The organism is Streptomyces composti (assembly GCF_012034205.1).
In the GTDB taxonomy this organism is placed as follows: Bacteria; Actinomycetota; Actinomycetes; order Streptomycetales; family Streptomycetaceae; genus Streptomyces; species Streptomyces composti.
The window spans coordinates 112,675-169,574 of the sequence record NZ_JAATEM010000012.1 but is presented as its reverse complement, the minus strand read 5'-3'; the positions used below and the strand labels follow the sequence as shown (position 1 = coordinate 169,574).

The following is a 56,900-nucleotide window of genomic DNA, read 5'->3' as shown; positions in this document are numbered from 1 at the left end:
GGCGGAGCGGCCCCGGCTGCTCGAGGCGATGCGGACGATCCGGGAGCTGCTCGGCGGTACGCGGTCCTCCCGGCAGCCGCGCGCCGAGGACGTGGTGCTGCGGGGACCGGGGCCGGGCGATCTGGGGTGGATCGTGCAGCGCAACGGCGCGCTGTACGCGGCCGAGTTCGGGTGGAACGCCGAGTACGAGGGGCTGGTCGCCCGGATCGTCGCCGACTACGCGCACACCCACGACCCCGCGCTGGAGCGGGTGTGGATCGCCGAGCTGGACGGGCAACCGGTGGGGTGCGTGATGTGCGTACGGGACCAGGCCCCGGGCACGGCCCGGCTGCGGCTGCTGCTCGTGGAGCCGCGGGCCCGGGGACTGGGCCTCGGGGACCGGCTGGTGGGCGAGGTCGTCGCCTTCGCGCGGGACGCCGGGTACCGGGAGCTGACGCTGTGGACCAACGACGTACTGGCCGCCGCCCGCCGCATCTACCGGCGGCACGGCTTCACCCTGGTCGACGAGAAGCCGCACCACTCCTTCGGCAAGGACCTGGTCGGCCAGGACTGGCGGCTGGATCTGCGTGCGACACCGGGGTGACGAGGAGGAGCCGTACCGCGGGGTCGCGGGTAGGGTCCCCGTATGAAGCTGGCGTTCTCCACCCTCGGCGTCCCCGGCCTGCCCGTGCCGGATGTGCTGCGCCTCGCGACCGCGCACGGCTACCACGGCATCGAACTGCGCGCCCATCCGGAGGAGCCCGTGCACCCGGGCCTCTCCCCGGCCGAACGGGCCGATGTCGCCGCCGAGTTCAAGGCGGCCGGGGTCGAGATCCTCAGCCTCGGCGGCTACGCCAAGGTCGCGGCGCCCTGCGAGGACGACATCGTCATCACCGAGGTGCGGCACCTGCTGGAGCTGGCCCGCGACCTGGGTGCCCCGTACATCAGGGTCTTCCCCGGCGGCACGGAGCACCAGAGCCCCGAGGAGGCGGACGCGGTGGCCGCGCGCCGGCTGGGCCGCGCCGCCGAGTACGCCGCCGACGTCGGCGTACGGATCCTGCTGGAGACCCACGACTCGCACCGCACCGGCGCGGACGCGATGCGCATCCTCGGCCTGGTCGGACACCGTCAGGTGGGCGTCGTGTGGGACGTGATGCACACCTGGCTGGGCGGCGAGCAGCCCTCGGACAGCTTCGCCGCGCTCTCCCCGCACCTGGGGTATGTGCAGGTCAAGGACATCTCCTCGGCCGATGACACGACCCCCGTGCCGCTGGGCGCCGGGACCCTGCCGCTGACCGAGTGCGTGGAGGTCCTCTCCCGGCACAACTGGGACGGCTGGCTGTGCTGGGAGTACGAGAAGCGCTGGTACCCGGACGTACCCGAGCTGCCGGAGCTGCTCGGCCCCGGGCGGGAGCATCTGGCGCGGCTGCTCAACGACTCGGCGTGACGGACACGGCCGCGCGACACCGGCTCCGCGGGCCGGAGCCCGCTCAGCGGCACGAGGTGACGTCGCGCGCCGCCCCCGGCCGGGGGGACTTGGCCACCGGAGTGGTCGTCCCGCGGCGCGGCGGGGTGAGGGAGGCGAGCGCCACGCCGCCGACCAGCAGGGCCGCCGCGATCCAGCGCAGGCCGGTCATCGACTCGCCCAGGAACAGGGCGGCCGAGGACATCCCGAAGACCGGGACGAGCAGCGAGAACGGGGCGACCGTCGAGGCGGGGTGGCGGTGCAGCAGCCAGCCCCAGACGCCGAAGCCGAAGACGGTGGTCACCCAGGCGACGTAGAGGACGGTGCCCGCGCCCTGCCAGTCCAGCGCGCGCAGCGCCGCCAGGTCCGCGGACCAGCCCTCCACGGCCACGGACAGCGCCAGCAGGGGCAGGACGGGAATGGTGCTCACCCAGACCATGAAGTTGAGCGAGTCCGGCGGCGCGGCCTTGCGGGTCAGCACATTGGAGGCGCCCCAGCAGGCCGCCGCCGCGACCACCAGGGCGAAGGCGGTCAGGGGCCCCGAGGCGCCCTCCTCCACGGCGGCGACGCCGATGCCGGCCAGCGCCACCACCATGCCCAGCAGCCGGAGCGGGGTGGGGCGCTCGCCGAGGAAGGCGATGGCGAACAGGGCGGTGAACACCGCCTGGATCTGCAGCACCAGCGAGGACAGCCCGGCCGGCATCCCCGCCTCCATGCCGACGAACAGCAGGCCGAACTTGGCGACGCCCAGGACCAGCCCCACGGCCACGATCCACTTCCACGCCACCTTCGGGCGGCCGACCAGGAACACGGCCGGCAGGGCGGCGGCGAGGAAGCGCAGCGCGGAGAAGAGCAGCGGCGGGAAGTGGTCGAGGCCGATCTCGATGACGGTGAAGTTCACTCCCCAGACGGCGGCGACCAGCACGGCGAGCAGGACGTGGAAGGGGCGCATGAATCGAGGATCGCCGCTCGCCATCCTTCAGCACCAGCGACTCTTTCTGCATGGTTGGATGAAGCATCACTAACGAAAAAGGCGGGAGGGGCCATGCTCGACCTCCAGCGGCTGCGTGCTCTGCACGCCGTCTCCGTCCACGGCACCGTGAGCGCGGCCGCCGCCGCCCTCGGATACACCTCCTCGGCGGTGTCCCAGCAGATCGCCAAGCTGGAACGCGAGACCAGGACGGTGCTGCTGGAACGGCAGGGCCGGGGCGTGCGGCTGACCGACGAGGCGCAGCAGCTGGTCGCGGCGGCGCAGGAGCTGCTGGCCATCGTGGAGCGGGCCGAGACGGAGCTGGAGCGGCGGCGCGGTCTGCCGGCCGGGCGGCTGACCATCGCGGCGTTCCCCTCGGCGGCGCGCGGGCTGATGCCGTCGGTGCTGGCCGACCTGGCCGGCCGCCATCCCGACCTCGACGCCCGGCTGAGCGAGATCGACCCCCATCTGTCGGTGGACCTGGTGGCCAAGGGCGCGGTGGATCTGGTGGTGACCCACGACTGGGACATCGCGCCGGTGCCGCCGCCCCCGGGGGTGGAGCAGGCGGTCATCGGGGACGACCTGTGCGATCTGCTGGTGCCCGAGAAGCATCCCTTCGCCGGACGGCCGGCGGTGCGGCGCGAGGAGCTGGGCGGCGAGCGGTGGATCTGCCAGCCGCCGGGGCGGATCTGCCACGAGTGGCTGGTGCGCACCCTGCGCGCGGTCGGGCACAAGCCGGAGATCGTCCACCAGGCCGACGAGAACCCGACCCTGGTCGCCCTGGTGGCCGCGGGGCTGGGCATCGCGCTGATCCCCCGGCTGGGCCGGGGTCCGCTCCCCGAGGGTGTGGTGGAGGTGCCGCTCGACCCCGTGCCGGTGCGCCGCCTGTACGCGATGTGGCGTGCCGGGGCGGCCCGCCGCCCGGCCATCGCGGAGGCCGTCCGCACCCTGGTCGACCACTGGCCGAAGGTCTCCTCGCGGACGGAGCGCTGATCGTTTCCGCGGGACGAGCACTGACGGGCTGGCCCCGGGGGCCGGGCCGGGCGGCTCGTCAGCCGGACGCGAGGGGCGGCACGTTCGGCCCCGCACCCGCCCCATCCGTCACCCGTCGCACTCTCCTCCCGACTTCCCGCATCCGCCCGCCCGACGGGAACCCGCCCCCGCACCCGTTCGTCCAACCCGCGAGCTGCCGGACGAGTCTCCGTGGTGCGGTGTCGGCTTCGCTGCTGGCTGCGATCGCTGACCCACCCTCTCCGCCGCCCCACGGCCGGCGGCCCGCCGCCATCGGTGCGCCCCCTCCTCTGCGCCGATGGCGGCGCCTCTCCCGGTGGTGCGCATTCCCTTGACTGGCAGAAACTTCCCGGATATTGGTGACCCCTTGGCAGTTTCCTTCACAGGACCGCCCGGACCATCTCCGGAAGGAGTGCACGTGCCAGACAGCAGCACGGGAAGCACGGGAAACACCGCACGTCCGTCCAGACGCACCGTCCTCGCCGCCACGGCGGGCGTCACCACCGCCCTGGCCGCCGGCGGCACCGTCCACGCGGCGGCGGGCGGCCCCGACGGCCGCCATGACGCCGCACTGCGCCGCCTCATCTCCCGGATGACCCTGGAGGAGAAGGTCGGCCAGCTGTTCGTGATGCGGGTCTACGGCCACTCCGCCACCGACCCCGACCAGGCCGACGTCGACGCCAACCTCGAGGAGATCGGCGTCCGCAACGCCGCCGAACTGCTCGCCAAGTACCGGGTGGGCGGCATCATCTACTTCGCCTGGGCGCACAACACCCGCGAGCCGCACCAGATCGCCGATCTGTCCAACGGCATCCAGAAGGCGTCCCTCGGCCTGCCGCGCGGGCTGCCGGTGCTCATCTCCACCGACCAGGAGCACGGGATCGTGGCCCGGGTGGGCGAGCCCGCCACGCTCTTCCCCGGCGCCATGGCGATCGGGGCCGGCGGATCGCGCTCCGACGCCCGGACGCTGGGGCGGATCGCGGGCCGGGAGCTGAGCGCCATGGGCATCCGGCAGAACTACTCCCCGGTGGCCGATGTCAACGTCAATCCGGCCAACCCCGTCATCGGCGTGCGCTCCTTCGGCTCCGAGCCGGAGACGGTCGGCCGGCTGGTCGCCGCGGAGGTCAACGGCTACCAGTCGTCCGGCGTCGCCGCCACGGCCAAGCACTTCCCGGGGCACGGCGACACCAAGGAGGACAGCCACGACGAGCTGCCGTACATCCGCCACACCCGCGAGCAGTGGGAGGAGCTGGACGCCCCGCCGTTCCGGGCCGCGGTCGCCGCGGGCATCGACTCGATCATGACGGCGCACATCGTGGTGCCCGCCCTCGACCCCAGCGAGGACCCGGCCACGCTGTCCCGCCCGATCATGACCGGCATCCTGCGCGAGGAGCTGGGCTACGACGGCGTGGTGGTCACCGACTCGCTCGGCATGCAGGGCGTGCGGACCAAGTACGGCGACGACCGGGTGCCGGTGCTGGCCCTGAAGGCGGGCGTGGACCAGCTGCTCAACCCGCCGTCGCTGGACGTGGCCTGGAACGCCGTGCTCAAGGCGGTGCAGGACGGCGAGCTCACCGAGGCCCGCCTCGACGCATCGATCCTCCGCATTCTGCGGCTGAAGGCCAGGCTCGGCCTCTTCAAGGACCCCTACGTCTCGCACGCGGACGTGGACCGCCACGTCGGCACCCGCGCCCATCTCGCCTCCGCCGACCGGATCGCGGAACGGACGACCACCCTCCTGGTCAACGAGAACGGCCTGCTTCCGCTGTCCCGGCGCCGGCACAGGAAGCTGCTGGTGGTCGGCGCCGACCCGGCCTCGCCGTCCGGCACCACGGGGCCGCCCACCGGCGTGCTCGCGGACGCACTGACCGGACTGGGCTTCACCGCCACCGCCCTGTCCACCGGCACGGCGCCCTCGGCGGCGGTCATCGACCAGGCGGTGGCGGCGGCGCAGGAGGCGGACGCGGTGATCGTCGGGACGTACAACGTCTCGGCGGCCAGCAGCCAGAAGACACTCGTCGAACGGCTGCTCGGCACCGGGAAGCCGGTCGTGGCCGTGGCGATCCGCAACCCGTACGACGTGGCGCATCTGACGGACGTGCCGGCGTATCTGGCGGCGTACTCCTGGACCGATGTGGAGCTGCGGGCGGCGGCCCGGGTCATCGCCGGCAAGGCGGATCCGCGCGGGAAACTGCCGGTGCCGGTGCAGCGGGCGGACGATCCGGACCAGGTGCTGTTCCCCGTCGGGCACGGGCTGCGCTACCGGTGACACCGGCCCGCCTACGCACTCCGGCGTAGGCGGCGTACGTCGCACAACCGGCGCACCACCCTTAAGGTGCGCAAACCACCCCGTATGTCTGGCGTGGCTCGTTCCGACGGGTCACGCTGGACGGGGGTGTCCGGGGGGATGCGATGCACGTGAGAAGGTCGGTGGGGGCGCTCTGCGCGCTGGTGATCGCGCTGACGGGGTGCCAGAGCGCGCCGGGCGGCGGGGGCGCCGGCAAGGAGAGCCGCCTCGGCGAACGGGCCCCGGCCTCACCGGCCACCGCACGTCCTTCGGGCTACGGGGCGGTGTTCCTCGGGGTCGACGAGTGCAGTTCGTTCGGCCGGACCAGCTTCACCGAGGTGCCGTGCACCAGTGAACGTGCCGCGGCCCGGGTGGTCGCCCGGCACGACGGGACCATGAAGTCCGGGCCGCCCTGCCCGGACACCACCGACTTCGTCCTGCACATCAGCGAACAGCGCCCCTCCTCCGACGAGGACGGCGACGGCGCGGTGCGGCGCGGCTACGCCTGTATGCGCAACCTCCAGCCGCCGCACCCCGGGGACCCGGGCGGCGGGGGCGGGCCGCGCACCATCGTCGGCGACTGCGTCTACCGCCTGGACGACGGCAAGGTCCGCGAGACCGCCTGCGACGGCGACGGCGGGCACGCCCCGGAGTTCAAGGTGACGAAGGCCGTGGACGACCGGTCCGAGTGCCCGGCGTCCACGGCCCTGTACGTCCGCCTCGGCGGGGAGCGACCGGTGGGCTGCGCCCGCGCCCTCTAGCCCCGCCGAGCCGGACGAACCGTCACGGGCGCAGGGTGCGCTCCTGCTCCACGCCGCGCTTGTCCAGCTTGGCGTCGAACTTCGCCAGCGGCTCGGCCGCCGACGGGTTCTCCTGCACCGCGGCCGGGGTGACACCGGCCCAGTCGAGGATGCGGGCGGTGGCGAGCGCCTTCTCCTCCGGGACCAGGCCGGCCACGTTGGCGCCGTGGTTCATGCCGGGGGCGGTCAGCACATAGGAGTCGCGCGCGCCGTGCCCGAGGCGGAACGGCTCGGCGCCCCACGGGTCGTTCTCGCCGTACACGAACAGCATGTGACGGGCGTTGTGGCGGACCCAGGAGTCCACGTCCCGCATGGCCGACGGCTGGAACTTCATCGGGATGGAGCGGGGCACGAAGTAGCGCGGCGGCAGGTAGCCGTAGCGCAGGTACTTCTTCTCGATGTGCGGGAAGTGGATGGTCGGCGCGCCCAGCTGGGTGCCGGCCTGGTAGTAGTACGGCGTGTACGGCTCCAGGCCCTGGTCGGTGTAGAAGGAGAAGCCGGAGATCGAGTCGACGGACGACCAGATCTCGTCGTCGGTCGCCTTCTCGGCGTCGGCCGGGATGCTGTCGCAGTCGTCCAGGGTGCTGTACTGCCAGAAGCCCCACACGTAGTCGAGGACGACGGCCTCGTAGGCGCGGTCCAGGCTGCCGACGGTGTTGAAGGTGTAGCCGTTCTCCTCGGCGTAGGCCCGGTACTTCTTCTTCAGCGCCTCGCGGCGGACCAGCGCCTCGCGCTGCACGCCGTTCAGCCGCTCACGGCACTCCTTGGTGCCGACCTTCTGGAAGAAGCGGTCGTAGGCCGAGTCCTCCTTGTTCACCACGTCGTTGGGAGCGACGTAGGCGACCACGCCGTCCATGTCACGCGGGTAGAAGCGCTCGTAGTAGGTGGCGGTCATGCCGCCCTTGGAGCCGCCGGTGGCGATCCACTTCTTGGAGTAGACCTTCTTCAGCGCCTTGAAGATGCGGTGCTGGTCGCTGGCGGCCTGCCAGATGTCCAGCTTGGACCAGTCGGCCGGCTCGGGCCGGGACGGGGTGAAGAAGCGGTACTCCATGGAGACCTGGTTGCCGTCCACGATCTGGGCCGGCTCGCTGCGGCGGGGCGTCGTGGAGACGCTGTAGCCGCTGGTGTAGAAGACGGTCGGCCGGCTGACGTCCTTGTGCAGCACGGTGATCCGCTGCTGGAAGGTGCCCGCGGAGGGGCGGCGGTGATCGACCGGCTGGGTGTAGTTGAGGACGAAGAAGCGGTAACCGGTGTACGGCTTCTCCTCGATCAGGCTCATGCCGGGTATGGCGAGCAGCCGTTCCTTGATGTCGGTGGTGCTGCTGTCGGTGGTGCCGGTGGCCTCCGGCTCGGCGGCGGTGGCCGCGCCCGCCGAGCTCATGGTGCCTATGAGCACCGTGAGCGCCAGCAGCCATCTGAGCGCCTTGCGCATGCGCACTCCCCTGTGAGACATATGTGCGCCGGAAGCTAGCGGAACGGCTCCGGGCAGCACCAGGGGACATGGGGAAAACCCTGTGCGCGGCAAGGGACTTGAGTGATTCGCGGGGAACGACGCGTCCGGGGCCGCGGAGGCCTCGGCGGAGGCCGCCGCCGGTTCAGCGGGGATGCGGCCGGTTCAGCGGTGTGCCGCCCGTTCAGCAGAGGATCCAGCCGGAGCTGACCGAGCCCCCACGGACCGAGCCCTTCACCCAGACGCAGCGCCGCCCCGCGTGCACGGTGACCGGCCCTGCCTGGCGCTGGTAACGGCCCTTGTCGACGACCGCGCGGCCGCCGCGCGGCCGGACGCTCACCGACATCCACCGCTTGGCGCCGGGCTTCCTGGCATGGGTGACGGCGCAGACATAGCCGCCGCGCTTGTAGACGACGACGGAGCCGGTGGAGAACGCCAGGGTGCGCACCTTGCGTCCGGGGCAGGGGGCCGCGGCGTGCGCCTCGGTGGGAGCGGCCAGGGCGAGCAGTCCGGAGGCGGTCAGCACGGCCAGAGGGAGCACCAGCCGCCGGTGTATCGCTCCACTGCCCACAGTCGTCCTCCCCGTTTCCACCCGACATGTCCAACCGCGTACGGCTTTACGGACGCTTGACGCGGGGCGAACGGTTGCGCGAGCGCCGCACCGGCACCGTCCGTCGCTACGACAGCACCGCCGCGGTGTCCTCGCCGACGAACGTGCGCCACAACTCGGCGTACTTGCCGCCGCGTTGCAGCAGTTCGTCATGGGTGCCGTCCTCGGCGACCCGGCCGGCGTCCATGACGATCACCCGGTCCGCGCGGGCGGCCGTGGACAGCCGGTGGGCGACGACCAGGGTGGTGCGGCGGCCGGCCAGCCGGTCGGTGGCCACATTGACCTGCGCCTCGGTGGCCAGGTCCAGCGCGGCGGTGGCCTCGTCGAGGAGCAGGATGTCGGGGTCGACGAGTTCGGCGCGGGCCAGGGCGATCAGCTGGCGCTGGCCGGCGGAGAGGTTGCGTCCGCGCTCGGCGACCTCGTGCAGATAGCCGCCCTCCAGGGTGGCGATCATCTCGTGCGCGCCGACCGCGCGGGCCGCCGCCTCGACCTCGGCGTCGGTGGCGTCCGGGCGGCCGTAGGCGATGGCGTCGCGGACGGTGCCGGGGAACAGGTACGCCTCCTGGGGGACCACGCCGAGCCGGTGCCGGTACGCGGTGAGGTCGAGGTCCCTCAGATCGGTGCCGTCGACGGTGACCCGCCCGGCGGTCGGGTCGTAGAACCGGGCGACCAGCTTCACCAGCGTCGACTTCCCGGCGCCGGTCTCGCCGACGAACGCCACCGTCTGCCCGGCGGGGATGCGCAGGTCGATGCCGCGCAGCGCGGCCTCCTGCCCGTCGGCGCCCGCGTAGCTGAAGTGCACGTTCTCGAAGGCGATCTCGCCGCGCAGCGACGGCACCGGCAGCGGCTTCTCGGGCGGCTGGGTGGAGGTGGGCTCGCGCAGCAGCTGCTGGATGCGGCCCAGGGAGACGGTCGCCTGCTGGTAGCCGTCGAAGACCTGCGACAGCTGCTGCACGGGCGCGAAGAACAGGTCGATGTAGAGCAGGTACGCCACCAGCGCGCCCGTGGTCAGCGTGCCGTCGTCGACCCGGGCGCCGCCCACCACGAGGACGGCGGCCGCCGCGATGGACGACAGGAACTGCACGAACGGGAAGTAGACGGAAATCAGCCACTGGCCGCGGATGCGGGCACCGCGGTAGGCGAGGCTGCGCTCGGTGAACCGCCTGCGGCCCTCCCGCTCGCGCCGGAAGGCCTGCACGATCCGCAGCCCGGACACCGACTCCTGCAGATCGGCGTTGACCACCGAGATCCGCTCGCGGGCCAGTTCGTACGCCTTCACGCTGGCCCGGCGGAAGAAGTAGGTGGCGACGATCAGCGGCGGCAGCGTGGCGAACACGACCAGGGCCAGCTGCACATCGATCACCAGCAGCGCGACCATGATGCCGAAGAAGGTGACCACCGAGACGAACGCGGTGACCAGGCCTGTCTGCAGGAACGTCGACAGGGCGTCGACGTCGGTGGTCATCCGGGTCATGATCCGGCCGGTCAGCTCGCGCTCGTAGTAGTCCAGGCCGAGCCGCTGCAGCTGGGCGAAGATCTTCAGGCGCAGCGCGTACAGCACCCGTTCACCGGTGCGCCCGGTCATCCGGATCTCGCCGATCTGCGCCGCCCACTGGGCCGCCACGGTGAGCAGCGCCAGCACGGACGCCGCCCACACGGCGCCGAGGGAGGCCTGGGTGACGCCCGAGTCGATGCCGTGCCGGATCAGCACCGGCAGCAGCAGGCCCGTCCCGGCGTCGACGGCGACCAGGGCGAGGCTGACCAGCAGGGCGAGGCCGAAGCCCTTGAGCAGGCGGCGCAGCCCGTAGGAGTCCTCCGGCTGGACGGCGCGTTCCTCGTCCACGTCGGGCACGTCGGTGGCCGGGGGCAGCGCCGCCACCTGCTCGAGCAGTTCGGGGGTGGCCGGGGAACCGGACAGGGCGGTGTCCCTGGGTTCGCGGTCGCCCGTCCACAGTCTGGGGGTGACCCCGCGCTCGGCGTCGAACTCGGCGTCCAGCTCCTCGCGGACCGAGGTGTCCTCCTCGCGGGGCCCGGCGGGCGGAGTGTGGCCCGGGGAGACCGCGCCCAGCTCGTCGGGGTCGGTGAGCAGCCGCCGGTACAGGGGCGAGCGCCGCTGCAGCTCCTCGTGGGTGCCGATGTCGGCGAGCCGGCCGGAGTCCAGGACGGCGATGCGGTCGGCGAGGTTGAGGGTGGAGCGGCGGTGGGCGATCAGCAGGGTGGTGCGGCCCCGCATGACCTCTCTCAGCGCCTCGTGGATCTCGTGCTCCACCCGCGCGTCCACCGCGGAGGTGGCGTCGTCCAGGACCAGCAGGCGCGGGTCGGTGAGGATGGCGCGGGCGAGGGCGATGCGCTGGCGCTGGCCGCCGGAGAGGGTCAGCCCGTGCTCGCCGACCGTGGTGTCGTAGCCGTCGGGCAGCTCGGCGATGAACCGGTCCGCCTGGGCGGCGCGGGCGGCGGCCCGGATCTGCTCCTCGGTGGCGTCCGGGCGGCCGTAGGCGATGTTGTTGCGCACGGTGTCGGAGAACAGGAACGAGTCCTCCGGGACCAGGCCGATCGCGGCGCGCAGCGATTCGGTGGTCAGCTCGCGCACATCGTGGCCGCCGACCAGGACCGCGCCGCCGGTGACGTCGTAGAAGCGCGGCAGCAGCAGGGAGACGGTGGACTTGCCGGAACCCGAGGAGCCGACCACGGCGAGGGTCTCGCCGGGGCGGATCTCGAAGGAGAGGCCGTCGAGGACCGGGTGCTCGGGGTCGTACCCGAAGGAGACGTCGTCGAACTCGACGGTGGCGGGCGCGTCGGCGGGCAGCTCCTTGGTGCCGTCGGTGAGCGAGGGCTCGGTGTCGATCAGCTCCAGGACGCGTTCGGTGCCGGCGCGGGCCTGCTGGCCGACGGTGAGCACCACGGCCAGCATCCGCACCGGGCCGACCAGCTGGGCCAGGTAGGTGGAGAAGGCGACGAAGGTGCCGAGGGTGATGTGGCCGCGCACCGCGAGCCAGCCGCCGAGGGCGAGCATGCCCACCTGGCCGAGGGCGGGGACCGCCTGCAGGGCGGGGGTGTACGTGCTGTTCAGGCGGATGGTGCGCATCCGGCCCGCGTACAGTCGCCGCCCGACCTCGCGCAGCTTGCCGGTCTCCTGCTCCTCCTGCCCGAAGCCCTTGACCACGCGGACGCCGCTGACCGCCCCGTCGACCACTCCGGCGACGGCGGCGGCCTGCGCCTGGGCGTACCAGGTGGAGGGGTGCAGCCGGGTGCGGCTGCGCTTGGCGATCCACCACAGAGCGGGCGCGACGGCCAGCGCCACCAGGGTGAGAGGCAGCGACAGCGAGGCCATGATGCCCAGCGAGATCAGGAACAGCAGGATGTTGCCGATGGTCATCGGCAACATGAACAGCAGGCCCTGGATCAGCTGGAGGTCGCTGGTCGCCCGGCCGACGACCTGCCCGGTGGACAGCTCGTCCTGCCGGCGCCCGTCGAGCCGGGTGATCGCCCGGTACATGTCGGTGCGCAGATCGTGCTGCACGTCCAGGGCGAGCCGGCCGCCGTAGTAGCGGCGGATGTAGGTGAGGACGTAGACCAGCAGCGCGGCGCCGATCAGGGCGCCGGCCCAGGGCATCATCGCGCGGGTGTGGTCGCCGATGACGTCGTCGATGATCACCTTGGTGATCAGCGGCACCAGCGCCATCACCGCCATGCCGGCGAGGGAGGAGCCGAGGGCGAGAACGACGTCCTTGGGATACCGCCAGGCGTATCCCGCCAGCCGCCGTGCCCATCCCCGTTGCGCGTCCACCCGGTGCCCTCCGTTGATCCGCGTCGATCCGTGATCCGGAGGACCCGTGATCTCCGCCGTTCTGCCTGATCTACCGGAAGGGACCAACGCGATCAGGAGCGGATTTCATCCCGCCGTGACAAACCGGCCCCGCGCCGGGAGCCTCCGCGGTCCGCGCCGGGGCCGCCAGCCGTCCGCGCCGGGGATCGGCGCTCCGGAGGGGACCCCGGCCGCCACGTACGCCTCGTACAGCTCCCTGCCCAGCTCCGTGGGGCCGGCGTGCGCCCCCTCGAAGCGTTCGCCGCGCGCCCGGGCGTCCAGTGCGGACAGGCACACGTCCCAGCCGGCGCCGTTGCGGGCGGCGGTGTTCTCGGCGCCCAGCACATCGGTGAGGTCGGTGACCCGGTGGGCGTGCGCCGGGAGCAGGATGAAGACGATGAACCCGGGCGCGAAGACCAGGCCCGTCTCCATCGGCGTCAGCCCGTACTCCTCCTGGAGCCGCAGCAGCAGAAGCATCCACAGCCCGGCCTCCGCGCGGGCGTGACGGCGGCGATCCCCATGAGCGGCAGCAACCGCCGCTGCGAGCCGTCACCCTCGGACGTCCCGGAGGAAGGCGCGTCCGCTGGGACTCCTTCCCCCTGGTCCCTCGCCAGCAGCGCCGCGGCGACCGCGCACGCCCCGCACCCGGCCCAGAACAGCGGCCGGTACCCGGCGTTCTCCAGCACCGTGAACGCCACCGCGTAGCCGACGAAGGCGCCCTTGCCGGATGCGGTGAGCAGCGCGCCGTAAGCGGCCGTGCCGTCGCCCGCGGCGCGACGCCCCGTGAACGCGTCGAGGGCCACCCAGAACAGCGCCCCTCCGGCACCGCCGAGCGCCGCGGCGGCGAAGGCGACGGGCAGCCCGTCCGCGAGCGCGTACCCGGCGAACGACAGCGCGTACAGCACGGCCCCGGCCGCGGCCACCCGGCGCGGGTCGAGCCGGTCGGACAGCTCGCCCGCGACGGGCCGGAACACCAGCGACAGCACCGCCTCCGCGGCGATCAGCACACCGATGACGGAGGCACCGGCCCTGAGCTCGGACCCGGCCCACAGCGGCAGCAGGAAGTCGAGCACCTCCATCGGCGCGTTTCCCAGCGCGGCCGCCGCCGGCACCCGCCGCCCGGCCCCGGCCGGCTCCCGCCCCGCGATCTCCTCGTCCGCTGCACCGTCTCTCACGGGCTCCGAGATGCACTGGCCCGAGGAACGGTCCCCTCCGCTGCCTCTGCGGCCTTCCGCCGTCCCTACTGCATTTCTGTATTGGATCGGCAACAGCCGCGTGGCGGCAGGTCTGAACGCCGGAGGTGCCGAGCAGACTTCCGCGGGACATCAGCACGTGACCGATCACGGGGGAAGACCATGAACATCCCTGCCCTCAGCACGCGTACGCACCGCACCACCGGGCGCCGGGCCTGCGCCCTCGCCGCCGGAGTGCTCGCCGCCCTGCTCGCCACCACGGCCTGCCAGCCGGGATCCGCCGACGACGCGGGCGGTCCCGGGCCGGCCACGTCCGCGGCGAAGTCCGGTGAGCCCGGCGCGGCGCAGCCGGACACCGGCACGGCGCAGCCGGACGGCGGCGCGGCCGCAGACCAGGGCGCGGGGAAGGCGGACGGCGCGGCCGGCGGCCAGGGCGCGGGTGCGGACCGGAAGGTCCCCGACTGCACGCCGGAGCACCTCGCCGTCTCCGCCGTCAAGGAACCCGCGGACAGCAAGGAGGCCCGCCATCTGCTCGTCACCGTGCAGAACACCGGCGACACGCCGTGCAACCTGCACCGCTACCCGTATCTGCGGCTGGGCGCCGACGCCCAGAGCACGGTTCCGGTGATCGAGGACAGCGCGCTGGAACCGGGCAAGCCGGTCACCCTCGCCCGGGGCGCCGAGGCGTACGCGGCACTGCTGGTGAGCGGCGGCGGCAGGGACGAGTACGAGGCGGACTCCCTCGCCCTCACCCTCCAGGGCCCGGAGCAGGGCACCACCATCGGCGAGCCGGTGGACGTCCCGCTCCCCGCGAAGCCTCTCTACGCGGACGACGGCCAGCTGGTGACCTACTGGACCACCGCCTCCGGCGCCGCGCTGGACTTCATCATGTCGCGGTGAACCGGGCCAGGCGGCCCCGCCGGCGTCGTCATCCCAGATGCGTGGGCGCGAACATCCGCAGCACCGCCGGGAGGACGACGACGGAGGGGCCGGGGGTCGCCAGGGCCTTGGCGAGGTCGTGTTCCAGGGTCTCGGGGGTGGTGCGGATGCCGGGGACGCCGAAGGATTCGGCGAGGGCCGCGTAGTCGGGGCGGGTCAGCTCGGTGGCCGTCGCCCGGCCGAAGGTGTCGGTCATGTACTCGCGGAGGATGCCGTAGCCGCCGTCGTCGACGATGAGCCAGGTGACGTCAAGGTCGTACTGGCGGGCGGTGGCGAGTTCGGCGATGGAGTACAGGGCGCCGCCGTCGCCGGAGACGGCGAGGACGGGGCGGGTGGGGTCGGCGGCCGCGGCGCCGAGGGCGGCGGGGAAGCCGTAGCCGAGGCCGCCGGCGCCCTGGGCGGAGTGCAGCAGGTTCGGGCCGCCCGCGTCGAAGGCCGACCAGGCCCAGTAGGCCAGGATCGTCATGTCCCAGAAGGAGGGGGCGCCTGCGGGCAGGGCGCGGCGCACCGCGGCGAGGATCTCCTGTTCCCGGGTGAGGTCCTGGGCGGCGATGCGGGCGGAGACCTTGGAGAGCAGCTCGCGGACCCGGTCCGGGGCGGTGTCGTCCCGGCGGGGCTCCACCGTCTCGAGCAGGGCCGTCAGGGCGAGGCGGGCGTCGGCGTGGATGCCGATGCCGGGGTGGTTGGACTCGAGTTTGCCGAGGTCGGCCTCGATCTGGATGACCCGGCCGCGGGGCTTGAACGTGTGGTAGTTGGAGGAGAGTTCGCCGAGGCCGGAGCCGACCACCAGCAGGACGTCGGCGTCCTCCAGGAAGTCGGTGGTGTGCCGGTCCTCCAGCCAGGACTGGAGGGAGAGCGGGTGGTTCCAGGGGAAGGCGCCCTTGCCGCCGAAGGTGGTGACGACCGGTGCCTGGAGCCGCTCGGCGAGCCGGCGCAGCTTGCCGGAGGCGTCGGCGCGGACCACTCCGCCGCCGGCGATGATCGCGGGCCGTTCGGCCGTGGACAGCAAGTGGGCGGCGAGCGCGGTCAGTTCGGGGCGCGGGGGCAGCTCGTCGGGGGTGGCGTCGAGCGCGGTCACCACCGGCAGGTGCGCCTCGGCGAGCAGCACGTCCTGCGGGATCTCCACCCAGACCGGGCCGTGCGGGGCGGTCAGCGCCGACTTCCAGGCGGCGGCGATGGCGGAGGGGATCTGGGACTGCGTACGGACCGTGTGGACGGACTTGACCACACCCCGGAACGAGGCCGCCTGGTCGGGCAGTTCGTGGAGGTAGCCGTGGCGTCCGCCGCCCAGCCCCGCGGTGGGGATCTGGCTGCTGATGGCCAGCACGGGCGCGGAGGCCGCCGCTGCCTCCTGCAGCGCGGCCAGCGAGGTGAGCGCGCCGGGGCCGGTGGACAGCACCAGCGGGGCCGCCTCGCCGGTCATCCGGCCGTAGGCGTCGGCCGCGAAGCCCGCGTTGTTCTCCACCCGCAGCCCGATGTAGCGCAGATCGGAGCGGCGCAGGGCGTCGAACATGCCGAGGGCGTGCTGGCCGGGCAGGCCGAAGACGGTGGTCGCGCCCAGCCCGGCCAGGGTCTCCACGACCAGGTCTCCGCCGTTGCGGCCGGGGGGAGGGTTCAGCGCTGCTGCCGTCTGGGACGGGGTGGGGCGGAGCACCCGGTCGTGGTCGTGCGTCACTTGGCCCGGGCCTCCGCGATCTGACGGGACATGATGGTGGTCAGCTCGTACGCCGTGTGGGAGGCGGCGACGGACGTGATCTCGGCGTGGTCGTAGGCGGGCGCCACCTCGACGACGTCGGCCGAGACCAGGTTGCAGGAGGCGAGCCCGCGCAGGATCTCCAGCAGCTCGCGGGAGGTCATGCCGCCCGCCTCCGGGGTACCGGTGCCCGGCGCGTGGGCGGGGTCGAGGCAGTCGATGTCGATGGAGATGTACAGCGGGCGGTCGCCGATGCGCTGGCGCAGCTGGTCGGCGATCTCGTCGGCGCCGCGGCGGTAGACGTCCGCGGAGGTGACGATGCCGAAGCCCATCTTCTCGTCGTCGGTGAGGTCCTGCTTGCCGTAGAGCGGGCCGCGGGTGCCGACGTGGGAGAGGGCGGAGGTGTCGAGGATGCCCTCCTCGACGGCCCGCCGGAACGGGGTGCCGTGGGTGTACTCGGCGCCGAAGTAGGTGTCCCAGGTGTCCAGGTGGGCGTCGAAGTGCAGCAGCGCGACCGGGCCGTGCTTCTTCGCCACCGAGCGCAGCAGCGGCAGCGCGATGGTGTGGTCGCCGCCGAGGGTCATCAGGCGGGCGCCGGTGCCGAGCAGCTCGTCGGCGGCGGCCTCGATGGTCTCCACGGCCTCGTTGATGTTGAACGGGTTCACCGCGATGTCGCCGCCGTCGGCGACCTGGGCGAGGGCGAAGGGGGAGGCGTCCTGCGCGGGGTTGTAGGGGCGCAGCAGCCGGGACGCCTCACGGATGGCGTTGCCGCCGAAGCGGGCGCCCGGCCGGTACGAGACGCCGGAGTCGAACGGCACGCCCACCACGGCGACGTCGGCGGTGCCGACCTCGTCGAGGCGCGGCAGCCGGGCGAAGGTCGCGGGGCCCGCGTACCGCGGGACGCGGGACGAGTCGACGGGGCCGCGGGGCGTCTCGTTGCTGCTCATGAAAACTGCCTTCTTTCCTACGCTTCGTCGCGTATGTACTGCTTGCCCCTTGACTTTACTGGGCCGCGGGGACGGTTTCGGACACGGGTTCGGTTCCGGAGGTGCCCCGCCCGGCGAGCCGCTCGCGCCAGGCGGCGAGGACGGCGGCGTCGGTCGGCGGGGTCGCGAGGGAGACCACGACATACGTGGCGAGGGAGGCCAGCAGACCGTAGTAGATGGGCTCGTTGGCGAGAATGCCGTAACCGGCCATCAGGCCGACGACGGCCGCGCCGCCGACGGCGACCGCGGCGAGCGCGCCCTGGGCGGTGCCGCGCTTCCACAGCAGCCCGCCGAGGATCGGCACGAGCAGGCCGCCGACGAGCAGGTTGTAGGCGACGGTCAGCGCCTCGACCACGTCGTTGAGCGCGATGGACGTGCCGATCACCAGCAGACCCATGAGGAGGATGAAGGCACGGTTGCCCTTGACCTCGTCGTGCGCCTCGCCGGAGGGCCGGACGATGCCGCGCAGCCGGGCCCAGATGTCGTTGTTGGCCACGGTGGCGCAGGCGATCAGCGCGCCGGAGGAGGTCGACATCACGGCGGCGAGGGCGGCGGCGAGCACCAGGCCGCGGACGCCGACGGGCAGCTCGTCCTTGACGATGGTGGCGAACGCGTCGTCGGGGTTGGCGAGCTTCGGGTACATCACCTTGGCGGCGGTGCCGATCACCGCGCCGGCGAGGGCGTAGGCCAGGCAGTAGGTGCCGGCGACGGTGCCGCCCCACTTGGCGGTGGAGTCGCTGCGGGCGGTGAACACGCGCTGCCAGATGTCCTGGCCGATCAGCATGCCGAAGGTGTAGATCAGCACGTAGGTGAAGATCGTCTCCCCGCCGATGCCCAGCGGGTCGAAGTACTCGGTGGGCAGCTGGGCCTTCATCTCGCTGAAGCCGCCCGCCTTGACGACGGCGATCGGCAGCAGCAGGAGCAGCACGCCGATGGTCTTGACGACGAACTGCACCATGTCGGTCAGCGTGATGGACCACATGCCGCCGAGCGTGGAGTAGGCGACCACGATGGAGCCGCCCAGCACGATGGCGAGGGTGCGGTCGACGTCGAAGAGGACGTCGAAGATCGTGGCGTAGGCGATGGTGGAGGTCACCGCCAGCATCAGCGTGTAGCCCCACATCACCACACCGGAGATCACGCCGGCCCGGCCGCCGTAGCGCAGGTCGAGCATCTCGGAGACGGTGTAGACCTTCAGGCGGGCGATGCGGGCGGAGAAGAAGATGCTCAGCGCGAGCAGGCCGAGGCCGATGGTGAAGACCATGCCCGCACCGGACAGGCCGTACTGGTAGCCGAGGCCCACACCGCCGATGGTGGACGCGCCGCCGAGCACGATGGCCGCCATGGTGCCGGAGTACATGGCGGGGCCGAGCCTGCGGCCCGCCACCAGGAACTCGCTCTTGGACCTGGCGCGGCGCATGCCCCACCAGCCCATGGCCAGCATGCCGGCCAGATAGACGACGATGACCAGGTAGTCCACGGCCATGGGGCCTCCTTCACGCACTCTCGGTGGCGTGTCGTGCTGGGGATGGAAGGGATTCCGGCCGAGGAGCGCGGGGACATCCGCCCGTACCCGCGGCCTGCCGGTCTCAAGCGACCCTAGGTGGCCGAAAAGCGTCTGCGAAGTGTACGTTTCATCCATCCCGGACCCAACGGAGTGGAGGAAACGTCCACCATGCCGGAGCCCGCGGTCCCGCCGACCCCGCCCGTCCCGCTGGAGGCCCTGCTGGCCCGCGAGGACCTGGGCCTGCGCCGGGTCGCCGGGCCCGCCGACCCCCAGGCCGTGATCTTCTGGGTCCACACCTCGGAGATGGCCGACCCCTACCCGTACCTGCACGGCGGGGAGCTGCTGCTCACCGCCGGTGTGCACATCCCCCAGGGCGCGGGCACCGGCTACTTCGACGCCTACGTCTCCCGGATCGTCGCCGCGGGCGGCGCCGCGCTCGGCTTCGGCCTGGCCCCGCTGCACGACACCGTCCCGGCCGCACTCGCCGAAGCCTGCGACCTGCACGGCCTGCCGCTCCTCGAGGTCCCGCCCAGGACCACCTTCTCCGGCGTGGCCCGCGCGGTGTGGCAGCTGATGGCCCGCGCCCGGGTGGCCGAGCTGCGCCGCGTCACCGAGGCCCAGCAGAGCCTGGCCGCCGCGGCGTCCCGCCCCGACCCCGTCCCGGCGGTCCTGCGCCAGCTGGCCCGCCGCCTGGACGGCCACGCGGTCCTGTACGGGCCCGAGAACACCACCCTGGCCTCAGCGGGCACCGAGCCGGACCCCGAGATGCGATCAGCGATGGCCCGCCTGGCATCGGTGGTACGCCCGGGAACAGCCGCGGCCCCGGGGCCCACCGGCGCCGTGCAGGCGCAGGAGGCGCCCGCCGACTCCGCGGGTCCGCATCCCTCCAGCGCCTCGGACACCCTCGGGGGCACCCATCTCGCCGCCTACGCCCTCGGGGCGGACAACGGGTTCGTGCTGGCCGTGGCGGCCCCGCACCGGGCCTCCACCGATCACACCATCGCCTCGGTGGCCGCCGTGCTGCTCTCGCTGCTGACCGGTGATCAGCAGAGCGCCACCGGTGCGGCCCGTTCGTCGGCGCTGGTGCGGCTGCTGCTGGGGGCCTCGCCGGAGGAGGTGGCTCCGCTGCTCGGCGGCGAGCGGCGGAGGATCGTGCACGGGCGGCCGAGCACCGGACTGCCGCCGGACGCGGTGGCCGCCTCCGCCCTGGGGGCCGCGCTCGGCTCTCCCCTGGTCGACCTGGCCGGCGGCGTCGTACGCGTCCTGGTCCCCGCCGACCGGCAGCCGGAGGCCCTGCCCGGCTGGACGCTCGGCGTCAGCGGGCCCGCGGGACCCGCCGACTGGCCCGCCGCCGACGCCCAGGCCGCCCAGGCGCTGGCCCGGGCGCGCGCCACCCGCGCCCCGCTGGTCAGGCACCGCGACCGCCCCGCGCTCACCGATCTCCTCGCGCCCCCGGAAGCCGACGCGCACGCCCGCGCGCTGCTCGCGCCCCTCGCCGGCTCCCCCGCCCTCACCGACACCCTGCGCACCTGGCTCTCCCTGCACGGCAGCTGGGACCGCACCGCGGTCGCCCTGTCCGTGCACCGCAACACCGTGCGCCAGCGCATCGCCCGCTGCGCCGCCCTGCTCGACGCCGACCTGGACGACCCGGACGTGCGCATGGAGCTGTGGTTCGCGCTCAAGCGGGTCTGAGGAGGGGACGGGGAGGTACCGGCTGAGTATCTGTGCGTAGCCGACTGAGTACGTGACGCACGTCCCAGCGGGCGATACGCCGCAGACCGGAGCCCCGCGCTGCCTCACAATGGTGGGCATGCCGATATCCGGGACACCCAGCCGCAGCGAGCTCATCCAGCATCTGACCGCCACCCGTATCGCGGGCGAGGTGGCGACCCCGCGCGAGAACAACCTCTCCCACTACCGCAAGCTGGCCAACGGCGACCGCCACTACTGGCTGGGCCTGGAACTCGGCGACCGCTGGAGCGACGAGCAGGACGTGCTCGCGGTCATGGCGGAGCGGGCCGGCGTGAACGACGACCCCGGCCACCGGTACGGCCAGGACACCATCGACCCCGAGCTGACCGTCGCCGCGCTGGAGCGCATGGCCGGCCGGCTGCGCAAGGCGGCCGACAGCAGACAGCGGGTCCTGCTGGCCACCGGCCACCCGGGCGGGCTGCTGGACGTGCACCGGGCCACGGCCGCCGCGCTGCGTGCCGCCGGCTGCGAGATCGTGGTGATCCCGGACGGCCTGACCACGGACGAGGGCTATGTGATGCAGTTCGCGGACGTGGCGGTCCTGGAGCACGGCGCCACCCTCTGGCACACCCACTCCGGCGAGCCGATGAAGGCGATCCTGACCGCGCTGGAGCGCGAGGGGCGTCCGCTGCCGGACCTGGTCGTCGCCGACCACGGCTGGGCGGGCTACGCCGGGCAGCACGGCGTCGACTCGGTCGGCTACGCGGACTGCAACGACCCCGCCCTGTTCATCGCGGAGTCCGAGGGCACGGTCCAGGTGGTGGTCCCCCTCGACGACCACGTGGTCAGCCCCCGCTACTACGACCCGATGACGGCGTACCTGCTGGCCGAGGCCGGACTGGACGCCGAGTAGCCGGCAGGCTGCGCGCGGCACGGACACGGCACCGGCGCCGTGTCCGTCAGGCCGGCGCCGGGTCCGTCAGGCGCGCGGGACGCGGACCACGCCCTCCTGGATGACCGAGATGGCCAGCCGGCCGTCCTGGGTGTAGATGCGGGCCTGGCCGAGACCGCGCCCGCCGGAGGCGGACGGGGAGTGCTGGTCGTACAGCAGCCACTCGTCGGCGCGGAAGGGGCGGTGGAACCACATCGCGTGGTCCAGGGAGGCGCCCACCACGTCGCCGACCGCCCAGCCGCCGCGCCCGTGCGCCAGCAGCACCGAGTCCAGCAGGGTCATGTCGGAGACGTACGTGGCCAGCACCACGTGCAGCAGCGGGTCGTCGGCCAGCTTGCCGTTGGTGCGGAACCACACCTGCGAGTGCGGCTCGCGGGGCCGTCCGAAGTCGCCGTACGGGGGGTCGTCGACATGGCGCAGATCGACGGCGGCCCGTGACTCCAGGAACCGCTCCACCGTCTCGGCGGGCAGGTGGGGATACCCACGCAGCCGTTCCTCGCCGGTGGGCAGGGTGGCCGGGTCCGGCGCGTCGGGCATCGGCTCCTGGTGGTCCAGCCCCTCCTCGTACGTCTGGAAGGACGCCGAGAGATGGAAGATCGGCTTGCCGTGCTGGACCGCCACCACCCGGCGGGTGGTGAAGGAGCGGCCGTCCCTGATGCGGTCGACCGAGTAGACGATCGGCGCGCCGGGGTCGCCGGGACGCAGGAAGTACGCGTGCAGGGAGTGCGCGGGCCGGTCCTCGGGGACCGTGCGCCCGGCGGCGACCAGCGCCTGCGCGGCCACCTGGCCGCCGAAGACCCGGGGCACGACGGAGGACTGGGACCGGCCCCGGAAGATGTCCTCCTCGATCCGCTCGAGGTCGAGCAGATCGAGGAGGGACTGCAGTGCCTCGCTCATACGGTGCGGATCAGAGCCCCGGGGTGAGCCGAAGGACGGGTCACAGGCCCATGTCCTTGGCGATGATCGTCTTCATGATCTCGCTGGTGCCACCGTAGATGCGGTTGACGCGGTTGTCCGCGTACAGGCGGGCGATCGGGTACTCGTTCATGTAGCCGTAGCCGCCGTGCAGCTGGAGGCAGCGGTCGATCACGCGGTGGGCGACCTCGGTGCAGAAGAGCTTGGCGCTGGCGGCCTCGGCGGGGGTCAGCTCACCGGCGTCCAGGGCCTCCAGGGCGCGGTCGGCGACGGCCTGGGCGGCGTCCACCTCGGCCTGGCAGGCGGCCAGCTCGAACTTGGTGTTCTGGAAGTGGGCGACCGGCTTGCCGAAGACGGTGCGCTCCTGCACGTACTGCTTGGTGAAGCGGACCGCGGCGGCGGCCTGGGCGTAGGCGCCGTAGGCGATGCCCCAGCGCTCGGACGCCAGGTTGTGGCCGAGGTAGTAGAAGCCCTTGTTCTCCTCGCCGAGCAGGTCCTCGACGGGGACCTTGACGTCGACGAAGGCCAGCTCGGCGGTGTCGGAGACACGCAGGCCCAGCTTGTCCAGCTTGCGGCCGACCGAGTAGCCCTCGGACTTGGTGTCCACGGCGAACAGCGAGATGCCGTGGCGGCGGTCCTCGGCGGTGGGCGGCGCGGTGCGGGCGCAGACGATCACCTTGTCGGCGTGCACGCCGCCGGTGATGAAGGTCTTGGCGCCGTTGAGGACGTAGTGGGTGCCGTCCTCGCTGAGCTTGGCGGTGGTCTTCATGCCCGCGAGGTCGGAGCCGGTGCCCGGCTCGGTCATCGCGATGGCCCACATCTCCTCGCCGGTGACGAACTTCGGCAGGAAGCGCTTCTTCTGCTCGTCGGTGGCGAGCATCTTCAGGTAGGGCAGGGCGAGCAGCACATGCACGCCGGAGCCGCCGAACATCACGCCGGCGCGGGAGGTCTCCTCGTACAGGACGGCCTCGAACTTGTGGGTCTCCAGGCCCGCGCCGCCGTACTCCTCCGGCACGCTGATGCCGAATATGCCCAGCTCACCGAGCTTGTAGTAGAAGTCGCGCGGCGCCTGACCGGCCGCGAACCACTCGTCGTAGACCGGCACGACCTCGGCCTCGATGAAGGCGCGGATGGTCTCCCGGAACGCCTCGTGATCCTCGTTGAAAACCGTACGGCGCACTCCGCCACCTCCACGAACAGGGTCATGTCTAAGCGCTTGCTCAGACTTGAAGATACCGGCCGGTATCAACGGCCGTAAAGGGTGGGCACCCCGTAACGCTCGTCACGCCGGGGCGGAGCGCGGTCCGGACGTGGCGGCTCCGGCCGGCTCCCGGCCGCGGCGCCGGTCAGCCCTGGGCCGCCGCCGCGAAGGCGCCGCGGGCCATCCGGTGCAGCAGCTCGGCGGTCTTCGCCCGGCCGGGCAGGGAGCCCGGGCGGGCCAGATGCGGGGTGGAGTTGAGCAGCCCGAACACCGAGTGCACCGCCGACCGGGCGGCGGGCTCGGGCAGCCGCGGGTAGACCTCGCGGACCACCGACACCCACAGCTCCACGTACTGCCGCTGCAGCTGGCGCACCAGCTTGCGGTCGCTGTCCCGGAGGCGGTCCAGCTCGCGGTCGTGCAGGGTGATGAGGGGACGGTCGTCGAGCGCGAAGTCGATGTGCCCCTCGATCAGCGAGTCGAGGACCTCCTCGGGCGGCACCCCGTCGGCCTCCGCGAGCCGCCGCTTCGCCCCGGTCAGCAGCTGCCCGCTGATCCCGACCAGCAGCTCGGCGAGCATCGCGTCCTTGCCCGCGAAGTGCCGGTAGAGCCCGGGGCCGCTGATCCCGACCGCGGCACCTATCTCGTCCACCCCGACGCCGTGGAAGCCGCGCTCGGCGAACAGACGGGCGGCCTCCTTGAGGATCTGCTCGCGGCGGGTGGGGGCGTCGGTTCTGGTGGTCATGCAGATGATTCTAGACAGGGAGGTTAGCGGTCGTTAACCTGAAGGAAATGCGTTAACGCTCATTAACAAGGTGAGGGGACCGCAAGGATGCACGAGGCACCGGAGCTTCACAGCGCGGCCGATCCCGCGTCGGAGGCCTTTCGGGCCAACGAGGAGGCGCATCGCGCGCTCGTCGAGGAGCTGCGCGCCAAGCTGGCCGCGGCGGCGCTCGGCGGGGGCGAGAAGGCGCGGGCGCGGCACACCGCGCGGGGCAAGCTGCTCCCCCGCGACCGCGTGGACACCCTCCTGGACCCCGGCTCGCCCTTCCTGGAGCTCGCCCCGCTGGCCGCCGACGGGATGTACGACGGGCAGGCGCCGGCGGCCGGGGTGATCGCCGGCATCGGCCGGGTCAGCGGCCGGGAGTGCGTGATCGTCGCCAACGACGCCACGGTCAAGGGCGGCACGTACTACCCGATGACGGTCAAGAAGCATCTGCGCGCCCAGGAGGTGGCCCTCGACAACCGCCTCCCCTGCGTCTACCTCGTCGACTCCGGCGGCGCCTTCCTGCCGATGCAGGACGAGGTGTTCCCGGACCGGGACCACTTCGGGCGGATCTTCTACAACCAGGCCCGCATGTCCGGCGCCGGCATCCCGCAGATCGCGGCGGTGCTCGGCTCCTGCACGGCGGGCGGCGCCTATGTGCCGGCGATGAGCGACGAGGCGGTGATCGTGCGCAATCAGGGCACGATCTTCCTCGGCGGTCCCCCGCTGGTGAAGGCCGCCACCGGTGAGGTGGTGACGGCGGAGGAGCTGGGCGGCGGCGAGGTGCACTCGCGGATCTCCGGCGTGACCGACCACCTCGCGGAGGACGACGCGCACGCGCTGCGGATCGTGCGCACCATCGTCTCCACGCTGCCCGCCCGCAGGCAGCCGCCCTGGCACGTGGCGCCTGCCGTGGAGCCGAAGGTGGATCCGGCCGGGCTGTACGGGGTGGTGCCGGTGGACTCCCGCACCCCCTACGACGTGCGCGAGATCATCGCCCGGGTGGTGGACGGCTCCCGGTTCGCCGAGTTCAAGTCGGAGTACGGGCAGACCCTGGTGACCGGCTTCGCCCGGATCCACGGCCACCCGGTGGGGATCGTCGCCAACAACGGCATCCTGTTCTCCGAGTCCGCCCAGAAGGGCGCCCACTTCATCGAGCTGTGCGACCAGCGCGGCATCCCGCTGGTGTTCCTGCAGAACATCTCCGGCTTCATGGTCGGCAAGGACTACGAGGCGGGCGGCATCGCCAAGCACGGCGCCAAGATGGTCACCGCGGTCGCCTGCACCCGGGTGCCGAAGCTGACGGTGGTGGTCGGCGGCTCCTACGGCGCGGGCAACTACTCGATGTGCGGCCGGGCCTACTCCCCCCGCTTCCTGTGGATGTGGCCCAACGCCAAGATCTCGGTGATGGGCGGCGAGCAGGCCGCCTCGGTGCTCGCCACGGTCAAGCGGGACCAGTTGGAGGCACGCGGCGAGGAGTGGTCCGCGCAGGAGGAGGAGGCCTTCAAGGCCCCGATCCGCGCCCAGTACGAGCGCCAGGGGAACGCCTACTACGCGACGGCCCGCCTGTGGGACGACGGGGTCATCGACCCCCTCGACACCCGCCAGGTGCTGGGCCTGGCCCTGACCGCCTGCGCCAACGCGCCCCTGGGTGACCCCCAGTTCGGCGTCTTCCGGATGTGAGGGGACGGACGACGATGTTCGAGACAGTTCTGGTGGCCAACCGCGGCGAGATCGCCTGCCGCGTCATCCGCACCCTGCGGTCGATGGGCGTGCGCTCGGTGGCCGTCTTCTCCGACGCGGACGCGGACGCCCGGCACGTCCGTCAGGCCGACACGGCGGTGCGGATCGGACCGGCCCCGGCCGCCGAGAGCTACCTGTCCGCCGAGCGGCTGCTCGAGGCCGCCGCCCGCACCGGTGCCCAGGCCGTCCACCCCGGGTACGGCTTCCTCGCCGAGAACGCCGCCTTCGCCCGCGCCTGCGCGGACGCGGGCCTGGTCTTCATCGGTCCCCCGGCGGACGCCATCTCGCTGATGGGCGACAAGATCCGGGCCAAGGAGACGGTCGAGGCGGCCTCAGTGCCGGTCGTCCCCGGCTCCAGCGGGGCCGGGCTGACGGACGAGCAGCTCGTCGAGGCGGCCCGCGGGATCGGCATGCCGGTGCTGCTGAAGCCCTCCGCGGGCGGTGGCGGCAAGGGCATGCGCCTGGTGCGGGACGAGGCGAGGCTCGCGGACGAGATCGCCGCCGCCCGCCGGGAGGCCCGCGCCTCCTTCGGCGACGACACGCTGCTGGTCGAGCGGTGGATCGACCGCCCCCGGCACATCGAGATCCAGGTCCTCGCCGACGCCCACGGCAACGTCGTCCACCTGGGTGAACGCGAGTGCTCCCTGCAGCGCCGCCACCAGAAGATCATCGAGGAGGCGCCCAGTGTGCTGCTCGACGAGGCGACGCGCGCGGCGATGGGCGAGGCGGCCGTCCAGGCGGCCCGCTCCTGCGGCTACCGGGGCGCGGGCACGGTGGAGTTCATCGTCCCCGGCGGCGACCCGTCGTCCTACTACTTCATGGAGATGAACACCCGCCTGCAGGTGGAGCACCCGGTCACCGAGCTGATCACCGGCCTGGACCTGGTGGAGTGGCAGCTGCGGGTGGCCGCGGGCGAGCCGCTGGGCTTCGCCCAGGAGGACGTACGGCTCACCGGTCACGCGGTGGAGGCCCGGATCTGCGCCGAGGACCCGGCGCGCGGCTTCCTCCCCTCCGGCGGCACGGTCCTCAAGCTGCGCGAGCCGCAGGGCGACGGGGTGCGCACCGACTCCGGGCTCAGCGAGGGCACCGAGGTCGGCAGCCTCTACGACCCGATGCTCTCCAAGGTGATCGCGCACGGCCCCGACCGGGACACCGCGCTGCGCCGGCTGCGCGCCGCCCTCGCCGAGACGGTCACGCTGGGCGTGCAGACCAACGCCGGGTTCCTGCGGCGCCTGCTCGCGCACCCGGCGGTGGTCAGCGGCGACCTGGACACCGGCCTGGTGGAGCGCGAGGCGGACTCCCTGGTCGTCACCGGCGTCCCCGAGGAGGTCTACGAGGCCGCCGCGGCGGTGCGGCTCGACGCGCTGCGCCCGCGCGGCGACGGCTGGACCGACCCCTTCTCGGTGCCGAGCGGCTGGCGGATGGGCGGCCGGCACAAGCCGGTGACGTTCGAGCTGAAGGTCCAGGACCCGGTGTCCTACAGCCCGCGCGGTGAGGGGGTCGTCGAGGAGGACCGGGTGACGGTCGTACTGGACGGCGTCACCCACACCTTCCACCGCGCCGCCGACTGGCTGGGCCGGGACGGAGACGCCTGGCAGGTGCGCGATCACGACCCGGTGGCCGCGTCACTCAACCGGGCCGCGCACGCCGGTGCCGACTCGCTGACCGCGCCGATGCCCGGCACGGTGACGGTGGTGAAGGTCGCCGTCGGCGACCGGGTGGCCGCGGGCCAGAGCCTGCTGGTGGTGGAGGCGATGAAGATGGAGCACGTCATCTCCGCGCCGCATGCCGGCACGGTCACCGAACTCGACGTGACGCCCGGCACCACGGTCGCCATGGACCAGGTCCTGGCGGTCATCGCTCCCGACGAGGACGCGGAGGAGGCGCAGTCATGACCACCGGCACCAGCTCGCTCGGCCTGCCGATGACCGTACCCGCGGAGGGCCTGCCCGGACGGGTGCGGATCTACGAGGTCGGCGCGCGCGACGGCCTGCAGAACGAGAAGGCGGTCGTCCCGGTCGAGGTGAAGGCGGAGTTCATCCGCCGCCTGGCCGCGACGGGCCTGGGCACCATCGAGGCCACCAGCTTCGTCCACCCCAAGTGGGTGCCCCAGCTGGCCGACGCCGAGCAGCTCTACCCGGAGGTGGCGGATCTGCCGGTGGAGCTGCCGGTGCTGGTCCCCAACGAGCGCGGCCTGGACCGGGCGCTGGCGCTCGGCGCCCGCCGGGTCGCGGTGTTCGCCAGCGCCACCGAGTCCTTCGCCAAGGCCAACCTCAACCGCACGGTGGACGAGGCGCTGGCCATGTTCGAGCCGGTGGTGGCGCGGGCCAAGGCACAGCAGGTCGGCGTGCGCGGCTATCTGTCGATGTGCTTCGGCGACCCCTGGGAGGGCCCGGTCCCGGTCCCCCAGGTGGTGAAGGTCTGCCGGGCGCTGCTCGACATGGGCTGCGACGAGCTGAGCCTGGGCGACACCATCGGCGTGGCCACGCCGGGCCATGTGCAGGCACTGCTGACCGCGCTGCGGGAGGCCGGGGTGCCGGTCTCCGTCATCGGCGTCCACTTCCACGACACCTACGGCCAGGCCCTGTCCAACACCCTGACCGCCCTCCAGCAGGGAGTCACCACCGTGGACTCCTCCGCGGGCGGCCTCGGCGGCTGCCCGTACGCGAAGTCCGCCACCGGAAACCTCGCCACCGAAGACCTCGTGTGGATGCTGCAGGGCCTCGGCATCGACACCGGGGTCGATCTCGGCCGTCTGGTCGCCACCAGCGTCTGGATGGCCGCGCACCTGGGCCGACCCAGCCCGTCCCGCACCGTACGAGCCCTCTCCCACCAGGAGCAGTGAACGACCATGGACCACAAGCTCTCCCCCGAACTGGAAGAACTCCGCCGTACGGTCGAGGAGTTCGCGCACGACGTGGTGGCGCCGAAGATAGGTGACTTCTACGAGCGTCATGAGTTCCCGTACGAGATCGTGCGGGAGATGGGCCGCATGGGGCTGTTCGGTCTGCCGTTCCCGGAGGAGTACGGCGGCATGGGCGGCGACTACTTCGCGCTCGGGGTGGCCCTGGAGGAGCTGGCCAGGGTCGACTCCTCGGTGGCCATCACCCTGGAGGCCGGTGTCTCGCTCGGCGCCATGCCGATCCATCTCTTCGGCACCGAGGAGCAGAAGCGCGAGTGGCTGCCGCGCCTGTGCTCGGGCGAGATCCTGGGCGCCTTCGGCCTGACCGAGCCGGACGGCGGCAGCGACGCCGGCGCCACCCGGACCACGGCCCGCCTGGACGAGTCGACCGGCGAGTGGGTCATCAACGGCACCAAGTGCTTCATCACCAACTCCGGCACGGACATCACCGGCCTGGTGACGGTCACGGCGGTCACCGGCCGCAAGCCCGACGGCAAGCCGGAGATCTCGGCGATCATCGTCCCGTCCGGCACCCCCGGCTTCACCGTGGCCGCCCCCTACTCCAAGGTCGGCTGGAACGCCTCCGACACCCGGGAGCTGTCCTTCCAGGACGTCCGCGTCCCCGAGGCGAACCTGCTCGGTGTCCAGGGCCGCGGCTACGCCCAGTTCCTGCGCATCCTCGACGAGGGCCGCATCGCCATCGCGGCGCTGGCGACGGGTCTGGCGCAGGGCTGCGTCGACGAGTCGGTGAAGTACGCCAAGGAGCGCCACGCCTTCGGCCGCCCGATCGGCGCCAATCAGGCGATCCAGTTCAAGATCGCCGACATGGAGATGAAGGCCCACACCGCCCGCCTCGCCTGGCGCGACGCGGCCAGCCGCCTGGTGACCGGCGAGCCCTTCAAGAAGGAGGCGGCACTGGCGAAGCTCTACTCCTCCACCATCGCCGTCGACAACGCCCGCGACGCCACCCAGATCCACGGCGGTTACGGCTTCATGAACGAGTACCCGGTCGCCCGCATGTGGCGCGACTCCAAGATCCTGGAGATCGGCGAGGGCACCAGCGAGGTCCAGCGCATGCTGATCGCCCGCGAACTGGGGCTGGCGGGCTGAGTCTCCGGGTCCGCGGGGCCCGACATGTCTGCTGGGTGCGGGTCCGCACCGGGTGAGCCCGGCGCGGACCCGCCGTGCATGCGCCCGGGCACCGGTGCCGTCCGACGCGGTGTGCCGGGTCGCCCCTCCAGGTGACCGGGATCACCGTCGATCGGGCTGGACGCCCTCTGGGACGGGAGCTGAGGTTAGGCTAGCCTAAGCGTGTTTCCACCAGGGGGGATCGGCGTGCATCCGCCGGCTCCGTACGCACGAAAGCAGACCACCCATGTCGAATGCCAGAACCGCCCGCTTCTCCCGTCGCGGACTGCTCGCCGCCGGTGGCGCCCTCGGACTCGGTGCCGTGCTCACGGCCTGCGGAGACGACAAGAAGGACAGCGGATCGGGCTCGAAGGGCGAGGCCAAGTCCGGCCCCTGGAGCTACAAGGACGATCGCGGCAAGACCGTGAAGCTCGACAAGGTGCCCGCGAACATCGTGGCGTTCACCGGTGTCGCCGCCGCCCTGTACGACTACGGCATCGAGGTCAAGGGCGTCTTCGGCCCGACCAAGACCAAGGACGGCAAGGCCGATGTCCAGGCCGGCGACATGGACATCAGCAAGGTGACCATCCTGGGCAACGTCTGGGACCAGTTCAACGTGGAGAAGTACGCGGCCCTCGCGCCCGACGTCCTGATCTCCACCACCTTCGACAGCGCCGGCACCCTCTGGTACGTCCCCGAGAAGTCCAAGGACAAGATCGCCAAGCTGGCGCCGAGCGTCGCCATCTCCGTCTACGACCGTCAGCTCACCAAGCCGCTGCAGCGCATGTGGGAGCTGGCCGAGTCGCTGGGCGCCGACATGAAGGCCGCGAAGGTCGTCGAGGCGAAGAAGCGCTTCGAGGAGGCCTCCGAGCGGCTGCGCAAGGCCGCCAAGGCCAACCCGGACATCAAGGTGATGGCCGGTTCCGCGAGCCAGGAGCTGTTCTACGTCTCCGGCTCCAACCTCTCCGTCGACCTGGAGTACTTCAAGTCCCTCGGCGTGAACTTCGTCGAGCCGTCCGAGGAGGCCAAGAAGGACACCGGCGGCTGGTTCGAGAGCCTGAGCTGGGAGAACATCGACAAGTACGAGGCCGACATCATCATGATGGACGACCGTACGTCGGCGATCCAGCCGAAGGACATCACCGAGGCGACCTGGAAGAAGCTGCCCGCGGTCAAGGCCGGCCAGGTCATCCCGCGTTCCGCCGAGCCGATCCTCTCGTACGGCAAGTGCGTGCCGCTGGTGGAGAACCTCGCCGCCGCCCTCGAGAAGGCCAAGAAGGTCAGCTGAGCCGGGTCCGGCAACCGCCGGGGTACGGAAACGGACGACGGACCGGCCGCGCGGTGACCCGCGGCCGGCTGCCCGCCGTTCCGCATGACCCCGGCGCGGGACCCTACCCACGATCCTCCGCAGGAGGTCCGCATGACCACCGCCGTGGCAAGTCCGTTCCGGTTCTTCGACCTGCAGGTGCTGCGCACCCGGCGGCTCACGCCGTCGCTGCTCCGGGTCACCTTCGGCGGGCCCGAGCTGCGCGCATTCCGTTCGCAGGGGCTCGATCAGTCGCTGTCGCTGTTCCTGCCCCATCCCGGGCAGGAACAGCCCGTCGTCCCGGTCGAGCTGGGCGACGGCTGGTGGCAGGCCTGGCGTGAACTGCCCGACGACGTACGGGCGGTGATGCGGTCCTACACCCTGCGCGGGCTGCGCACGGACGCCGTGGGACGGACCACGGAGATCGACATCGACTTCGTGCTGCACGGGGTCGAGGGCGGGGGCGGGTCCGCGGCCGGCCCCGCCTCCCGCTGGGCGGCGCGGGCCGCGGCGGGCGACCGGGTGCTGCTGCTCGGCCCCGCCGTGGCCGACAACCGTGCCATCCGTTTCCGTCCGCCCGAGGGCACCGATCTGATCCTGCTGTGGGCCGACGAGACGGCCCTGCCCGCCACCGCCGCCGTGCTCGAGGCGCTGCCCGCCGGAACTGCGGTCCGGGCCTGGCTGGAGGTGCCGCACTCGGGGGACGTGCAGGATCTGACGACCGCGGCCCCGGCCGAGATCACCTGGTTCGTGCGGGACGGGTACGGCGCGCCCCCGGACGTCCCCATGGCCCTGGACAGCATCCGCGGCGACCAGCTCCCGCCCGCCGCGCGGCCGTATGTGTGGATCGCGGGCGAGTCGTCGGGGGTGAAGGCGCTGCGGCGGCACTTCGTCGGCGAACGCGGCTTCGACCGGCAGTGCGTCACCTTCGTGGGCTACTGGCGGCGCGGGCTCTCCGAGGAGCAGCTGCGCGAACGGGGCGAATAAACCGGTGAGTTGACCGCCCGTCACCCGCTGTGGGCGTGAGGACGGTCACGATTCGGGAGCCGGTGCGGCAGGGAGACTGAGGTTAGGCTAACCTAAGTCCAGCCGCGCGTCACGCACGACGACTCCGCTCTCCCTCCCGCACCGGACCGCCCCCGGAGGACCCGCCCATGCGCTCGCACCTGCTCAACGACACCAACGCGGAGCACTACCGCCGCTCCGTGATCGAAGGAGTCGAGCGGGTGGCCGGGAAACTCGCCACCATTGGACGCCCGTTCACCGGCGTCCGGGTGGACGACCTGGCCCCGCTGATCGACGCGGTCGATCTCGACAAGCCCCTGGGCGACAGCACCGCCGCGCTGGACGAGCTGGAGGACCTCTACCTCCGGGACGCCGTCTACTTCCACCACCCGCGCTACCTCGCCCACCTCAACTGCCCGGTGGTCATCCCGGCCGTGCTCGGCGAGGCCGTGCTCTCCGCCGTCAACTCCTCCCTGGACACCTGGGACCAGTCGGCCGGCGGAACCCTCATCGAGCGCAAGCTCATCGACTGGACGGCCGCCCGCATCGGCCTGGGACACGCCGCCGACGGCGTGTTCACCTCCGGCGGCACCCAGTCCAACCTCCAGGCGCTGCTGCTCGCCCGCGAGGAGGCCAAGACCGACTCGCTCGCCAGGCTGCGGATCTTCGCCTCCGAGGTCAGCCACTTCAGCGTGAAGAAGTCCGCGAAACTGCTCGGCCTCGCACCCGACGCCGTCGTCCCGGTCCCGGTCGACCACGACAAGCGCCTGCAGACCGTCGCCCTCGCCCGCGAGCTGGAGCGCTGCAAGGAGTCCGGCCTGGTCCCCATGGCCGTGGTCGCCACCGCGGGCACCACGGACTTCGGCTCCATCGACCCGTTGCCGGAGATCGCGGAGCTGTGCGAGCAGTTCGGCACCTGGATGCACGTGGACGCCGCCTACGGCTGCGGACTGCTCGCCTCGCTGAAGTACCGGGACCGCATCGCCGGCATCGAGCGCGCCGACTCGGTCACCGTCGACTACCACAAGTCCTTCTTCCAGCCGGTGAGTTCCTCCGCCGTACTGGTGCGGGACGCCGCCACGCTGCGGCACGCCACCTACCACGCCGACTACCTCAACCCGCGGCGCGCGGTGGCCGAGCGCATCCCCAACCAGGTCGACAAGTCCCTGCAGACCACCCGCCGCTTCGACGCCCTGAAGCTGTGGATGACGCTGCGCGTGATGGGCGCCGACGGCATCGGGCGGCTCTTCGACGAGGTGTGCGACCTCGCCGCCGAGGGTTTCCGGATGCTCGCCGCCGACCCGCGCTTCGACGTGGTCGTGGAGCCGAGCCTGTCCACGCTGGTCTTCCGCTACATCCCGGCGGCCGTCACCGGCCCGTCGGAGATCGACCGCGCCAACCTCTACGCCCGCAAGGCCCTGTTCGCCTCCGGCGACGCGGTGGTCGCGGGCACCAAGGTGGCCGGACGCCACTACCTGAAGTTCACCCTGCTCAACCCCGAGACCACCACGGCCGACATCGCGGCCGTTCTCGAACTGATCGCCGGCCACGCCGAGCAGTACCTGGGAGAGACCCTTGACCGCGCTTGCTGACACCACGACGAGGACCTACGACTTCGTGGGGATCGGGCTCGGGCCCTTCAACCTCGGCCTGGCCTGCCTGACCGAGCCCATCGCCGAACTCGACGGCGTCTTCCTGGAGTCCAAGCCGGACTTCGAGTGGCACTCCGGGATGTTCCTGGACGGCGCCCATCTGCAGACGCCGTTCATGTCGGACCTGGTCACCCTCGCCGACCCGACGTCCCCCTTCTCCTTCCTCAACTACCTGAAGGAGAAGGGCAGGCTCTACTCGTTCTACATCCGGGAGAACTTCTACCCGCTGCGCGTCGAGTACGACGACTACTGCCGGTGGGCCGCGAGCAGACTGAGCACCGTCCGGTTCGGCACCACCGTCACCGAGGTCACCTACGACGGCGAGGCGTACCTGGTGCGCACCGACACCCATGAGACCTATCGCGCCCGCCACCTCGTCCTCGGCACCGGCACCTCACCGCACATCCCGGAGGCCTGCCGGGGCCTGGGCGGCGACTTCATCCACAACTCCCGCTACACGCAGCACAAGGAGCAGCTCCAGCGGAAGAAGTCGATCACCCTGGTGGGCAGCGGCCAGTCCGCCGCCGAGATCTACTACGACCTGCTCGGCGAGATCGACGTCCACGGCTACCAGCTGAACTGGGTGACCCGCTCCCCGCGCTTCTTCCCGCTGGAGTACACCAAGCTCACGCTGGAGATGACGTCCCCGGAGTACATCGACTACTACCACGCCCTGCCGGAGCAGACCCGCTACCGCCTGATGGCCCAGCAGAAGGGCCTGTTCAAGGGCATCGACGGCGACCTGATCAACGAGATCTTCGACCTGCTGTACCAGAAGAACCTCGGCGGCCCGGTGCCGACCCGGCTGCTCACCAACTCCGCCCTCACCGGCGCCCGCCACGAGAACGGCACCTACACCCTCACCTTCCACCAGGAGGAGCAGGACAAGGAGTTCGAGATCGAGTCCGAGGGGCTGATCCTCGCCACCGGCTACCACTACGTCGAGCCGGCGTTCCTCGCACCGGTGCGCGACCGGCTGCGCTACGACGCGCAGGGCAACTTCGACGTCGCCCGCAACTACGCCATCGACGTCACCGGCCGGGGGATCTTCCTGCAGAACGGCGGGGTGCACACCCACAGCATCACCAGCCCCGACCTGGGCATGGGCGCCTACCGCAACTCGTACATCATCCGTGAGCTGCTCGGCACCGAGTACTACCCGGTCGAGAAGTCCATCGCGTTCCAGGAGTTCGCCGTATGACCTTCACGTTCCGTCCCGTAGACCCGCTGAAGGACGCGGAACTGCTGCACGCGTGGGTGACCCACCCCAAGGCCGCCTTCTGGATGATGCAGGACGCCAGGCTGGAGGACGTCGAGCGCGAGTACATGAAGATCGCCGCCGACGAGCACCACCACGCGTACCTGGGCCTGCACCAGGACGGCACGCCCGCCTTCCTGATGGAGAAGTACGACCCCGCGCACCGGGAGCTGGTCGGGCTCTACGAGCCGCAGCCCGGCGACATCGGCATGCACTTCCTCACCCCGCCGACCGACAGGCCGGTGCACGGCTTCACCCGGTCCGTCATCACCGCCGTGATGACGCACCTCTTCGAGGACCCGGCCGTGCGGCGGGTCGTGGTCGAGCCGGACGTGGCGAACACGGCCGTGCACGCACTGAACGAGGCGGTCGGGTTCGTGCCCGAGCGCGAGATACAGAAGCCGGAGAAGCGGGCCTTGCTGAGTTTCTGCACCCGGGAGCAGTTCCTCACGGCGACGGGAGCCGCCGCGTGAACCTCGCCGACGCCATCGCCCATCTGACCCCCGAGCACTGGGAGCGGGCGAGCCGCCTGCTCATCCGCAAGGCACTCGCCGAGTTCGCGCACGAGCGGCTGATCGAGCCGGAGCCGGCCGGCGACGGCGGCTACGTCGTCCGCTCCGACGACGGGCTGACCGAGTACCGCTTCACCGCCGTCCGTCGCGCCCTCGACCACTGGCAGGTGGACGCCGCCTCCATCACCCGGCACCGGGACGGGGCCGAGCTGCCGCTCGCGGCCCTGGACTTCTTCACCGAGCTGCAGAAGTCCCTCGGCCTGAGCGACGAGGTGCTCCCGGTCTACCTGGAGGAGATCTCCTCCACCCTCTCCGGCACCTGCTACAAGCTCACCAAACCGCCCGTCACCGCCGCCGAGCTGGCCCGCGCCGACTTCCAGACGGTCGAGTCGTCGATGACCGAGGGCCACCCCTGCTTCGTCGCCAACAACGGACGGCTCGGCTTCGGCGCCCACGAGTACCTGGCCTACGCGCCCGAGGCGGCCGGCCCGGTGCGGCTGGTGTGGCTGGCCGCGCACCGCTCGCGGGCCGCGTTCACGGCCGGTGCGGGCATCGAGTACGAGTCCTTCGTACGGGGCGAGCTGGGCGACGGCACCGTGGAGCGCTTCCACGGCGTGCTGCGCGGCCAGGGACTCGACCCGGCCGACTACCTGTTCATCCCGGTCCACCCCTGGCAGTGGTGGAACAAGCTCACCGTCACCTTCGCCGCCGAGGTGGCCAGGAAGCACCTGGTGCTGCTGGGCGAGGGCGACGACGAGTATCTGGCCCAGCAGTCCATCCGCACCTTCTTCAACCGCTCCGCCCCGCACAAGCACTACGTCAAGACCGCCCTGTCGGTGCTCAACATGGGTTTCATGCGCGGCCTGTCCGCCGCCTATATGGAGGCCACTCCGGCGATCAACGACTGGCTGGCGCAGCTGATCGAGCGGGACGAGGTGCTGCGCTCCACCGGCCTGTCGATCATCCGGGAACGGGCCGCCGTCGGCTACCGGCATCTGGAGTACGAGCGGGCCACCGACCGCTACTCGCCCTACCGCAAGATGCTGGCGGCGCTGTGGCGGGAGAGCCCCGTGCCCTCCCTGCATGAGGGCGAGCAACTGGCCACCATGGCCGCGCTGGTGCACGTGGACCACCAGGGGGCGTCCGTGGCCGGCGCCCTGATCGAGCGGTCGGGCCTCGCCCCCGCCGAGTGGCTGCGCCGCTATCTGCACGCCTACTACGTCCCGCTGCTGCACAGCTTCTACGCCTACGACCTGGTGTTCATGCCGCACGGCGAGAACGTGATCCTGGTGCTGAAGGACGGCGTGGTGCAGCGGGCGGTCTACAAGGACATCGCCGAGGAGATCGCGGTGATGGACCCGGAGGCGGTGCTGCCGCCCGGGGTCTCCCGCATCCGGGTGGAGGTCCCCGAGGACAAGAAGCTGCTGTCCGTCTTCACGGACGTCTTCGACTGCTTCTTCCGCTTCCTCGCCGCCAACCTCGCCACCGAGGGCGTCCTGGACGAGGACACCTTCTGGCGCACGGTCGCCGAGGTCACCCGCGAGTACCAGGAGTCCAGGCCGGAGCTGGCGGAGAAGTTCGCGCAGTACGACATGTTCGCCTCTGAGTTCGCGCTGTCCTGCCTCAACCGGCTGCAGCTGCGCAACAACAAGCAGATGGTCGATCTCGCGGACCCCTCGGGCGCCCTCCAGCTGGTCGGCACACTGCGGAACCCGATCGCCGGGTTCTGACCCGCCGCCCGCGAACGACGCCCGCGACGCGCGCCCGCAGGGGGACGGGCCCGCGGACTGCGGGCGCCGCAGCGGGCGGACGGGCCCGTGGAGGGGGGACGGGCCCGTGGAGGGGGGCGGGCCCGCGGACGGACGGGCACCCCGGAGTACGGTCCTCCGGGGTGCCCGTCAGCGCGTTCCCGCGTGGCCCGGCGTCAACAGGGCTGCCGCCCGGGGACGGTTCAGCCGCTGGTGTCCGGCCAGGGCACCTGGGGCGAGCGGTAATAGCCGATGCCGAGGGCCTCCCACCGGGGTGCCTGGGCGGCCAGCCGCTCGCGGTAGTCCGCCCAGTCGTGGGTGGCGGCCGGCGACCAGCCCAGCTCGGCGACGCCGGGCAGCCTCGGGAAGGCCATGAACTCCAGGTGCCCGGAGTTCTCCAGCGTCTCCGTCCACAGCGGTGCCTCGACGCCGCGGATCGCGGAGGCGGGGGCGCCGGGCAGATAGGCGGCCGGGTCCCAGTCGTAGGAACGCTGCACCTCGACATGGCCGGCCCAGGACAGGCCGAGCGGGGTGTTCTTGTCGTACTTCATGTCGAGGTAGATCCGGTCGGCGGGCGAGAGGATCAGCCCGGTGCCGTTGCGCGCGGCGGCGGCCACGCGTTCCTTCTCCGCGTCGCCGGTGCGGTCCAGGCCCCAGTACTGGACGAGCGCGCCGGGCGCCGGGGTGGCCCCGGTGAGCTGGTGCCAGCCGATGACGGTCTTGCCGTACTTGGCGACGACCGGCTGCACGCGGTTCATGAACGTCACGTAGTCCTCGTGCGGGGTGGCGTGCGCCTCGTCGCCGCCGATGTGCAGATAGCGGCCCGGGGTGAGCGCGGCCACCTCGCGGATCACGTCGTCGACGAAGTCGTAGGTGATCTCCTTGCCGACGCACAGCGAGCTGAAGCCGACCTCGGTGCCCGTGTACAGCGGGGGTGCCACGCCGTCGCAGTTGAGCGGGGCGTAGGACGCGAGGGCGGCGTTGGTGTGGCCCGGCATGTCGATCTCGGGCACGACCTCCAGGTGGCGGGAGGCGGCGTAGCGGACGATCTCCTTGTAGTCGGCCTTGGTGTAGTAGCCGCCGGGGCCGCCGCCGACCTCGGTGGAGCCGCCGTAGGTGGCCAGGCGCGGCCAGGAGTCGACGGCGATGCGCCAGCCCTGGTCGTCGCTGAGGTGCAGGTGCAGCTTGTTGAGCTTGTAGAGGGAGATCTGGTCGATGTAGCGCTTGACCTCGGCGACGGAGAAGAAGTGCCGGGAGACGTCCAGCATGGCGCCGCGCCAGCGGAAGCGCGGGCGGTCCTCGATGGTGCCGCCGGCGACCAGCCAGGGGCCGGGCTGCACGGTGTCCCTCTCCACGGCCGGAGGCAGCAGCTGACGGAGCGTCTGCACGCCGTGGAACAGCCCGGCGGGCCGCGCGGCGGTGATGGTGACGCCGGAGCGCCCGCTGCGCAGGCGGTACCCCTCCTCGCCGAAGGGCCCCTTGGCCAGGCGGAGCTGGATGCCGCCGTGGCCGCGGGTGGTGACCGGGAGCCGGTAGCCGGTGGAGGGCCGCAGGACCTCGGCGAGGTACTGGCCGACGGAGCGGGCCGCGCGCGAGCCGTCGGTGCGGATGTGGGTGCCGCGGGTGATGCGGTAGGGGGAGCCGCCCGGCTGCACCGAGGCGGGGGCCGGGACGACGCGGTCGAGCGGGACGGGGGCGGGGGTCCGGTTCCCGGCGGCGGGGGCGGCCCCGGTGACCGAGGCGCCGAGGGCCGTGGCGAGCAGCAGGGAACCGAGAAGGCGGAACGTTCTGTGGTGCGGTCGTACACAGCGTTCTCTCACAACCGTGTCCCTTCCGTGCGCAGTTGCGCTCAAAGAGGTCTGGACCACCCTCTCGCGAGTCTGGTGGAACAATCCAGACCATGGCGGAAATCATCCAGAGGGACGGCACCTGGACCTTCGACGGCGATGCACTCCGGCTGACCCCCGGACGGGACAAGAGCGTCGGTCTGCTGCGCAGGACCCTGGGCGAACTGGTGGTGCCGCTGGGCGCGTTGGCGGGGATCTCGTTCGAGCACGGCAAGAAGTCGGGGCGGCTGAGGCTGCGGCTGCGCGACGGCGCCGACCCGCTGCTGCTGGCGACCGGCGGCCGGCTCACCGAGCCGCACGACCCGTACCAGCTGGTGGTGGACTCCGACCGCTACGGCGTCGCCGAGTACTTCGTGGACGAGGTGCGCAACGCCCTGCTCCTGGACGAGGTTCCGTCGGGGCCGGTGGACTCCTATCTGCTGCCGGGCCCCTCCGTGCCGCTGTCCGTCTCCGCCGGGGACGGCACGGTGAGCTTCGACGGGGAGCGGGTCCGCCTGGAGTGGAACTGGAAGACGGAGGACGCCAAGGCCGCCGCGGGCACCCGCACCCTGGCGCTTGCGGACATCACCTCCGTGGAGTGGCAGCCGGCCGCCGGCCTGGAGAACGGCCATCTGCGCTTCCAGGTGCGGGGCGCCGCGACCGAGGCGCCCGCCAAGTACGACCCGAACGCGGTGGAGCTGTGGGGCTTCAAGAAGGACCCGCTGATGGCGCTGGTCGCCGCCGCCGTCCAGGCCCGCCTGCCCCACCCGAAGTCGGCCGGAGGGGCCCACAGCCTCCCCCGGGCCCGGGAGACCCCGGCTCCGGCCGCCGCCGGCCCGTCCCCCGCTCCCGTGCCCGTCCAGGTGGCCGAGGACGATCACGACGCCCTGCTCCGCCGCCTGCGTGAGCTGGGCGAACTGCACCGTTCCGGGGTGCTCACCGACGAGGAGTTCTCCCTGGCCAAGCAGGCGATCCTGAAGCGCATGTAGCAGGATCGCCACAGCCCTGCCCGATATCGGGCAGAATTCTTGCGTCAGAACCCCCGGTACTCCAGGATCATCGAGTGCACGACGAACTTGTCGATCACCTGACGCGCTCCACGCCCCTCAGCCGGGGCGAGGCGCTGCGGGTGATCCAGGACGTGCTCGCCTACTTCGACGAGACGACCGAGGAGTACGTCCGTCGCCGCCACCGCGAGCTCCAGGCCCAGGGCCTGGTGAACGCGGCGATCTTCGAACGGATCTCGGCGGACCTCAGATATCGCGCGGTGGCGCCGCCGGAGCTCTCGCTCCGGCAGCTGCGGCGCATCGTCTACGGCTAGGAAACCACCCATATGTGCGGAATCGTCGGATACATCGGCAGGCGTGAGGTCGCTCCCCTGCTGCTCGAGGGACTGCAGCGCCTGGAGTACCGGGGCTACGACTCGGCGGGCATCGTCGTGACGTCCCCGAAGACGGCCGGCCTGAAGATGGTCAAGGCCAAGGGCCGGGTGCGCGACCTGGAGGCCAAGGTCCCCGCCCGCTTCAAGGGCACGGTGGGCATCGCCCACACCCGCTGGGCCACCCACGGCGCCCCCTCCGACGTCAACGCCCACCCCCACCTGGACGCCGAGGGCAAGGTCGCCGTCGTCCACAACGGCATCATCGACAACGCCGCCGACCTGCGCCGCAAGCTGGAGGCGGACGGCGTGGAGTTCCTCTCCGAGACGGACACCGAGGTGATCGTCCACCTCATCGCCCGCTCGCAGGCGGAGAAGCTGGAGGACAAGGTCCGCGAGACCGTGCGCCTGATCGACGGCACCTACGGCATCGCGGTGGTGCACGCCGACTTCCCCGACCGCATCGTGGTGGCCCGCAACGGCTCCCCGGTGGTGCTCGGCATCGGCGAGAAGGAGATGTTCGTCGCCTCGGACATCGCCGCGCTGGTCGCCCACACCCGCCAGATCGTCACCCTGGACGACGGCGAGATGGCCACCCTCAAGGCGGACGACTTCCGCACCTACACCACCGAGGGCACCCGCACCACGGCCGAGCCCACCACCGTGGAGTGGGAGGCCGCCTCCTACGACATGGGCGGCCACGACACCTACATGCACAAGGAGATCCACGAGCAGGCCGACGCCGTGGACCGGGTGCTGCGCGGCCGGATCGACGACCGCTTCTCCACCGTGCACCTCGGCGGCCTCAACCTGGACGCCCGCGAGGCCCGCCGGATCCGCCGGGTGAAGATCCTGGGCTGCGGCACCTCGTACCACGCGGGCATGATCGGCGCCCAGATGATCGAGGAGCTGGCCCGCATCCCCGCCGACGCCGAGCCGGCCTCGGAGTTCCGCTACCGCAACGCGGTCGTGGACCCCGACACCCTCTACGTCGCGGTCTCCCAGTCGGGTGAGACCTACGACGTGCTGGCGGCGGTGCAGGAGCTGAAGCGCAAGGGCGCCCGAGTCCTCGGCGTGGTCAACGTGGTGGGCTCCGCGATCGCCCGCGAGGCGGACGGCGGCATCTACGTCCACGCAGGACCGGAGGTCTGCGTGGTCTCCACCAAGTGCTTCACCAACACCTGCGTCGCCTTCGCCCTGCTCGCCCTGCACCTCGGCCGCACCCGCGACCTCTCGGTCCGCGACGGCAAGCGGATCATCGAGGGCCTGCGCAGGCTCCCCGAGCAGATCGCGGAGATGCTCAAGCAGGAGGAGGAGATCAAGCAGCTGGCGCTGAAGTACGCCGAGGCCCGCTCGATGCTCTTCATCGGCCGGGTCCGCGGCTACCCGGTGGCCCGCGAGGCGTCCCTGAAGCTCAAGGAGGTCTCGTACATCCACGCCGAGGCCTACCCCGCCTCCGAGCTCAAGCACGGCCCGCTGGCCCTGATCGAGCCGGCTCTGCCGACGGTCGCCATCGTCCCCGACGACGACCTGCTGGAGAAGAACCGCGCCGCGATGGAGGAGATCAAGGCCCGCAGCGGCCAGATCCTCGCGGTGGCGCACCAGGAGGAGACCAAGGCCGACCACACCATCGTGGTGCCGAAGAACGAGGACGAGCTGGACCCCATCCTGATGGGCATCCCGCTGCAGCTCCTCGCCTACCACACGGCCCTGGCCCTGGGCCGGGACATCGACAAGCCCCGCAACCTCGCCAAGTCGGTGACGGTGGAGTAGGACCCGCACGGCCGGCCGAGCAGAACCCTGACGACCAGGGCCGAGGCCGAGCAGGACCCGCCGGAACGTCCGAACGGACCCCAGGTGTGCCACCCACACACCGGGGTCCGTTCTCGTGCGCCGGGAGCCGCCCAACTCCCGGCCGCCGACAGGCGTTCACGCGGCTAGCCGGTGGCCGTCACTCCCCGGCCCGCGCGCCGCGGAAGCACCGTCGGCCAGTGCGCGTACGCGGCCGTCGCCGCGTACCAGGCGACCGCCCCCGCCACGACGGCGAACCAGCCGCCCACCTTCGCCAGGCCGTCGTTGCCCGCGAACGAGGCGACCGCCATCAGGACCAGCGCGACCAGGAACAACCCGTAGGTGCCCTTGGCGAGTTGGTCGCCCGGTGCAGCGGTGAGGGTCAGCGCCACCAGCGCGAACAGCAGCAGGAACAGGCCCGTGGCGTTGGCGGACGCCGGCTCGGCGACCGCCCAGGTGAACCACAGGGCGCCGAGGACCGTGTACGCCGTTCCGGAGACCGAGTCACGGTCGCGGAAGGCGAACAGCCCCACGAGGAACAGTGCGACACCGCCCACGTACTGGGCGATGGATCCGGCATCGGCCGCGGTCACGCCGTTGATGACCTCGGTGGTCCCGAGCCCGAAGGCCAGCAGGGTGATGCCCAGGGCGAGTCGGCCGACCACGGTGGTGATTCCGCTTCCCGCGGAGACGTCGTTGTCCACGGCGGGCTCCCTTCGTGCATGTGCAGTTGTGCGGTGAGCGATATATGCCCTTCACAAGGGCACAAACACCTCTACGCGCCAGTAGGTTCACACATCCGCGGAAGGAGCTTACGGGTTCCCAGATCTCAACCCGCCCGGGACGACGAGAAGTTACGGAATCACAACGACGGGGCGCTGCGCCCGCTTGGCGAGCCGCCCGGCCACCGAGCCGAAGATGCGGCCCACGAGGCCGTGCGTGGAGCCCACCACGATCGCGTCGGCCTCGTACTCCCGGCCGACCTCTTCCAGTTCGTGACAGATGTCGCCGCCGCGCTCGACCAGGATCCAGGGCACCTCGGCGAGGTAGTCGGCGCAGGCCAGTTCCAGGCCCAGCACCTCCGTGCGGTGATCCGGGACGTCCACGAAGACCGGCGGCTCACAGCCGGCCCACACCGTGGTCGGCAGCCGGTTGGCGACATGGACGATGATCAGTCCGGAACCGGAGCGCCGCGCCATGCCGATCGCATAGGCGAGGGCCCGCTCACTGGAGGTGGAGCCGTCGAAGCCGACGACCACTCCGTGCCGGAAGGCGGGATCACAGGAGTGGCGTGACTGTTCCGCCGCCAGAGGATCGGCCGCCGTCGGGTCGGCGACCGGCCGCTTGCGGTCCGCTGGTTCGAAGAATTCGTGACCGGCCATGGCTGTCTCGGCGTTGTGATCCTTTTATGGGGGACGACAGTGTGCGGCGGAGCTGTGTCCGGGAATGGTCTTCCCAACCCCATACCCCCAAGGGTACGGCGGCACGCCTCCTGAGCCCAGATCCCGTACACACTGGCAGCGGGTTTCCCGGAGCATGCACGAGCCGGTGCCCGTAACGCAATGGTTGCTGCGTTGTACAGGCGGTTTGCACAGGATTCAACATTTCCTCTGCTCTCCGGGCCCGTCCGGCTGCTTTCCCGGTTGCCGCGGCGGGAAACGCGGGGATCGCGCAGTGACCGAGAGCGGCACCGCGCGTTGAACACCGTGAGCCACGCCACAGGGAGCACGCCATGCCCGGAACCGGTCCCGCCCCGGAGGCGGACCGCGCGATCACCGACGTGGTCCGCTGGGCGGCCTTCAGCTGTCTGCTCGTCCCCGTCGTCCTGCTGTGGTGCGGCTCCTCCCTGGCCGGCGCCACCGGCGTGGCCCTGGGTCTGGCCGCCGTCACCGGCGCCTGTCACGTCCTGATCCGCCGGTCCGCCCAGGCCGCCGCCCGGCCGTTCACGGGCGGCGCGTCCGCCGGATCGCCCCCGCCGCAGAGGTCGCCCCGGACCGGTGCACCGCAGCGCGGCCGGCGCCGCCGCGCGCCGGTGACCGCCCTCCGTAGCCGGGGCGGCACCCACCGGAGCGGGCGGCGCGGCGGAGATACACCGGTCGGCTGACCGGTTTCCATGCCCTCGGACGCATGTTTTCAGCCAACTTCCGGTTCCTGTGCATCACCGCCCCAGGCCGCCCGGTAACCCGCATCCGACCTGCACGGAAAGGGTCGCACGGGGTCTGCGCACCCTACGGGGTTTGGCCACTGCGACGAGGCGCACTTCCCTGCGCCCTCCCCTAGTGCAACGCTTCGTGATCGAATGCTTCACGCCAAGTTGCCAAGTCGACAATGCGCCGGGTGCCGAACCAGCCACCCGGGCACGACCGGACACAGTAGATTCGATCTTGACTGTAACGGCGGGGGACTCGTGCAAAACCGAGGGGAAACGTGCAGGAGCGACACGACCGAGGAGCCGCGACCACCGAGGGGGGCTTAGCAGCATGAGCCACGACTCCACTGCCGCGCCGGAGAACGCGGCCCGGAAACTCGCCGGGCGCCGCCGCAAGGAGATCGTCGCGGTGCTGCTGTTCAGCGGCGGCCCCATTTTCGAGAGTTCCATACCTTTGTCGGTGTTCGGGGTTGACCGCCAGGACGCCGGCGTGCCGCGCTACCGACTGCTGGTGTGCGGAGGCGAGGACGGCCCGCTGCGGACCACAGGGGGCCTGGAACTCACCGCGCCACACGGCCTGGAGGCGATCTCCCGTGCGGGCACGGTCGTCGTACCGGCCTGGCGCTCGATCACCTCACCGCCACCGGAGGAGGCGCTGGAGGCGCTGCGCCGCGCCCACGAGGAGGGCGCCCGCATCGTCGGGCTGTGCACCGGCGCCTTCGTCCTCGCGGCGGCGGGACTGCTGGACGGCCGTCCGGCGACGACCCACTGGATGTACGCACCGACGCTGGCGAAACGCTACCCGTCGGTGCACGTCGATCCCCGCGAACTCTTCGTGGACGACGGCGACGTGCTCACCTCCGCGGGCACGGCTGCCGGGATCGATCTGTGCCTGCACATCGTGCGCACCGACCACGGCAACGAGGCGGCCGGAGCGCTCGCCCGCCGCCTGGTGGTGCCGCCGCGCCGGAGCGGAGGCCAGGAACGCTACCTGGACCGCTCTTTACCGGAGGAGATCGGCGCCGACCCGCTCGCCGAGGTCGTCGCCTGGGCGCTGGAGCACCTCCACGAGCAGTTCGACGTGGAGACGCTGGCGGCCCGTGCGTACATGAGCCGCCGTACGTTCGACCGCCGCTTCCGCTCGCTGACCGGCAGCGCCCCGCTGCAGTGGCTGATCACCCAGCGGGTGCTGCAGGCGCAGCGGCTGCTCGAGACGTCGGACTACTCGGTCGACGAGGTCGCGGGACGCTGCGGCTTCCGCTCACCGGTGGCGCTGCGCGGACACTTCCGGCGGCAGCTGGGCTCCTCCCCGGCCGCCTACCGGGCCGCCTACCGGGCGCGCCGCCCGCAGGGCGAGCGGAACCAGGACGGCGACGGCGGCGCACAGAACAAGCAGGGCGGTCCTGCCGCTCCGGAACAGCAGCAGCCTCCGGCCCGGCCGCAGGCACCGCTGCACCCGGAGAGCCAGGTGCCGCACCAGTCCCGGCGCTCGGCCGGCGCCGCGCTGGGCCTGACGGCCGCGGGCAGCGTCCCGGGCCAGCGCAGCGCACCGTGAGCCGGCCGCCACGGTGAGCCACGACGGGCCGGGGACCGCGAGGCCCCCGGCCCCTCCCGTGTGCCGTCACCCACCACCGCGGGGCACCGGAGCGACCACCGCCACACCCTCTGCGCCACGGCGCGCCGTAGGGTGAGACACATGAACGATCGCATGGTGTGGATCGACTGCGAGATGACCGGCCTCTCGCTGTCGGACGACGCGCTCATCGAGGTGGCCGCCCTCGTCACCGACTCCGAGCTGAACGTGCTCGGGGAGGGCGTGGACATCGTCATCCGTCCGCCGGAGCGGGCACTGGAGACGATGCCGGAGGTGGTGCGTCAGATGCACACCGCGTCCGGGCTGCTCGCCGAGCTGGAGAGCGGCACGACACTCGAGGACGCCGAGCAGCGGGTCCTCGCGTATGTGAAGGAGCACGTCAAGGAGCCGGGCAAGGCCCCGCTGTGCGGAAACTCGGTCGGTACCGACCGCGGGTTCCTGCTGCGCGACATGCCCACCCTGGAGGACTACCTCCACTACCGCATCGTCGACGTCTCGTCGATCAAGGAGCTGGCGCGCCGCTGGTACCCGCGGGCCTACTTCAACAGCCCCGAGAAGAACGGCAACCACCGCGCCCTCGCGGACATCCGGGAGTCCATCGCGGAGCTGCGCTACTACCGCGAGGCCATCTTCGTGCCGCAGCCGGGGCCCGATTCCGACACCGCGAAGAAGATCGCCGCCAAGTACGTTCTGCCTGCCCAGTAGGCAGAACGGGGGGCAGACGGAGGGCCTGGAGGGGGCGCCGCCGAAGTCGTGCGCGAGCACCCCTTCGGACCCTGTACACTTTTTCTCGGCCGGTCAGGGAGAACGACTTCTTCCCAGTACCGGTCGTGGTGGGTGTAGCTCAGCTGGTAGAGCACCTGGTTGTGGTCCAGGATGTCGCGGGTTCAAGTCCCGTCACTCACCCTGATCGCCGAAGGGCCGACCCGTGAAATCGGGTCGGCCCTTCGGCGTTGTCCCGTCCTGCGGCGCTCCGGACGCGGAGCACCACCGGCTCAGGACGACGACCGCTCCACCAGCTCCGTCGGCAGCACCACATGGCGTCGCTCCAGGCCACGGGAGACCGCCGGGCGGCGGTCGGCTATCTCGGTGAGCAGCAGGTCGATCATGCTGCGGCCCATCTCCTCGATGGGCTGGCGCACGCTGGTCAGCTGCGGGTCCATGTGGCGGGCGATGGCCGAGTCGTCGTAGCCGACCAGCGCCACGTCGCCCGGGATGGTCCGGCCCGCCTCGCGCAGGGCGTGCCGGGCGCCGGCCGCGGTGACGTCGGAGGCGGCGAAGACCGCGTCCAGGCCGGGCCGGCGTTCGAGCAGCGCGGCCATCGCGCGGCGGCCGCCCTCCTCGGTGAAGTCGCCCGGCTCGATGAGGAGTTCGTCGACCTCGTGGCCGGCCTCGCGCAGCGCGTCGCGGTAGCCGTCGATACGGCGCTGGGCGCCGTAGACGTCCAGGCGGCCGGTGATGTGGGCGATGCTGCGCCGGCCGCGGCCGAGCAGATGCTCCACGGCCTGCCGGGCACCGCCGTAGTTGTCGGAGTCGACCGAGGTGAGCGACTCGTCGGCGGATCTCGGGCCGCTGATCACCGCCGGGATGTCCAGCCGGTCGAGCATGTCGGGCAGCGGGTCGTCGGCGTGCACGGAGACGAGCAGCACCCCGTCCACCCGGTGGGCGGCCAGGTACTGGGCGAGCCGCTGCCGCTTGCGGTCGCTGCCGGCGAAGGTCAGCAGCAGCTGCATCTCGGTGTCGGACAGCGCCGCGCCGACGCCGCGCAGCATGTCCGAGAAGTACGGCTCGGCGAAGAACCGGGTCTCCGGCTCGGGGACCACCAGGGCGATCGCGTCGGTGCGGTTGGCGGCCAGGGCGCGGGCCGCGGTGTTGGGGACGTAGCCGAGTTCGGCGACGGCGGCCTCCACGGCGGCACGGGTGGCCTCGCTGACCCGGGGCGAGCCGTTGATCACGCGGGAGACCGTGCCGCGGCCGACGCCGGCGCGCGCCGCCACCTCTTCGAGGGTGGGCCGGCCACCGCTGCGGCCCCGCGCTCCGTGGCCTGCCATCGAAGCCCCGCCTTCCGTCGTAGGTCACCGGCTGGAATGTAACAGCCCTGCGTACTGCCGTGACCGGGACGGCGGCCGGGGCCGCCGGTCCCCGGCGCCTTCGGGCCACCCGGCTCGGCCGAGTTAACAGCCCGATAACTGAACGCGATTCGCTCCGTCTGCTCCCTTGACACCCCCGGCCGGAGCCGCGACTCTTCAACACATCACTTGTGGGAGCGCTCCCACAGTACCTGACACATACACATCCCGCACGTTCCCCGCCCGAGCCGCAGCGAGCACACTACGGGCCCGACAATGCCGTTGGCCGGGGGGTCGGCACGTCAGGGCAACAGGAGGACCGCAATGCGAGCACGTACCCTCCCCCAGTCTCGATCGCGCTCGAAATGGGGGAAGCCCTTCGCGCGCAAGGCGCTGGCCGTCGCGGCCGTGGTGTCGCTGGGCACGGGGCTGCTGGCCGGCTGTGCCGACGACGGCGGTGACGACGGTTCCGGCTCCTCGTCCGGCGGCGAGGGCAAGACCACCATCACCCTGGGTCTGTTCGGCGCCTTCGGCTACAAGGAGGCCGGCCTCTACGACGAGTACGAGAAGCTCAATCCGCACATCAAGATCGCCGAGAATGTCGTCGAGCGGAACGAGAACTACTACCCGGCGCTGCTGAACCACCTCACCACCAACAGCGGCCTGCACGACATCCAGGCCGTCGAGGTCGGCAACATCACCGAGATCGTGAACACCCAGGCCGCCAAGCTCGAGGACCTGTCCAAGGTGCAGGGCGTGAAGAAGAGCGACTGGCTGGACTGGAAGTGGCAGCAGGCCACCACCAAGGACGGCCAGACCATCGGCCTCGGCACCGACATCGGCCCGATGGCGATCTGCTACCGCAAGGACATGTTCGAGAAGGCGGGGCTGCCCACCGACCGCGAGGAGGTCGGCAAGCTGTGGGCCGGCGACTGGGCCAAGCTGATCGAGGTCGGTGAGGACTACCAGAAGAAGGCCCCCAAGGGCACCACCTTCATGGACTCCCCCGGCGGTCTGATCAGCGCGATCCTCAGCAGCGAGAAGGAGCGCTTCTACAACTCCTCCGGCGAGATCATCTACAAGACCAACCCCGCCGTGAAGCGGGCCTTCGACCTGACCGCCGAGGCCGCCGAGAAGGGTCTCGTCGGCGCCCAGACGCAGTTCCAGCCGTCGTGGGACCAGACGATCGCCAACAACAAGTTCGCCGCGATCGCCTGCCCGCCGTGGATGCTCGGCTACATCAAGGGCAAGTCGAAGGCGGACGCCGCCGGCAAGTGGGACGTGGCCCTGGCTCCCAAGTCCGGCAACTGGGGCGGCTCCTTCCTGACCGTGCCCAAGAGCGGCAAGAACGTCGAGGAGGCCAAGAAGCTCGCCGCCTGGCTGACCGCGCCCGAGCAGCAGGCCAAGCTGTTCGCCGTGCAGGGCAGCTTCCCGAGCTCGCCTCCCGCCTACTCCATGCCCGAGGTCACCGACGCCAAGAACGACATGACGGGTGACGCGCCCATCGGCAAGATCTTCGCCGAGGCGGCCAAGCAGATCCCGCTCCAGGTCATCGGCCCGAAGGACCAGATCATCGGACAGGGTCTGGCGGACAACGGCGTCATCCTGGTCACCAAGGGCAAGTCGCCGGAGGAGGCCTGGGAGACGGCCACCAAGACCATCGACAACAACCTGGACAAGTGAGCCGCATGGCCACCCGCCACGACACCGCCGCGCCCCCCGCCAAGGGGGGCGCGGCCCCGGGCCGCCCACCCGGTACGACGAAGACCGAGGGTCCCATGGACAAGGACGAGCGCCGCCGGGCCCGGCAGTCCCGCCGCTGGCAGCGGGACGTCCGCTGGAGCCCGTATGCCTTCGTCTCCCCGTTCTTCCTGCTGTTCCTGGCCTTCGGCCTGTTCCCGCTGATCTACACGGGCTGGGCCTCGCTGCACCAGGTGGAGCTGACCGCGCCCACCGAGATGAACTGGGTGGGGCTGCGCAACTACACCCGGATCTTCGACGACGACTTCTTCTGGAACGCGGCGCAGAACACCCTGACCATCGGTCTGATCTCCACCGTGCCGCAGCTGCTGATGGCCCTGGGCATCGCGCACATCCTCAACTACAAGCTGCGCGCCTCGACCTTCTACCGGGTCGTGATGCTGGCCCCCTACGCCACCTCGATCGCCGCCGCCTCCCTGGTCTTCGTGCTGCTCTTCGGCCGCGACTACGGCATGATCAACTGGGGCCTGGGCCTCATCGGCATCGACGCGGTGGACTGGCAGGGCGACAAGTGGCCCTCGCAGATCGCCGTCTCGACCATCATCATCTGGCGCTGGACCGGTTACAACGCGCTGATCTACCTGGCCGCGATGCAGGCGATCCCGCAGGATCTGTATGAGTCGGCGGCGCTGGACGGCGCCAACCGCTGGCAGCAGTTCCTGCATGTGACGCTGCCGTCGCTGCGCCCCACGATCCTGTTCACCGTGGTCGTGTCCACCATCGGTGCCAGCCAGGTCTTCGGCGAACCGCTGCTGTTCGACGCCAACAAGGGCGCCTCCGGCGGCGCCGAGCACCAGTTCCAGACCCTGGGCCTGTACCTGTACGAGCAGGGCTGGGTGAACCAGCATCTGGGCCGTGCCTCGGCGATCGCCTGGACGATGTTCGCGATCCTGATCGTCATCGGCATCGTCAACTACGTCATCTCGCGCCGGCTGCGCGCCAGTAGTTAAGGAGTTCCGGCCGTGACGACGACGGACACACCCCCCTCCGCCCCGACCCCCGCCAAGGAGCAGAAGCAGTCCCGCCTGCCCAAGGCGGCGCGGGCCGGCGGCACGCTGCACGGCGGCCCGATCGCCTACGCGATCCTGGTCGTGTTCACCATCCTGTCGCTGTTCCCGCTGGTGTGGACGGCGATCGCCGCCTCCCGGGACAACCAGCGCCTGGCCCAGACGCCGCCGCCGTTCTGGTTCGGCTCCAACCTCTTCAAGAACCTGGAGATCGCCTGGACGGACGCCAACCTCGGGGAGGCGTTCCTCAACACCACGATCGTGGCGGGCATCTCGGCGACGACCATCGTGGTGCTGTCCACCATCGCCGGGTTCGCCTTCGCCAAACTGCGCTTCAGAGGCCGCAACGCGATGATGCTGCTCGTGATCGGCACGATGATGGTGCCGCCGCAGCTGAGCGTCATCCCGCTGTACATGATGGTGGCCAAGCTGGACTGGACCGACCAGCTGCAGGCGGTCATCTTCCCGTCGCTGGTGAGCGCGTTCGGCGTGTTCTTCATGCGGCAGTACCTGCTCCAGGCCCTGCCGGACGAGATCATCGAGGCGGCGCGGGTCGACGGTGCGAGCAGCTGGCGCGTGGTGTGGCACGTGGTGTTCCCGGCGGCCCGTCCCGCCATGGCCGTGCTGGGCATGCTGATGTTCGTGCAGGCCTGGAACGACTTCCTGTGGCCGTTCCTGGTGCTGACCCAGAGCGGCAACCCCACCGTGCAGGTCGCGGTCGCGGGCCTGGGCCGCGGCTACACCCCTGACCAGTCCCTGATCATGGCCGGTGCCCTGCTGGGCACGCTGCCGCTGCTGCTGGTCTTCGCGATCTTCGGCAAGCAGATCGTGGGCGGCATCATGCAGGGTGCGGTGAAGGGCTGAGGCCCCCGCCGCGCAGGCTGCCGCCCCGTCGCGTCCCCGCGGGCCGGGTCACCGCCGCCTCGGCCCTTCCCTCTCCCCTCCATTCATCTGCCGGTCTTCCACGACCATCAATGGGAGCGCTTCCATGTCTGACTCCGCCACGTCGGCGACCCCGGCGACCTTTCCCGACTCCTTCCTCTGGGGCGCCGCGACCTCCGCGTACCAGATCGAGGGGGCGGTGCGGGAGGACGGACGGACCCCGTCCATCTGGGACACCTTCAGCCACACGCCGGGCAAGACCGCCGGCGGCGACACCGGTGACATCGCGGTCGACCACTACCACCGCTACCGCGAGGACGTGGCGCTGATGGCGGAGCTGGGCCTGACCGCCTACCGCTTCTCCGTCTCCTGGTCCCGGGTCCAGCCCACCGGCCGGGGCCCGGCCGTCCAGCGCGGCCTGGACTTCTACCGGCGGCTGGTGGACGAGCTGCTGGAGCACGGCATCAAGCCGGCCGTCACCCTCTACCACTGGGACCTGCCGCAGGAGCTGGAGGACGCGGGCGGCTGGCCGGAGCGCGACACCGCGCACCGCTTCGCCGAGTACGCGCAGCTGGTCGGCGAGGCGCTCGGCGACCGGGTGCAGCAGTGGATCACGCTCAACGAGCCCTGGTGCAGCGCCTTCCTGGGCTACGCCTCCGGGGTGCATGCCCCCGGCCGCACCGATCACCTGGCCTCGCTGCGGGCCGCCCACCATCTGAACCTGGCGCACGGGCTGGGCGCCGCCGCCCTGCGCTCGGTGATGCCGGCCCGCAACTCGGTCGCCATCGCCCTCAACTCCTCGGCGGTACGGCCCCTCTCACCGGACAGCGCCGCGGACCTGGCGGCGGTGCGCAAGATCGACGACCTGGCCAACGGGATCTTCCACGGCCCGATCCTGCACGGCGCCTACCCCGAGACCCTGCTGGAGTCGACCTCCGCGATCACCGACTGGTCCTTCCTCCAGGACGGCGACCTGGACGCGATCCACCAGCCGCTGGACGCGCTGGGCCTCAACTACTACACGCCCACCCTGGTGTCGGCGGCCGAGCCCGGCGCCGAGGTGCCGCGGGCCGACGGCCACGGGGCGAGCGAGCAGTCGCCGTGGCCCGGCGCGGACGACGTGGCCTTCCACCAGCTGCCCGGCGAGCGCACCGAGATGGGCTGGTCCGTCGACCCGACCGGCCTCTACGAGCTGATCATGCGCTACACCCGTGAGGCCCCGGGCCTGCCGCTGTACATCACCGAGAACGGCGCGGCCTACGACGACAAGCCCGACGCCGACGGCCGGGTGCACGACCCGGAGCGCATCGCCTATCTGCACGGCCACCTCACCGAGGTCCGCCGGGCCATCGCCGACGGCGCCGATGTGCGGGGCTACTACCTGTGGTCCCTGCTGGACAACTTCGAGTGGGCGTACGGCTACGAGAAGCGTTTCGGCGCGGTCTACGTCGACTACGCCTCCCTGGAGCGCACGCCCAAGTCCAGCGCCCTGTGGTACGGCCGGGCGGCCAGGTCGGGCACGCTGCCCGAGCCGGAGCGGATCTGAGCCGCTCAGCACCAGGACGGGGGGCGGGGCGCGGCACCCTAGGGGAGTGCCGCGCCCCGGCTTTCCGTTCACGGGGGCCGCGGTCGCGCTGCCGCCGGGGCGCGTGAAACCGCGCGGACGCCCCGGCCGGGGCTGGGGGGTTGACCGGCCGGGGCGTCGCGCTCCCCGTTTTCTCAGTGGCTCCTGCTCTGCTCAGGTGCTTTTCTCAGGTGCTCTTCTCAGCGGCCCGTGCGGCTCAGTGCCGCGCCCTTCTCACTGGTAGGCCGCGAACTCCTTGCTGAAGGCGAAGGGCTGCTGGTCGATGGAGCTGCAGGTGGCGTCGGCGGACGGCTTCGGGCCGCCGGGGCAGGCCTTGTCGCGGGTGCCGGACCACATCGACAGCCAGCCGATCCCCTTGGACTTGGCGAAGTCCACCAGCTGGGTGGCGTCGTCGACCTTGAAGATCTCGGTGACCACGTCGTTCACGCCGATCATCGGGGTGACGGCCACCTTCTTCCAGGCCTCGCCGTCGCTCAGCCCGAGGACGCCCTTGATCTGGGCCTGGGTGGCGGTGGCGGCCTGCTCGGCGTAGGTGCCCATGTCGTCGCTGAACGCGGGGCCGTAGTCCATCGCCATGATGTTGACGGCGTCGATCCGCACGCCGTTCTTCTTGGCGTCCTCGAGCAGGTTGACGCCGTCCTGGGTCAGGCCCTGCGGCATCACCGGCAGGGTGAAGGAGACGTCCAGGTCGGGGTGGTCCTGCTGCAGCTTGGCGATCGCCTGGGCGCGGCGGGTGTTGGCCGCGGCGTCGGGCAGCGCGCCGCCCTCGACGTCGAAGTCGACCTTGGTGAGGTCGAAGGCGTCGACGACCTTCTCGTAGGCGGCCGTGAGGGCGTCCACCGAGGTGCAGGTGGTGCCGAGTTCGGAGCCGGCCGCGCCGCCGAAGGACACCCGGACGTCGCCGCCCTTGGCGCGCAGCTCACCGATCTGCCCGGCCACCGGGTTGCTGCCCAGGTCGCCGGTGCCGCCCCACTTGGGGGTGCAGCCGCCGCCGTCGGTGATGAAGGCGAGGTTGTAGTGCTTGACGCCGGTCGCCTCGGCGGCGGCGAGCAGGTCGAAGGCGGGCTGCAAGGAGGTGTCGACGTAGGGGGCGAACCCGGCCGACGCCTTGGTGCCGTTGCCGGGGTCCGCGGTGGGCTCCGGCTCCTCGGTCTCGGAGGGCTTCTCGGTGGGCGTGGGCGACGGGGTGGAGGCGGGGGTCTCGGTGGGACGGCCGCTGGGCTCCGGTGCAGGACTGCTGTCCGAGGAGCAGCCGGCGCCGTCGATCGTGCAAGCGGTGGGGCTGGCCGTCCCGCTGACGACGAAGCCGACGGTGACGGACTCGCCGGGGGCGAGTCCGTCGGTGTCCCACTTGGGCGGAGTGACGGTGACGCGCTGCCCGTCCACCTTCGACTCGCCGTTCCACAGCGAGCTGAGCTTGCTGCCGGCCGGCAGCTCGAACTCCAGCTTCCAGTCCGTGTCCGGCTCGTCGCTGTCGTTCTTCACCACATACTGGGCGGTGTAGCCGGTGGACCACTCGCTCGTCTTCGTGAACACGGCACCGACACCGGCCGCCGAGGCGGTGCTGGTGAACACGAGCGCGCCACCGCCGGCCACGGCTGCGGCGACCACTGCTCCGATCGCCTTGTTCCTGCCACTGATCCTGCGCCGGTGGGTGCTCATCGCGTGCCTGCCTTCGCTGCTGGTCATGGGGGGATTCGAGGCGCCCGGTGAGGGGGTGGGCGCGGCAGCACGCTAGCGAGCGGGATTCGGACAAATGACCTGATCCGGCCGCCGGTCGAGAGTCTTAGGGTGCGCTTAAGGAAGGGATCGGGGACGGTTAAAGGTCGAGACCAATCGGCGGGAGAGCGATGTCCCGGGCCGCCTGCGCCGGACCGTCCCGCGGTGGCCGCGCCGGCCAGGTGTCCGCCGGCGTCCGTCGAGCTGGATCCACACGCGCACCTCGGTCCCGCCGAGCACCGAGTGGCCGATCCGCACGTCGCCGCCGGTCGACTCGGCGAGCCGGCGCACGATGTCCAGGCCGAGCCCGGTCGAGCCGTCGCTGCCCGAGCCCTGACCGCGGGCCATCGCCGCCTCCGGGTCGGGTATGCCGGGGCCGGCGTCGGAGACCAGCACGATCACCGCGTCCTCGCCGTTGTGCACGTCGACCGCGAAGGCGGTGCCCTCGGGGGTGTGCCGGAAGACGTTGCCGAGCAGCGCGTCCAGGGCGGCGGCCAGGTCGGCGCGGGCCACGGGGATGCGCACCGGCCGGTCCGCCCCGGCGACCCGCCACTTGCGGCCCTCGTCCTCGGCGAGCGCGGACCAGAACGCCATCCGCTCACGGACCACTTCGGCGGCGTCACAGCCGGCGCCGGGCCCCGCGGCGGCCGTCTGGGGCTTGGCCTCGCGGGCGGTACGGATGATGGTGTCGACCTCCCGCTCCAGCTGCTCGACCGCGGCCCGGGTCTGCTCGGCCGCGGGACCGTCGCCGAGCGAGGCGGCGTTGAGCCGCAGCACGGTCAGCGGGGTGCGCAGCCGGTGGGAGAGGTCGGCCGCCAGCTCCCGCTCGTTGGCGAGGAGCTGGACCACCTGGTCGGCCATGGAGTTGAACGCCACGGCGGCCAGGCGCAGTTCGGTGGGCCCCTCCTCGGGGACCCGCGCCCCGAGCTTGCCCTCCCCCAGCTCGTGCGCCCCCTCCACAAGCCGCTGCGCCGGGCGCACCATCCGCACGCCGAGCCGGTCGGCCACCGCCACCGAGCCCAGGATCAGCGCGACCCCCACCCCCGCGAGCACCGCCCAGGCGGTGCCGACCCCGGCGGTCACCTCGGACTCGGGGACGTACACCTCGACCACGGCGATCTCACCGGTGCTCAGCGCGACCGGCTGCAGCAGCGCGGAGCCGCCCTCCACCGCGGCGGTGGAGGCGCGGCCCACCTTGCGCACCGCCGCGACGTCCCCTGCCGCGGCGCGGCCTCGCCCGATGTCGGAGGCCCGCTCGCCGTCGGCGGCCGGCAGGTGCACGGCCAGTTCGCCGCCGGCCGAGGCGACGACCCGTTCGAGCTGGTCGCGGTCGGTGGTGATGGACAGCGCCGGGGCGAGCGCGGCGGCCTCCCGCTCGGCGTTGGAGAACGCCCGGTCCCGGGCGAGTTCGCGGATGACCAGGCCGAGCGGCACCGCGAAGGCGAGCACCACCATCGCGGTGACCGCCAGCGACACCTTCACCAGGGCCCATCTCATCGCATCTGCTCCGCCCCCGGTGCCGCCTCGGCGGGCGGCTCCAGCTTGACGCCGACGCCGCGCAGGGTGTGCAGATAGCGCGGCCGGGCGGCGGTCTCGCCGAGCTTCCGACGCAGCCAGGACAGATGGACGTCGATGGTCTGGTCGTCGCCGTAGGACTGCTGCCAGAC

The 56,900-nt window shown here is 71.7% G+C and carries 47 protein-coding genes and 1 tRNA gene (2 of these 48 only partly in view); 29 read left to right on the top strand and 19 right to left on the bottom strand.

Annotated features, from left to right (window positions below):
* Both HCJ93_RS12185 and HCJ93_RS12180 read left to right on the top strand, forming a co-directional pair.
* Positions 1–583, top strand: partial view of a bifunctional helix-turn-helix transcriptional regulator/GNAT family N-acetyltransferase gene (locus tag HCJ93_RS12185; RefSeq protein ID WP_167994105.1) — the 3' portion only. The gene continues 359 nt to the left of window position 1, outside the view; only the last 583 of its 942 coding nucleotides appear in the window; its start codon lies beyond the left edge, outside the window; its stop codon occupies positions 581–583.
* Positions 584–625: 42 nt separating this feature from the next.
* Complete coding sequence (locus HCJ93_RS12180; protein WP_167994103.1) at positions 626–1,426, top strand: sugar phosphate isomerase/epimerase family protein; 801 nt, start codon at positions 626–628, stop codon at positions 1,424–1,426.
* A 43-nt stretch (positions 1,427–1,469) separates the two neighbouring features.
* Here the strand turns inward: HCJ93_RS12180 and HCJ93_RS12175 are convergent, their stop codons facing one another.
* Complete coding sequence (locus HCJ93_RS12175; RefSeq protein WP_167994101.1) at positions 1,470–2,396, bottom strand: EamA family transporter; 927 nt, start codon at positions 2,394–2,396, stop codon at positions 1,470–1,472.
* A gap of 93 nt (positions 2,397–2,489) precedes the next feature.
* Between HCJ93_RS12175 and HCJ93_RS12170 the strand changes: the two genes are divergently transcribed.
* From HCJ93_RS12170 to HCJ93_RS12160, 3 genes are all read left to right on the top strand, one after another.
* Positions 2,490–3,407, top strand: a complete 918-nt coding sequence (locus HCJ93_RS12170; protein WP_167994099.1) for a LysR family transcriptional regulator — start codon at positions 2,490–2,492, stop codon at positions 3,405–3,407.
* 436 nt (positions 3,408–3,843) lie between these two features.
* Positions 3,844–5,694 (top strand): glycoside hydrolase family 3 protein, encoded by a 1,851-nt coding sequence (locus tag HCJ93_RS12165; protein WP_167994097.1) that lies wholly within the window; start codon positions 3,844–3,846, stop codon positions 5,692–5,694.
* Between the two features lie 143 nt (positions 5,695–5,837).
* Positions 5,838–6,473 (top strand): hypothetical protein, encoded by a 636-nt coding sequence (locus HCJ93_RS12160; protein WP_206317274.1) that lies wholly within the window; start codon positions 5,838–5,840, stop codon positions 6,471–6,473.
* Positions 6,474–6,495: 22 nt separating this feature from the next.
* On the opposite strand, the gene HCJ93_RS12155 is transcribed toward HCJ93_RS12160, so the two are convergent.
* From HCJ93_RS12155 to HCJ93_RS12135, 5 genes are all read right to left on the bottom strand, one after another.
* Positions 6,496–7,944 (bottom strand): S28 family serine protease, encoded by a 1,449-nt coding sequence (locus HCJ93_RS12155; RefSeq protein WP_167994095.1) that lies wholly within the window; start codon positions 7,942–7,944, stop codon positions 6,496–6,498.
* Between the two features lie 202 nt (positions 7,945–8,146).
* Positions 8,147–8,533, bottom strand: coding sequence for a hypothetical protein (locus HCJ93_RS12150; protein ID WP_167994093.1), 387 nt, complete (start codon positions 8,531–8,533; stop codon positions 8,147–8,149).
* A gap of 106 nt (positions 8,534–8,639) precedes the next feature.
* Positions 8,640–12,359: an ABC transporter ATP-binding protein gene (locus HCJ93_RS12145; RefSeq protein WP_167994091.1), complete on the bottom strand. Its 3,720-nt coding sequence runs from the start codon at positions 12,357–12,359 to the stop codon at positions 8,640–8,642.
* A gap of 105 nt (positions 12,360–12,464) precedes the next feature.
* Positions 12,465–12,854, bottom strand: coding sequence for a hypothetical protein (locus tag HCJ93_RS12140; RefSeq protein ID WP_373563575.1), 390 nt, complete (start codon positions 12,852–12,854; stop codon positions 12,465–12,467).
* The gene (locus HCJ93_RS12135; protein WP_167994089.1) at positions 12,815–13,552 is read right to left on the bottom strand and encodes an MFS transporter; all 738 of its coding nucleotides are present in this window, start codon (positions 13,550–13,552) and stop codon (positions 12,815–12,817) included. The genes HCJ93_RS12140 and HCJ93_RS12135 overlap by 40 nt, the downstream gene beginning before the upstream one ends.
* Before the next feature lie 180 nt (positions 13,553–13,732).
* On the opposite strand from HCJ93_RS12135, the gene HCJ93_RS12130 reads away from it, so the two are divergent.
* Positions 13,733–14,470 carry a DUF4232 domain-containing protein gene (locus HCJ93_RS12130; protein WP_240967563.1) on the top strand — a complete coding sequence of 246 codons (738 nt, stop codon included), beginning with the start codon at positions 13,733–13,735 and terminating at the stop codon, positions 14,468–14,470.
* A 28-nt stretch (positions 14,471–14,498) separates the two neighbouring features.
* Here HCJ93_RS12130 and HCJ93_RS12125 read toward each other — a convergent pair whose 3' ends face one another.
* The 3 genes from HCJ93_RS12125 to HCJ93_RS12115 are packed head-to-tail and all read right to left on the bottom strand — an operon-like array spanning position 14,499 to position 18,674.
* A complete protein-coding gene (locus HCJ93_RS12125) occupies positions 14,499–16,184 on the bottom strand; it encodes a thiamine pyrophosphate-binding protein (protein ID WP_167994087.1) in 1,686 nt (561 codons plus the stop codon).
* On the bottom strand, positions 16,181–17,149 hold the full coding sequence (gene speB, locus HCJ93_RS12120; protein WP_167994085.1) for an agmatinase: 969 nt from the start codon (positions 17,147–17,149) through the stop codon (positions 16,181–16,183). Before speB ends, HCJ93_RS12125 begins: the two co-directional genes overlap by 4 nt.
* 55 nt (positions 17,150–17,204) lie before the next feature.
* Positions 17,205–18,674 carry a sodium:solute symporter family protein gene (locus HCJ93_RS12115; RefSeq protein WP_167994084.1) on the bottom strand — a complete coding sequence of 490 codons (1,470 nt, stop codon included), beginning with the start codon at positions 18,672–18,674 and terminating at the stop codon, positions 17,205–17,207.
* A gap of 189 nt (positions 18,675–18,863) precedes the next feature.
* Here HCJ93_RS12115 and HCJ93_RS12110 point away from each other — a divergent pair, with 189 nt between their 5' ends.
* Together HCJ93_RS12110 and HCJ93_RS12105 are read left to right on the top strand one after the other, a co-directional pair.
* Positions 18,864–20,387 (top strand): PucR family transcriptional regulator, encoded by a 1,524-nt coding sequence (locus HCJ93_RS12110; protein ID WP_206317273.1) that lies wholly within the window; start codon positions 18,864–18,866, stop codon positions 20,385–20,387.
* A 118-nt stretch (positions 20,388–20,505) separates the two neighbouring features.
* Positions 20,506–21,300 carry a phosphatase gene (locus HCJ93_RS12105; RefSeq protein WP_167994080.1) on the top strand — a complete coding sequence of 265 codons (795 nt, stop codon included), beginning with the start codon at positions 20,506–20,508 and terminating at the stop codon, positions 21,298–21,300.
* Between the two features lie 66 nt (positions 21,301–21,366).
* Here the strand turns inward: HCJ93_RS12105 and tesB are convergent, their stop codons facing one another.
* The 3 genes from tesB to HCJ93_RS12090 form a co-directional block, all read right to left on the bottom strand.
* On the bottom strand, positions 21,367–22,236 hold the full coding sequence (gene tesB / locus HCJ93_RS12100) for an acyl-CoA thioesterase II (RefSeq protein ID WP_167994078.1): 870 nt from the start codon (positions 22,234–22,236) through the stop codon (positions 21,367–21,369).
* Between the two features lie 40 nt (positions 22,237–22,276).
* Positions 22,277–23,434 carry an acyl-CoA dehydrogenase family protein gene (locus tag HCJ93_RS12095; protein WP_167994076.1) on the bottom strand — a complete coding sequence of 386 codons (1,158 nt, stop codon included), beginning with the start codon at positions 23,432–23,434 and terminating at the stop codon, positions 22,277–22,279.
* A gap of 166 nt (positions 23,435–23,600) precedes the next feature.
* Entirely contained in the window at positions 23,601–24,197 is a 597-nt protein-coding gene (locus tag HCJ93_RS12090; protein ID WP_167994074.1) for an SACE_7040 family transcriptional regulator, read from the bottom strand.
* A gap of 87 nt (positions 24,198–24,284) precedes the next feature.
* Between HCJ93_RS12090 and HCJ93_RS12085 the strand changes: the two genes are divergently transcribed.
* From HCJ93_RS12085 to HCJ93_RS12040, 10 genes are all read left to right on the top strand, one after another.
* Entirely contained in the window at positions 24,285–25,901 is a 1,617-nt protein-coding gene (locus tag HCJ93_RS12085) for a carboxyl transferase domain-containing protein (protein WP_167994072.1), read from the top strand.
* Between the two features lie 14 nt (positions 25,902–25,915).
* A complete protein-coding gene (locus tag HCJ93_RS12080) occupies positions 25,916–27,856 on the top strand; it encodes an acetyl-CoA carboxylase biotin carboxylase subunit (RefSeq protein ID WP_167994070.1) in 1,941 nt (646 codons plus the stop codon).
* Positions 27,853–28,806: a hydroxymethylglutaryl-CoA lyase gene (locus HCJ93_RS12075; RefSeq protein ID WP_167994068.1), complete on the top strand. Its 954-nt coding sequence runs from the start codon at positions 27,853–27,855 to the stop codon at positions 28,804–28,806. Before HCJ93_RS12080 ends, HCJ93_RS12075 begins: the two co-directional genes overlap by 4 nt.
* A 6-nt stretch (positions 28,807–28,812) precedes the next feature.
* Positions 28,813–29,973 carry an acyl-CoA dehydrogenase family protein gene (locus HCJ93_RS12070; protein WP_167994066.1) on the top strand — a complete coding sequence of 387 codons (1,161 nt, stop codon included), beginning with the start codon at positions 28,813–28,815 and terminating at the stop codon, positions 29,971–29,973.
* A 265-nt stretch (positions 29,974–30,238) separates the two neighbouring features.
* Positions 30,239–31,279: an ABC transporter substrate-binding protein gene (locus HCJ93_RS12065; RefSeq protein ID WP_167994064.1), complete on the top strand. Its 1,041-nt coding sequence runs from the start codon at positions 30,239–30,241 to the stop codon at positions 31,277–31,279.
* A 132-nt stretch (positions 31,280–31,411) separates the two neighbouring features.
* On the top strand, positions 31,412–32,284 hold the full coding sequence (locus tag HCJ93_RS12060) for a siderophore-interacting protein (protein WP_167994062.1): 873 nt from the start codon (positions 31,412–31,414) through the stop codon (positions 32,282–32,284).
* Between the two features lie 167 nt (positions 32,285–32,451).
* The gene (desA, locus tag HCJ93_RS12055) at positions 32,452–33,894 is read left to right on the top strand and encodes a lysine decarboxylase DesA (protein ID WP_167994061.1); all 1,443 of its coding nucleotides are present in this window, start codon (positions 32,452–32,454) and stop codon (positions 33,892–33,894) included.
* On the top strand, positions 33,878–35,155 hold the full coding sequence (locus HCJ93_RS12050) for a lysine N(6)-hydroxylase/L-ornithine N(5)-oxygenase family protein (protein ID WP_206317272.1): 1,278 nt from the start codon (positions 33,878–33,880) through the stop codon (positions 35,153–35,155). The genes desA and HCJ93_RS12050 overlap by 17 nt, the downstream gene beginning before the upstream one ends.
* Entirely contained in the window at positions 35,152–35,685 is a 534-nt protein-coding gene (locus HCJ93_RS12045; protein WP_167994059.1) for a GNAT family N-acetyltransferase, read from the top strand. The genes HCJ93_RS12050 and HCJ93_RS12045 overlap by 4 nt, the downstream gene beginning before the upstream one ends.
* Positions 35,682–37,454, top strand: a complete 1,773-nt coding sequence (locus tag HCJ93_RS12040) for an IucA/IucC family protein (protein WP_167994057.1) — start codon at positions 35,682–35,684, stop codon at positions 37,452–37,454. The genes HCJ93_RS12045 and HCJ93_RS12040 overlap by 4 nt, the downstream gene beginning before the upstream one ends.
* A gap of 221 nt (positions 37,455–37,675) precedes the next feature.
* On the opposite strand, the gene HCJ93_RS12035 is transcribed toward HCJ93_RS12040, so the two are convergent.
* Positions 37,676–39,292, bottom strand: coding sequence for a beta-N-acetylhexosaminidase (locus tag HCJ93_RS12035; protein ID WP_167994055.1), 1,617 nt, complete (start codon positions 39,290–39,292; stop codon positions 37,676–37,678).
* A gap of 80 nt (positions 39,293–39,372) precedes the next feature.
* Between HCJ93_RS12035 and HCJ93_RS12030 the strand changes: the two genes are divergently transcribed.
* From HCJ93_RS12030 to glmS, 3 genes are all read left to right on the top strand, one after another.
* Entirely contained in the window at positions 39,373–40,287 is a 915-nt protein-coding gene (locus tag HCJ93_RS12030) for a DUF4429 domain-containing protein (protein ID WP_167994053.1), read from the top strand.
* A gap of 74 nt (positions 40,288–40,361) precedes the next feature.
* Positions 40,362–40,619 (top strand): hypothetical protein, encoded by a 258-nt coding sequence (locus tag HCJ93_RS12025; RefSeq protein ID WP_167994051.1) that lies wholly within the window; start codon positions 40,362–40,364, stop codon positions 40,617–40,619.
* A 12-nt stretch (positions 40,620–40,631) separates the two neighbouring features.
* Entirely contained in the window at positions 40,632–42,449 is a 1,818-nt protein-coding gene (gene glmS, locus HCJ93_RS12020) for a glutamine--fructose-6-phosphate transaminase (isomerizing) (RefSeq protein WP_167994049.1), read from the top strand.
* A gap of 164 nt (positions 42,450–42,613) precedes the next feature.
* Here glmS and HCJ93_RS12015 read toward each other — a convergent pair whose 3' ends face one another.
* Both HCJ93_RS12015 and HCJ93_RS12010 read right to left on the bottom strand, forming a co-directional pair.
* Positions 42,614–43,171 (bottom strand): GPR1/FUN34/YaaH family transporter, encoded by a 558-nt coding sequence (locus tag HCJ93_RS12015; RefSeq protein ID WP_167994047.1) that lies wholly within the window; start codon positions 43,169–43,171, stop codon positions 42,614–42,616.
* Positions 43,172–43,321: 150 nt separating this feature from the next.
* Positions 43,322–43,849, bottom strand: coding sequence for a universal stress protein (locus HCJ93_RS12010; protein WP_167994045.1), 528 nt, complete (start codon positions 43,847–43,849; stop codon positions 43,322–43,324).
* A gap of 350 nt (positions 43,850–44,199) precedes the next feature.
* Here HCJ93_RS12010 and HCJ93_RS12005 point away from each other — a divergent pair, with 350 nt between their 5' ends.
* The 4 genes from HCJ93_RS12005 (at position 44,200) to HCJ93_RS11990 (ending at position 47,116) form a co-directional block, all read left to right on the top strand.
* Complete coding sequence (locus tag HCJ93_RS12005; RefSeq protein ID WP_167994043.1) at positions 44,200–44,571, top strand: hypothetical protein; 372 nt, start codon at positions 44,200–44,202, stop codon at positions 44,569–44,571.
* Between the two features lie 376 nt (positions 44,572–44,947).
* Positions 44,948–46,171: a helix-turn-helix domain-containing protein gene (locus HCJ93_RS12000; protein WP_167994041.1), complete on the top strand. Its 1,224-nt coding sequence runs from the start codon at positions 44,948–44,950 to the stop codon at positions 46,169–46,171.
* A gap of 141 nt (positions 46,172–46,312) precedes the next feature.
* A complete protein-coding gene (gene orn / locus HCJ93_RS11995; protein ID WP_167994039.1) occupies positions 46,313–46,915 on the top strand; it encodes an oligoribonuclease in 603 nt (200 codons plus the stop codon).
* Between the two features lie 128 nt (positions 46,916–47,043).
* Positions 47,044–47,116, top strand: a tRNA-His gene (locus HCJ93_RS11990).
* A gap of 89 nt (positions 47,117–47,205) precedes the next feature.
* Here HCJ93_RS11990 and HCJ93_RS11985 read toward each other — a convergent pair.
* A complete protein-coding gene (locus tag HCJ93_RS11985) occupies positions 47,206–48,261 on the bottom strand; it encodes a LacI family DNA-binding transcriptional regulator (protein ID WP_167994037.1) in 1,056 nt (351 codons plus the stop codon).
* Between the two features lie 342 nt (positions 48,262–48,603).
* Here HCJ93_RS11985 and HCJ93_RS11980 point away from each other — a divergent pair, with 342 nt between their 5' ends.
* The 4 genes from HCJ93_RS11980 to HCJ93_RS11965 all read left to right on the top strand — a co-directional run bounded on the left by HCJ93_RS11980 (position 48,604) and on the right by HCJ93_RS11965 (position 53,475).
* Positions 48,604–49,962, top strand: a complete 1,359-nt coding sequence (locus HCJ93_RS11980) for an ABC transporter substrate-binding protein (protein WP_167994035.1) — start codon at positions 48,604–48,606, stop codon at positions 49,960–49,962.
* A gap of 5 nt (positions 49,963–49,967) precedes the next feature.
* Positions 49,968–50,990 carry a carbohydrate ABC transporter permease gene (locus HCJ93_RS11975; RefSeq protein ID WP_167994150.1) on the top strand — a complete coding sequence of 341 codons (1,023 nt, stop codon included), beginning with the start codon at positions 49,968–49,970 and terminating at the stop codon, positions 50,988–50,990.
* 12 nt (positions 50,991–51,002) lie between these two features.
* Positions 51,003–51,911, top strand: a complete 909-nt coding sequence (locus tag HCJ93_RS11970) for a carbohydrate ABC transporter permease (RefSeq protein ID WP_167994033.1) — start codon at positions 51,003–51,005, stop codon at positions 51,909–51,911.
* 124 nt (positions 51,912–52,035) lie between these two features.
* Positions 52,036–53,475, top strand: coding sequence for a GH1 family beta-glucosidase (locus HCJ93_RS11965; protein ID WP_167994031.1), 1,440 nt, complete (start codon positions 52,036–52,038; stop codon positions 53,473–53,475).
* Positions 53,476–53,727: 252 nt separating this feature from the next.
* Here the strand turns inward: HCJ93_RS11965 and HCJ93_RS11960 are convergent, their stop codons facing one another.
* The 3 genes from HCJ93_RS11960 to HCJ93_RS11950 all read right to left on the bottom strand — a co-directional run.
* A complete protein-coding gene (locus HCJ93_RS11960) occupies positions 53,728–55,176 on the bottom strand; it encodes a cellulose binding domain-containing protein (RefSeq protein WP_167994148.1) in 1,449 nt (482 codons plus the stop codon).
* 135 nt (positions 55,177–55,311) lie between these two features.
* Positions 55,312–56,730, bottom strand: a complete 1,419-nt coding sequence (locus tag HCJ93_RS11955) for a sensor histidine kinase (protein WP_167994029.1) — start codon at positions 56,728–56,730, stop codon at positions 55,312–55,314.
* Positions 56,727–56,900, bottom strand: partial view of a response regulator transcription factor gene (locus HCJ93_RS11950; protein WP_206317270.1) — the 3' end only. The gene runs 546 nt beyond the window's last position; 174 of the gene's 720 nt are visible here — the last part of the coding sequence; its start codon lies off the right edge, out of view — the gene reads right to left on this strand; it ends in the stop codon at positions 56,727–56,729. The genes HCJ93_RS11955 and HCJ93_RS11950 overlap by 4 nt, the downstream gene beginning before the upstream one ends.

What these genes read in the sequence shown, in the direction of transcription:
- HCJ93_RS12180 (WP_167994103.1), top strand. Translation starts at nt 626, where the DNA reads ATGAAGCTGGCGTTCTCCACCCTCGGCGTCCCCGGCCTGCCCGTGCCG.
- HCJ93_RS12175 (WP_167994101.1), bottom strand. Translation starts at nt 2,396, where the DNA reads ATGCGCCCCTTCCACGTCCTGCTCGCCGTGCTGGTCGCCGCCGTCTGG.
- HCJ93_RS12170 (WP_167994099.1), top strand. Translation starts at nt 2,490, where the DNA reads ATGCTCGACCTCCAGCGGCTGCGTGCTCTGCACGCCGTCTCCGTCCAC.
- HCJ93_RS12160 (WP_206317274.1), top strand. Translation starts at nt 5,838, where the DNA reads ATGCACGTGAGAAGGTCGGTGGGGGCGCTCTGCGCGCTGGTGATCGCG.
- HCJ93_RS12155 (WP_167994095.1), bottom strand. Translation starts at nt 7,944, where the DNA reads ATGCGCAAGGCGCTCAGATGGCTGCTGGCGCTCACGGTGCTCATAGGC.
- HCJ93_RS12140 (WP_373563575.1), bottom strand. Translation starts at nt 12,854, where the DNA reads ATGCTTCTGCTGCTGCGGCTCCAGGAGGAGTACGGGCTGACGCCGATG.
- HCJ93_RS12130 (WP_240967563.1), top strand. Translation starts at nt 13,733, where the DNA reads ATGAACATCCCTGCCCTCAGCACGCGTACGCACCGCACCACCGGGCGC.
- speB (WP_167994085.1), bottom strand. Translation starts at nt 17,149, where the DNA reads ATGAGCAGCAACGAGACGCCCCGCGGCCCCGTCGACTCGTCCCGCGTC.
- HCJ93_RS12115 (WP_167994084.1), bottom strand. Translation starts at nt 18,674, where the DNA reads ATGGCCGTGGACTACCTGGTCATCGTCGTCTATCTGGCCGGCATGCTG.
- HCJ93_RS12110 (WP_206317273.1), top strand. Translation starts at nt 18,864, where the DNA reads ATGCCGGAGCCCGCGGTCCCGCCGACCCCGCCCGTCCCGCTGGAGGCC.
- HCJ93_RS12105 (WP_167994080.1), top strand. Translation starts at nt 20,506, where the DNA reads ATGCCGATATCCGGGACACCCAGCCGCAGCGAGCTCATCCAGCATCTG.
- tesB (WP_167994078.1), bottom strand. Translation starts at nt 22,236, where the DNA reads ATGAGCGAGGCACTGCAGTCCCTCCTCGATCTGCTCGACCTCGAGCGG.
- HCJ93_RS12090 (WP_167994074.1), bottom strand. Translation starts at nt 24,197, where the DNA reads ATGACCACCAGAACCGACGCCCCCACCCGCCGCGAGCAGATCCTCAAG.
- HCJ93_RS12085 (WP_167994072.1), top strand. Translation starts at nt 24,285, where the DNA reads ATGCACGAGGCACCGGAGCTTCACAGCGCGGCCGATCCCGCGTCGGAG.
- HCJ93_RS12080 (WP_167994070.1), top strand. Translation starts at nt 25,916, where the DNA reads ATGTTCGAGACAGTTCTGGTGGCCAACCGCGGCGAGATCGCCTGCCGC.
- HCJ93_RS12075 (WP_167994068.1), top strand. Translation starts at nt 27,853, where the DNA reads ATGACCACCGGCACCAGCTCGCTCGGCCTGCCGATGACCGTACCCGCG.
- HCJ93_RS12070 (WP_167994066.1), top strand. Translation starts at nt 28,813, where the DNA reads ATGGACCACAAGCTCTCCCCCGAACTGGAAGAACTCCGCCGTACGGTC.
- HCJ93_RS12065 (WP_167994064.1), top strand. Translation starts at nt 30,239, where the DNA reads ATGTCGAATGCCAGAACCGCCCGCTTCTCCCGTCGCGGACTGCTCGCC.
- HCJ93_RS12060 (WP_167994062.1), top strand. Translation starts at nt 31,412, where the DNA reads ATGACCACCGCCGTGGCAAGTCCGTTCCGGTTCTTCGACCTGCAGGTG.
- desA (WP_167994061.1), top strand. Translation starts at nt 32,452, where the DNA reads ATGCGCTCGCACCTGCTCAACGACACCAACGCGGAGCACTACCGCCGC.
- HCJ93_RS12045 (WP_167994059.1), top strand. Translation starts at nt 35,152, where the DNA reads ATGACCTTCACGTTCCGTCCCGTAGACCCGCTGAAGGACGCGGAACTG.
- HCJ93_RS12030 (WP_167994053.1), top strand. Translation starts at nt 39,373, where the DNA reads ATGGCGGAAATCATCCAGAGGGACGGCACCTGGACCTTCGACGGCGAT.
- glmS (WP_167994049.1), top strand. Translation starts at nt 40,632, where the DNA reads ATGTGCGGAATCGTCGGATACATCGGCAGGCGTGAGGTCGCTCCCCTG.
- HCJ93_RS12010 (WP_167994045.1), bottom strand. Translation starts at nt 43,849, where the DNA reads ATGGCCGGTCACGAATTCTTCGAACCAGCGGACCGCAAGCGGCCGGTC.
- HCJ93_RS12005 (WP_167994043.1), top strand. Translation starts at nt 44,200, where the DNA reads ATGCCCGGAACCGGTCCCGCCCCGGAGGCGGACCGCGCGATCACCGAC.
- HCJ93_RS12000 (WP_167994041.1), top strand. Translation starts at nt 44,948, where the DNA reads ATGAGCCACGACTCCACTGCCGCGCCGGAGAACGCGGCCCGGAAACTC.
- orn (WP_167994039.1), top strand. Translation starts at nt 46,313, where the DNA reads ATGAACGATCGCATGGTGTGGATCGACTGCGAGATGACCGGCCTCTCG.
- HCJ93_RS11985 (WP_167994037.1), bottom strand. Translation starts at nt 48,261, where the DNA reads ATGGCAGGCCACGGAGCGCGGGGCCGCAGCGGTGGCCGGCCCACCCTC.
- HCJ93_RS11980 (WP_167994035.1), top strand. Translation starts at nt 48,604, where the DNA reads ATGCGAGCACGTACCCTCCCCCAGTCTCGATCGCGCTCGAAATGGGGG.
- HCJ93_RS11975 (WP_167994150.1), top strand. Translation starts at nt 49,968, where the DNA reads ATGGCCACCCGCCACGACACCGCCGCGCCCCCCGCCAAGGGGGGCGCG.
- HCJ93_RS11965 (WP_167994031.1), top strand. Translation starts at nt 52,036, where the DNA reads ATGTCTGACTCCGCCACGTCGGCGACCCCGGCGACCTTTCCCGACTCC.
- HCJ93_RS11960 (WP_167994148.1), bottom strand. Translation starts at nt 55,176, where the DNA reads ATGAGCACCCACCGGCGCAGGATCAGTGGCAGGAACAAGGCGATCGGA.
- HCJ93_RS11955 (WP_167994029.1), bottom strand. Translation starts at nt 56,730, where the DNA reads ATGAGATGGGCCCTGGTGAAGGTGTCGCTGGCGGTCACCGCGATGGTG.